The following is a 56,533-nucleotide window of genomic DNA, read 5'->3' as shown; positions in this document are numbered from 1 at the left end:
CGCTGAGAGAGCTCACCAGCCGCTCGATCTCCCGGGGCCGGTCGCCGATGGAGAGGTAGGCCAGAATGTTGCCCAGGTCGCCAAATTCGATCTGAATGTCGTACTCGTCCCGCAGCAGGTCGTAGACCTCGATACCGGCCAGGCCGATGTTCAGGGTGTTGACCGACAGCTTGGTGATGTCAAAGTCGTACACACTGTCGCCGTTGATGAGCTCCTTGCTGAAGGCGTAGTACCCGCCGATGGCGTTGATCTCCTGCCGGGCATAGTCCGCCATCTGCATCACCCGGCCGAATTCCTCCCGGCCCCGGAGGGCCAGATTCCGCCGGGCGATATCCAGGCTGCTGAGGAGCAGATAGGAGGCGCTGGTGGTCTGGGTCAGGTTGATAATCTGCCGCACATGGCCGGGGGACATGTTGGGGCCGGTGAGCAGCAGGCTGCTCTGGGTCAGGCTGCCGCCCGACTTGTGCATGGACACAGCGGCCATGTCCGCGCCCGCCTCCATGGCGGACATGGGCAGGTCCTCGTGGAAGTAGAAATGGGTGCCGTGGGCCTCATCGGCCAGGCAGAGCATGCCGTGGGCGTGGGCCAGCTCCACAATGGCCTTCAGGTCGGAGCAGATGCCGTAGTAGGTGGGGTTGTTCACCAGCACCGCCTTGGCGTCCGGGTTTTCCCGGATGGCCCGCTCCACCTCGCTGACCTTCATACCCAGAGGGATGCCCAGGCGGTCGTCGCACTCCGGGTTGACGTACACGGGTACGGCGCCGCACAGCACCATGGCGCCCATGACGCTGCGGTGTACGTTCCGGGGCAGGATGATCTTCTCTCCGCCCTTCACCGCCGAGAGCACCATGCTCTGGACAGCGCTGGTGGTGCCGCCCACCATGAGGAAGGCGTGAGCCGCGCCAAAGGCGTCGGCGGCCAGCTTCTCCGCGTCCCGGATGACCGAGACGGGGTGACACAGGTTGTCCAGGGGCTTCATGGAGTTGACGTCCATGCTCACGCAGGTCTCACCCAGCAGGCGGGTCAGCTCCGGGTTGCCCCGGCCCCTCTTGTGGCCGGGGACGTCAAAGGGAACCACACGCATGCTGCGGAATCGCTCCAGCGCCTCATAGATGGGCGCGCTGGTCTGGTCCAGTACCGGCATGCTTCTCATCTCCTATCAGTAGATATTGCGGCCGCTGAAGATCTCAATCATCTCACGGCGGATGTTGTCCATAATCTCAAGCCGCACCTGGGGAGGAAGCTCATAGACGTCGGTCTTGAACAGATAGTTCTGCAGGTTGATATCCTTCAGCATCATCTTGGTGTGGTAGAGGTTGGCGCTGTATACGTTTACGTCCACCGCGTCGTAGCGGCGGAGGGTGGCGGGGTCGATATAGTCCTGGATGGAACGGACCGTGTGGTCCATAAAGAGCTTCTTGCCGTTCACGTCCCGGGTGAAGCCCCGGACCCGGTAGTCCATGGTGATGATATCCGAGTCAAAGGAGCCGATCAGGTAGTCCAGGGTGGACAGAGGCGTGATCTCGCCGCAGGTGGCCACGTCTATATCCACCCGGAAGGTGGCCAGACAGGTCTCCGGGTGGTACTCCGGGTAGGTGTGCACCGTCACATGGCTCTTGTCCAGGTGGGCCAGCTGGGTCTTGCCCGCCGGGATCATGGAGCCCTCGGCGATGAGAATGGTCACAGAGGCGCCCTGAGGCTCATAGTCCTGTTTGGCGATGTTGAGCACCTTGGCCCCGATCATGTCGGTCAGGGAAGTGAGGATATTGGTCAGACGCTCCGAGTTGTACTGCTCGTCGATATAGGCGATATAGTCCTTCTGCTCCCGGGGGGTCTTGGCGTAGCACACATCGTAGATGTTGAAGCTCAGCGCCTTGGTCAAATTGTTGAAGCCGTAAAGCCTCATTTTCTCTCCCATTTCCCAACACTCCTGTCCAGGCCACGCCAGGGCCTGCGATACTTCCTCTATGTCCGCCGCAGAAAAGAAAAACAGGTAATGTGATAAACCACATTACCTGTAAAACAGTCCTTTTTCATAAAGCCAAACCATCCAGTCCACAGCGCGACGCAAGAGAGGACCGCTGCCAAACAGGCGGAAAAGCCCCGCTGAGTCCTGAGAAGTCGGTTGATACAGCTTCATACAGAGTCTATATAGCAAATACTTACTTTTACTACTCTTATTGACCGTTTTACAAGTTGATGCGCGGAATCACGCGGCGGTACCTGATAGAACCAACTTATAAAATTGAGCTTTTAACTCAATCAATAATGGCAACATTTCAGTTGCCTTCGGCAGTTGACCCGGCTGTCCGTATGGCCTTAACCCGAGCGGGTGGTCAGAAGAAATATTTGCATGGATACTCTGTAAAAACTCATATCACATGGCAAAGGTCAGTATATCGAAAAAAACGGGGTTTGTCAATGATTTTCCATCGTGTCCGACATTTTTCGCCCGGCCTGTGCGCAGGGAAAAGGGGTTATTCCTCCCGCTGGAACACCAGGGACATGGTCTCAATGTCACCGGTGCCTCTGGTTTCGATGGGAACATAGCCGCAGTAGGTCCAGCCCTGGGCGATCCGCTCCCGGATGATGTCCTCCACGCCGTCAAAACCGTACTTGCTGCCCTTGCCGAAGCCGTAGCCGCACAGCTCAGATTTCACTCTTACGAATTCCACTTTTTTCACGGTTTTTACCCCCTTTTTAGGGTATTATACTGCCGCCGCACATGGGCGTCAACGTGTTGTAACCCCTATAAATTCAGAATTTCCAGTGGATTTCAATGGGCGGCGCCTTGGCGCCTGGGCTCCGCCGTCCCACCGCAATGTAGTCAATCAGCGACTCCACCATATCCCGTGTGAGATGCTCCGGGCTGAGATACCGCGCCAGCCGTTCTGAGGCGGGTTCCGTATTAGTCTGGGCACACAACTGCTCTATCCGGTCCTGGTCTGCCTGAAGCGTAAATTCCGTTTGAGCCTTGTCCTGATTCATCTCCTCTAAAAGTGTTAGAAAGCTCTGCTCGTCCACCAGCCCACGGGCTCTGTCCAGATAGAGACTTCGTAGGGCAGAGGCATACTCTGCCAACCGTCTCTTCCTGGCTGTAACGGCTTCCTCCAGCTGTTTTCGTTGAATATCGAGCGGGTTATCCAATTCGATGGCACTTATCAGCATATCCCGGTCCAGATATTCCGCTGAGAGACGATTGATCTCCTCTAGAACAACATACTCCAGCTGCTGGACCGGTACAAAGGCCCCTGGGCAGGCGTCACGGTCCACATACCGGTTCCGGCATTGGAGGTAGTGCTTTCCCCGGCTTTTGGAAGTGCGCATGGTTCCTCCACAGGACATGCAGCGCACCTTTCGGGCGAAGATACCGACCTGGCCGGAGGCGAAGGGGCGGCTCCGCTCCAACAGCAGCGCCTGTGCTCTGTCCCACAAGGGGCGGTCAATGATGGCCTCATGGGTACCCTCGGCCACGAACCAGGCGGACTTGGGACGCGGCCGGTTTTTTCTGCTCTTATAGGACACACTTCCATACTTTCCTTGCACCATGTTGCCTATGTAAATCTCATTGCGCAGCATGGATGAGACGGCGGAATAGGTCCACCGTGTCCCGCTACTTTCCTTCGGGTTGCGGTAGGCCAGGCCGTGAAGGCGCTTGTACTCTCCAGGGGTAGGAATACCTTGGACATTCAGCAGCCGGGCAATGGCAGTCTTGCCGTACCCCTGAGCAAACAGGGAGAATACTTGGCGCACGGTGGCTGCAGCCTCCTCATCCACAAGGAGATGGCCCTTGCGCTCCGGGTCCTTCCGATAGCCATAAAGGGCGAAGGCACCGATATGGAGCCCATTTTTCCGGCGGTTGTCCAGCACACTCCGGATATTTTCTGACATATCCTCCAGATACCACTCGTTGACCAGACCGTTGATCTGCCTGGACTTTTTGTTTCCTCTGTTGTTGGTGTCGGCGTTGTCTACAATGCTGACAAAGCGGATGCCCCAGAGAGGAAACAGTCCATGAATGTACTTTTCCACCAACTCCAGCTCTCGCGTAAAGCGGGACTGGGTTTTGCACAGGACAATATTGAACCGCCCGGTTCGAGCATCCTGGAGCAGCTGTTGAAAGGCCGGCCGGCTGCGGTCTGAGCCCGCATAGTCGTCATCGCTGTAAATGCGATAGACCTCCCACCCCTGCTCTGCTGCATATTGGACCAGCATGGCTTTCTGGTTCTGAATGCTGCCGCTGTCGTCGCTGGACAGCCGCTTATCCCGGTCCTCTTCCGACAGACGGCAGTATATAGCTGCCTTATTCGTTCCCATCCGGCGCCTGTACTTTCTCGTATAGCTCTTGTTTAGCGGCGCGCCTAACCAGTTCCAGCCAGATGCGGGTATAGGTATCCCTATTCGGCGTACCGCTTTTATCCTGAAAGATGTTTTTGCAGATTGCGGCCTCTTCCATAGAAAAGCCCCCTTTCGCTGACAGCATATGAGCCGCGGCGCTGCGCTTAGAAGGGGAGAGAAGAAGATTTGCGCTTATACCAGCGTACCATCTGCTGCCAGGTCCTCTGTCAGATCGCAGATGACGTCGCCCTTCACGCCGATTCCAGCGGCGTTCCAGGGAGAGCCGGAGGCGGCAGTGGGGTAAATGCCCGTGGTGTGGTCCACAAAGTAGGGGGCGAAACCGCCCTCCCGCACCTGCTGGTCGTTGAGCCCACGGGTGAGCTGGTGGACAATAGCGCCGATCATCTCCAGGTGGCCCAGTTCTTCGGTGCCGATGTCGGTCAGCAGGCCCTTCAGTTCCGGATAGGGCATGGCGTACCGCTGGCTCAGGTACCGGAGGGAGGCGCCCAGCTCGCCGTCAGGACCACCATACTGGCTGATGATAAACGAGGCCAGTCTGGGGTTGGGGGTGGAGATCTTCACCGGGTACTGGAGCTTTTTCTCATAGACAAACATTTACTTGGTCCCTCCCTCGACGTAATTCCAGGGCCACGGATCTTTGAGCCAGGAGGCCCAGGTCTTCTCGCCGGCGGCGGAGCGCTGGAGCAGCGGACCGTGGGCGGCCTCGTACTGCTCCCGGGCGGCCTTCTCCATGGCCGCGTACTGCCGGTAGAGCTCAAAGGCCTCTCCGTCATCCTGGTGGGTGTCCAGATAGAGACTCAGCTCCACCAACACGAACTCCAGGGCCTGGAGCTCAGCCAGATGGCCGCTGACTACATTCCGGCCGTCGGCCTTGATATGGAAGGGGAGATTCAGCCCGGGGTAGAGGGTGCCGTTGTTCAGAGCGTCCGTCTGGTTATAGCGCTTGGCGCCCGTCTGCTGGAAGGGCACATAGGGCACGGCCAGCGGCGCACACTCCGGGAGAGTACCGCAGCTATCTCCGCATCCGGCGGAGGGCGGAGTGGGGGCGGGTGTATTATGATCGGGATACAAACAGATTTCCTCCTTCACACGTTTCACAGCGAAGGGACAGCCGAGAGGACCGCCCTTCACCTCATCCTATGCCATCCGCAAGGGCGGAGAAACCGCTTCTCATCCTCGTACCTTTGTGCTATAATTCCGGTGTGGCCGCATAGCGGAAAGAATCTCCTCATAAACTCTCGGGAGGAGGTGTCTACCGTGAAAAATGCAGCCTGGCAAAAATTTTTCTCCCGTACCCTGGCGCTCCTGGTCCTGCTGGGCGGAGGTGCTCTTTTTCTGCTGAGCAGGGGAGATGGGGAGGCCTGTTCCGCGCTCTCAGCCGCCCGATTTGACACAGAGACCGTTGTCATAGACGCCGGACATGGTGGGGAGGACGGCGGTGCAGTGTCGGTCACCGGCGTACCGGAGAGTGGTATCAACCTGGCTATTGCCCAAAAGCTGGACCTGCTCTTTGGCCTCTACGGCGTGCGCACGGAGCTCTTGCGGACAGAGGATATCTCCCTTCACGACAGCAGCGCGGAGACCCTTCGGGAGAAGAAGACCTCTGACCTCAAAAACCGGGTGGCGCGGATTGAATCAGTGGAAAACGCCACGCTCATCAGCATCCATCAGAACATCTATCAGAACGCCCGGTACCGCGGCGCTCAGGTGTTCTATGCGGACAGTGAGACGTCTCTGCCGCTGGCCCAGGCCGCCCAGGATGCCCTCAGGCTGGTGGACCCGGACAATACCCGCAAGCCCGCCAAGATCAGTGAAAGCGTCTACCTGATGAACCATATTACCTGTCGGGCCATTCTGGTGGAGTGCGGTTTTCTCTCCAATCCGGAGGAGGACCTGCTGCTCCAGAGCCCGGCGTATCAGCTGAAGCTGGCCGGGGCACTGTGCGGGGCTTACCTGCAATATCAAGATTCCCAGCAAGGAGTTCTTTGAATGAAAGCAAAAACTGTTTTTTACTGTACGGAGTGCGGCAACGAGACACCCAAGTGGTCCGGTCAGTGCCCTGCCTGCCGGGCGTGGAACACGCTGGTGGAGCAGCCCGCCGAGACAAAGAAAAAAACCGCCTCCGTCCTCTCTGCCAGTGCCGCGGGACAGCGGCGGACTGGGGGAGGGATCAACCGTCCCCGGCCCATCAGCGAGGTGTCGTCCACCCATGAGCTGCGTTTTGAGACCGGCATGAGCGAGCTGGACCGGGTTCTGGGCGGCGGCGCGGTAAAGGGTTCGCTGGTGCTGGTGGGCGGCGCGCCCGGCATCGGAAAATCCACGCTGATGCTCCAGATCTGTGACAATCTCTGCCGGTTTGCCAAGGTGCTCTATGTATCCGGCGAGGAATCCGAGCGGCAGATCAAACTGCGCGCCGAGCGGCTGCATGTCAGCGGGGAAGGGCTGTATCTGCTCTCCGAGACTAACCTGGACGACATTGTGGAGGCGGTCAACGAGCTTCAGCCGGATATTCTGATCGTGGACTCCATCCAGACCCTCTATAACGGCGAACTGACCACTGCGCCGGGCAGTGTGGGCCAGGTGAAGGACTGCACCATGACTCTGATGCAGTTGGCAAAAGGGCAGGGGATCACGGTCTTTGTCATCGGCCACGTCAACAAAGAGGGCTCCATTGCCGGACCCAAGGTGCTGGAGCACATGGTTGACTGTGTGCTCTACTTCGAGGGCGAGCAGAACCTGGCCTACCGGATTCTCCGTGCGGCCAAGAACCGGTTTGGCGCAACCAATGAGATCGGTGTGTTTGAGATGGCTGACACAGGGCTGACAGAGGTTCCAAATCCGTCTGAGATGCTGCTCTCCGGCCGCCCGGAGAACACACCTGGCACCTGTGTCACCTGCGTGATGGAGGGCGTGCGTCCTGTGCTGGCGGAAGTACAGGCGCTGCTGGCGCCCACCAGCTTCAACGTGCCCAGACGCACCAGCAACGGCTTTGACTACAACCGGGCCATGCTTTTGCTGGCCGTGCTGGAAAAGCGGGGCGGGCTGCTGGTCAATTCCTGTGATGCATATATCAATGTCATCGGCGGATTGAACCTGGACGAGCCCGCCGCCGACCTGGCCATGGTGATGGCGCTGGCGTCCAGCTTCCGGGACAAGCCCATTCCCAGCGATCTGGTGGCCATCGGCGAGGTGGGCCTGACCGGAGAGCTGCGAGCGGTCAACGGCCTGGGACAGCGTCTGAGTGAGGTGCGGCGTATCGGGTTCACCAAGTGCCTGATCCCAGCCCGCAACAGCGGGAAGATAATAGAGCCGGAGGGGCTCCAACTGATTCGTGTACGAAATATAAGAGAGGCGTTGGCTGCCATTCTTTAATCAGATTTGTCAGGGGAGCCGTCGGCTGTATAGGAAGGCTGGGAGTTTGAGTTCAGTATTCCGTGTCTGGGGACATAGTTCACGCAGGGTTCCGCAATGCTGGGTGCACCGCAGGAACCGGCGCGTGCCAGTCCGCAGTATCCATCGTACTGGTAGACGCAGTCGCTGGTACAGTTGATCAGACTCATCAGCAGACACCTCACACAAAAATATCTGCGGATTGCCGCAGGCATACAACACAGAGTTTAGTCTGTCCAGCCAGAGCTGTTTTATTTGCTGGGGCTGGCAGTCGGGAGGAGGTTTTCGGGCACACAGTCAACTCAACAAAATAAAAATTTTGTTGAGTTGAGGGGAGGGGTCTCTCCGCTGAGGACGGGATTTCGGCGTTTTGGACCGCTCCTGGCCGGCCAAGCGGCTTGCCGGCGTTTCCGAGATTATTTATGGATTATCGTACTGAAGCACCTGCAATTATTCGTGATTTTCTGTCATACCACGAGACCATCCAGGGACACTCCCGCAAAACCGTGGATGAGTATTTCCTGGACCTGCGGAATTTTTTCCGCTACATCAAGGTTGAACGCGGCTGTGTGCCGCGCAGCACAGATTTGGACCAGATCTCCATTGATGATCTGGATCTGGACTTGGTCCGCTCCGTCAAGCTCAGCGACGTCTATTCCTACATGAACTACCTGAGCCGTGACCGGGCCAAGCACGCCAACAGCCCGGATACCGGCTACGGGCTCACGCCGGCTGCCCGGGCCCGGAAAATCGCTGCCATCCGTTCCTTCTACAAGTACATCACCAGCAAGGCCAAGCTGATGGATGAAAATCCCATGCAGGACCTGGATTCGCCCAGGCTGAAAAAGGCGCTGCCTCATTATCTTAGTCTGGACGAGAGCATCCAGCTTCTGGAATCCGTTGATGGAGAAAACAAGGAGCGGGATTACTGTATTTTGGCACTTTTTCTCAATTGTGGCCTTCGGATCTCCGAGCTGGTAGGCCTGAATCTGACAGATATCCGAAACGATCAGCTCAGGGTGTTAGGCAAAGGCAACAAAGAGCGGATCCTGTTCCTCAACGAGGCCTGTCGCCAGGCCATTGACGACTGGCTGGCTGTCCGGGGCACACAGGGCATCATTGACAAGAACGCCCTTTTTATCACCAGGCGGCACACCCGTATGACAACGGATGCGGTGCACTACATGATAAAAAAGCGGCTGACCGCCGCCGGACTGGACGCCAGTATGTATTCTGCCCACAAGCTCCGCCACACAGCCGCCACGCTGATGCTGCAAAACGGCGTTGACGTGCGGACCTTGCAGGAGGTACTGGGACACGACCATCTGAATACGACTCAGATCTACACCCACGTGGACAGTGACGACCTGCGCACCGCTGCAAAGGCCAACCCCTTGGGGCGGGTCAGGCGAAAAAAGAGTCCTCCCTCTCCCCCGTCGGACAGTGAAAACAAGGGATGAGATAAAAACGCGGGCTGAGGCTGGCAGTCTTTTGACTGCCAGCCTCTTTTATCAGATGTCCTGATACGCGCCCAGAATATGAATGAACCGAATTTCCTGGAAGAAGTAAGTACTCAGCGGCCGCCGGTCCGCATCATAGGAGTGGGCGGCCACCAGAACATTCTCCATAGTGACCGGATCGCCTACGTCCACCACCACGGGGGTGTGGCTGAAAACATCCTTTCCGAAGCGGAGCTGGACCATGTCACCCGGCATCAGTCCATCCAGCGTTGTCAGTTCCCCCAAAGGTCCGGGGCTCTTTCCTGCTCTGGTCAGAAAATCAAAGAAGTACTCTACCCCTGTCCAGGACGGCGACTTCTGGTTGGCGTTGATATAATACCAGCCGTAAACTGGCTCATAATTCATGACGCCGGTCCCGGCGAAGAGACATTGTGAGGCAAAATTGGTGCAGTCGCCCCCAATCTCCTCGTAGTCGTAATAGGCGGGATTGCGCCCGAAGGCCCACTTATGGGCATAGGCCACCGCAGCACGGCGGTCATATGGTATCCGAATCAGCATGTGCTACTCCCCTTTCCTGCCATTCTATGCCGGTGGACGGGCCGGGAGGCACAAAAAACAGGAGAGGGAAATCCCTCTCCTGTTTTTTGTGTATGGAAATATGGCAGAGCCCGGATTAGGCCTTGCCGTCGCAGCCCAGCACGTTGACGATCTTGTGCTTGACCAGCTCCTTGATGTTGGCGCGGGCGGGCTTGAGGTACTCGCGGGGATCGAACTTGTCGGGGTGCTCAGCAAAGAACTTGCGGATGGTACCGGTCATGGCCAGACGCAGGTCGGAGTCGATGTTGATCTTGCAGACAGCGCCGCGGGCAGCCTGACGCAGCTGCTCCTCGGGGATGCCCACAGCGTCGGGCATCTTGCCGCCGTACTGGTTGACCATCTTCACGTACTCCTGGGGCACGGAAGAAGAGCCGTGGAGCACGATGGGGAAGCCGGGCAGACGGCGGACGACCTCGTCCAGGATGTCAAAGCGCAGCGGAGGGGGAACAAGCTCGCCCTTCTCATTGCGGGTGCACTGAGCGGCAGTGAACTTGTAAGCGCCGTGGCTGGTGCCGATGGCGATGGCCAGGGAGTCGCAGCCGGTCTTGGTCACGAACTCCTCCACCTCGTCGGGGTGAGTGTAGTGAGAATCCTCGGCAGAGACGTTGACCTCGTCCTCCACGCCGGCCAGAGCGCCCAGCTCAGCCTCGACCACCACGCCGTGGTCGTGGGCGTACTCGACGACCTTGCGGGTGATCTCGATGTTCTCAGCGAAGGGCTTGGAGCTGGCGTCGATCATGACGGAGGTAAAGCCGCCGTCGATGCAGCTCTTGCAGGTCTCGAAGCTGTCGCCGTGGTCCAGGTGGAGCACGATGGGAATGTCGGGGCACTCGATGACAGCGGCCTCCACCAGCTTCACCAGGTAGGTGTGGTTGGCATAGGCGCGGGCGCCCTTGGACACCTGGAGGATGACGGGAGCCTTCAGCTCCTGGGCAGCCTCGGTGATGCCCTGGACGATCTCCATGTTGTTGACGTTGAAGGCGCCGATGGCGTAACCGCCGGCATAAGCCTTCTTAAACATTTCCGTAGATGTGACCAAAGCCATAGGAAACATCTCCTTTCAAATTTTGCACCATGATTCTATCAGTTCTGATTGATAATTGCAAGAGTATATGCTAGAATATTTCCGCGGAATTAAAAATTAACCAAATCCTTAGCGAAAAAAATCCCGTTATTATGAAAGGAAGAGAAAAGTTATGAGCGAACTGAAAGGCGCTTGCATCATTGGCCAGTCTGGTGGCCCCACCGCGGTTATCAACTCCAGCGCTCTGGGCGTAATTGAGACCGCCCTGGATTCCGGCTCCATCACTCGGGTGCTGGGTGCCGCTCACGGCATCAAGGGCGTTCTGGACGACAAGCTGTACGACATGGCTCAGGAGGACCGCGAGGAGCTGAAGCTCATGCGGTACACCCCCTCCTCCGCTCTGGGTTCCTGCCGCTACAAGCTGGCCGATCCCGATGTGGACGACACCGACTACAAGCGCATTCTTGAGATCTTCAAGAAGTATGACGTCCGCTATTTCTTCTATAACGGCGGCAACGACTCCATGGACACCTGCAACAAGATCTCCAAGTACATGCAGAAGGTGGGCTATGAGTGCCGCGTGATGGGCGTGCCCAAGACCATCGACAACGACCTCAACGGCACTGACCACTGCCCCGGCTTCGCCTCTGCCGCCAAGTTCATCGCCACCTCCTGCATGGAGGTCCACCGCGATGCCCACGTGTACGACACCGGCATGGTGACCGTGGTGGAGATCATGGGCCGTCACGCCGGCTGGCTGGCCGGCTCCGCCGCCCTGGCTACTTGGGCTGGCTATGGTCCCGACCTCATCTACCTCCCCGAGGTGGACTTTGACATGGACAAGTTCATCGCTGACGTGACCGCCATCTACAACAAGACCGGCAAGTGCATGGTGGCCGTGTCCGAGGGCATCCACTATGCTGACGGCAGCTTCGTCTCCGAGGCCAAGACCTCCGCTACCGACGGTTTCGGTCACGCTCAGCTGGGCGGTCTGGCTGCCATGCTGGCCCAGATCATCAAGGAGAAGACCGGCGCCAAGGTCCGTGGCATCGAGCTCTCTCTGCTCCAGCGCTGCGCTTCTCACGGCGCTTCCGCCCGCGACATCGAGGAGGCCTATATGGCCGGTAAGGCTGCTGTTGAGGCTGCTGTTGCCGGTGAGACCGACAAGATGGTTGCCTTCAAGTGCACCCGCGACGGCAACAACTACACCTGCGAGACCGTCCTGGAGCCCCTGGACATCTGCGCCAACTTCGAGAAGAAGGTGCCCCGTGAGTGGATCAACGCCGAGGGCAACGGCATTGAGCAGCCCTTCATCGACTATGTTCTGCCCCTCATTCAGGGCGAGCTGAAGGTGCCCCAGGAGAACTCCCTCCCCCGCTTCGCCAAGCTGAAGAAGGTTCTCACCACCGAGATGTAATCGCTGATTTCATTCAGTGCAAAAGCGCGCCCCGCCGCATTGCTGCGGCGGGGCGCGCTTTTTAGATATCTTTTTCTCTGCATAAAAAATCCGGGAGGCATGCGGCCTCCCGGATTTTTTATGTATATCAGATATTGTGCTTATCCTCAGCGCCGATCAGGGCACGCAGGACGGTGTAAACACGCTCGTCAATACCCTTCTTCATGGCCAACGCCTCGTTGATGTCGTAGTCCACATAGGTGCCCTTCTGCATGGCAACCACCCGGTTGGTCTTGCCCTGGGCCAGCAGTTCCACTGCGTTGTAGCCCATGTAAGTTGCCTCCATCCGGTCGCGGGCAGAGGGCGAGCCGCCGCGCTGGACATGGCCAAGAACAGTCACGCGGGGGTCCAGGCCGGTGTATTCCTTGATCTTTGCGGCCACATCATAGGAGCTTCCCACGCCCTCGGCCACGATCACCATGAAGTGAGTACGGCCGGCCAGACGGGCGGCACGGATGGGCTCCACCACGTCACGCTCAAAGTCGATCTCCTTCTCAGGGATCAGCACGGCGGTGGCGCCGCAGGCCACGCCTACGTAGAGCGCCAGGTGACCGGCATGGCGGCCCATGACCTCTACCACGGAGCAGCGCTCATGGGACTGCATGGTGTCCTTCAGGCGGTCAATGGCCTCCAGCGCGGTATTGCAGGCGGTATCGTAGCCGATAGTGTACTCTGTGCAGGCGATGTCGTTGTCAATGGTGCCGGGAACGCCGACAACGGCCACGCCCTCCTGGTTGGAGAACTCCAGCAGGCCCCGGTAAGTGCCGTCGCCGCCGATGCCCACGATGCCCTCCAGGCCGAAGAGCTTGCAGGTGTTGGCGGCCTTCTTGCGGCCCTCATCCGTCTTGAACTCCTCGCTGCGGGCGGTGTAGAGCACCGTGCCGCCCCGGCCGATCAGACCGCTGGTCTGGACAAAGTCCATAGAGGTGATGTCTCCGGTAATGAGGCCGTTGAAGCCCCGGCGGATACCCAGGCACTCGATTCCCATGTGCATCGAGGCGCGGACAACAGAGCGGATTGCGGCGTTCATGCCCGGGGCGTCGCCGCCGCTGGTGAGGACACCGATGCGTTTCACTGCACTTTTCATAGGAAAGACCTCCTGTTACTTGTAAGTGTGGGGAATCTGTTTCCCCGGTTTTATACCTTCAGTTCCGTATCCTTGCCTTCCAGCGCGGAAGCATAGCGCTCAAACACAGGCTGCACGTACTCTGCCAGGAACTCGTCCACCTGCTGGGGGCAGCGGCCGATATAACGGGCGGGCTCCAGATGGACGGTCAGCTCCTCCTTGCTCATGCCGAACATGGGGTCCTCGGAAATGAGGTCGATCAGGTTGTTGGGCAGGCCCCGGTCCTTCACATTCCGTCCGGCCTCCTGGGAGAGCACGCGGATGCGCTCGTGGAGATCCTGACGGTTGCCGCCCCGCTTCACCGCGTCCATCATGATGTTCTCGCTGGCCATGAAGGGCAGCTCCTCCATTACATGGCGCTCGATCACCTTCTCATGGACCACCAGGCCGGAGGCCACGTTGACATAGATATTCAGGATGGCGTCCACCGCCAGGAAGGCCTCGGGCACCGAGAGCCGCTTGTTGGCGGAGTCGTCCAGGGTGCGCTCAAACCACTGGGTGGCGGCGGTAATGGAGGGATTGAGGGTGTCGGCCATCACATAGCGGGCCAGAGAGCAGATGCGCTCACAGCGCATGGGGTTGCGCTTGTAGGGCATGGCGGAAGAGCCGATCTGGTTCTTCTCAAAGGGCTCCTCCACCTCTTTCAGGTGGCAGAGCAGGCGCATGTCGGTGGCAAACTTGCTGGCGGACTGGGCAATGCCGGACAGAGTGGAGAGCACCATATAGTCCATCTTTCTGGAATAGGTCTGGCCGGAGACGGGCGTCACCGCCTCAAAGCCCATTTCCCGGGCAATCTTGCGCTCCAGCTCCTTGACCTTCTCGTGGTCGCCCTCAAAGAGCTCCAGGAAGCTGGCCTGGGTGCCGGTGGTGCCCTTGGAGCCCAGCAGCTTCAGACTGCCAATCCGGTGCTCCACCTCCTCCAGATCCATCAGCAGCTCGTTCATCCACAGGGTGGCCCGCTTCCCTACCGTCACCAGCTGGGCGGGCTGGAAGTGGGTGAAGCCCAGGGTGGGCAGGGCCTTATACTTGTCGGCAAACAGGGCGAGAGCATGCAGCACCCGCACCAGCTTGTCCCGCACCAGCTCCAGAGCCTCCCGCATCAGGATCACGTCGGTGTTGTCGCCCACGTAGCAGCTGGTGGCGCCCAGGTGGATGATGGGCATGGCCTTGGGGCACTGCTCGCCCCAGGCGTGGATATGAGCCATCACGTCGTGGCGGAGCTTGCTCTCCCACCGGGCGGCGGAGTCGTAGTCGATATCCGTGAGATGGGCCTCCATCTCGTCGATCTGGTCCTGGGTCACAGGCAGGCCCAGCTCCATCTCGGCTCTGGCCAGGGCCACCCACAGGCGGCGCCAGGTGGAGAATTTCTTGTCCGGCGAGAAGATATACTGCATCTCATCGCTGGCATAGCGGGAAGAGAGCGGGCTCTCGTAAACAGCTTTGTTACTCATATGCGACCTCTTTTTCTTGGTTTTTGGGACAGACTCAAAGTACCTTTAGGATACCACAAAAAAGCAGCGGGGACAAGTCCCGCTCCGCCGGCGAACCGAGGAAATCCGGTGTGGAGCAGGGCCTCTCCCCGCAGCAGAAATATGTTTATTCCGTCAGGAACTTGCGCAGACGGCGCAGGCCCTCCTGGATGCTCTCCATAGAGGCGGCATAGGACCAGCGGACAAAGCCGGGCGCGCCGAACCCGGTGCCAGGCACCACCGCCACCAGGCCCTCCTTCAGGAAGAGCGCGGCAAAATCATCGGCAGTCTCCACCTTGACGCCGTGGAGGGTCTTGCCCAGGATGTCCTTCAGGTTCATCATCACGTAGAAGGCGCCCTCGGGGGTAATGCAGCTCACGCCGGGAATGGCGTTGATGCCCTCCACCATGGCGTTGCGGCGGGCCTCAAAGGCCTGACGCATGGTCTCCACCTTCTCCTGAGGGCCGTTCAGCGCGGCCAGGGCGGCCTTCTGAGAGATGGCGCAGGGAGAGCCGGTGGAGTGGCTGATGTAGTTGGCCATTACGGTGGCCACAGGCTCGCTGGCGCAGGCGTAGCCGATACGCCAGCCGGTCATGGCGTAAGACTTGGAGACGCCGTTGACCAGAATGGTGCGCTCCTTGATCTCATCGCCCAGAGAGGCCAGACTGACGAACTTCCGGTTGTCATAGACCAGGCTGTAGTAGATCTCATCGTCGATCACATAGAGGTCGTGCTTGACGCACAGGTCAGCAATGGCCTGCAGCTCCTCCCTGCCGTACAGCATGCCGGTGGGGTTGGAGGGGTTGTTGAGGATGAGCGCCTTGGTCTTGGGGGTGATGGCGGCGGCCAGCTTGTCTGCGGAGAGCTTGAAGTTCTCCTCCTCCGTGGCGGTGACCACCACGGGGACGCCGCCCATGATCTTGATCAGCTCCAGATAGCTGACCCAGTAGGGCCCGGGGAGGATGACCTCATCGCCGGGGTTGATGACCGCTCTCAGCGCGATATAGACGGCGTGCTTGGCGCCGCTGGCCACCACCACCTGGCTGGGGGTGTATTCCACACCGCAGTCCGCCTTCATCCGGTCGCACACGGCCTGACGCAGCTCCACAGTGCCGCGGGCGGGGGTGTACCGAGTGTTGTTGTTCTCAATGGCGGCGATGCCTGCGGCCTTGATCTCATCCGGGGTGTTGAAGTCCGGCTCACCGGCGGCAAAGCCGATGACGTCAATGCCGTCCGCCTTCATCTGCTTGAACATGCTGTCGATCGCCATGGTGGTAGACGCCTGGACGGCGCTTGCAATACGGGACAGTTCTTTCACAGTGGATCTCCTCCCAATTCAGGCTTAACTAGAGTTATTATAGGCGGCGATATGCAATATTGCAAGACCAGAATTGCATCAATCCGTTCATCGCTTTTCCCACGCAAAACGGTAATTTGCCAAAAAGGCCCGCACCCTGGGATACAGGGCGCGGACCTTTTGCGCTCAGTGGTTCAGCGTACGGTACAGAGCACGGGAGATGGCGGTACCTGCGACAGTGGAGATCAGCGCCTCCAGTACCCCCTGGACACCTACAAACAGGGCCACAAACAGGAAGGGATTCATCTCCAGGCCGGTGCTGTCGGCAAACCCCTGGGCAATGCCCTGAATGTAGTCGGTGTTATAGAAAGCAGCAGTGAGCACGCCGGTAAACAACGCGGTATTCAGCAGTGAACCGGCCAGGCTGGAGCCGCCGAAGGCGATCAGCTGGGGCCGGGTCCTGTCCACCCTGCTCAGGCCCTTGAAGATGAGGCCGCAGAACAGGCCCATCAGGATCCGGGTGGGCACGCAGGTCAGGAAGGTGCCCACCGGACTGATGCCCATCAGAGTAACGCCGAAGGCGCTCTTGCCGAAGCACTCCCAGAAGGACAGCAGCCCGAACACGCCGCCCAGCGTGGCGCCCGCTGCCGGGCCCAGCACAATTGCACCAATGATGACGGGCACCTGCATAATGGTAAATTCCAGAAACGGGGTCTTGATCATCCCGATTCCGGTAAATTCCAATAGCAGCAGGATGGCCACCAGGACGGCCAGCTGGACAAGGTACCGCACACTGCGGCTGGTGTTGGTTTTCTTTCCACTTGACATATCAAAAACCTCCTGCTCCCGCTCCCCACGTCAGGGGATGCAGGGCAATCTATTTGCTGCGGCAGTGTGTTCCGCCGCAGCGCTGCGGGGCCGGTATCCACCGACGGGGATTCCGGTCTTCCCACTCAGAGTTTACCAGATTTATTTGGCAAGCGCAAGACGCCCTCACTCCTCCGGCATGCTCTGCCTGGCCAGGTTCTTCAGGGTATCCCCTGTAAGACGATAGGTGGTCCACTCATCCAGGGGCACCGCCCCCAGAGAGCGGTAAAACGCGATGCTGGGCTGGTTCCAGTCCAGACAGTACCACTCCAGTCTCCCGCAGCCCCGTTCCACTGCGATACGGGCCAGTTCGCTCAGAAAACGGCGGCCGTATCCCCTGCCCCGATACTTCGGGAGAATGAACAGGTCCTCCAGATAGAGTCCCGCCCGGCCCAGAAAGGTGGAGAAGTTATGGAAGAACAGGGCGAAGCCGATCTCCCCGCCGTCCTTGACGGCAAAAAGGACCTCCGCCTTTCCCTTCTGGAAGATCCATTCCCGGAGCAGCTCCTCTGTGGCCACCACCTGGTCGGACATCTTTTCATACTCCGCCAGCCCTTTGATAAACGACAGAATGGTCCCCGCGTCCGCCTCCTCGGCGAACCGGAACGTCAATTCCTCTGCCATGGAATCTCTCCTTCCCTGTCTGCCCAGAAAAGACCGGATACAGTTTTCTGTATCCGGTCTTTCTGTCAGTTCACTTGCTCAGATTTTGGCGGCGATCAGCTCGCCCATTTTTTTGGTGCCCACGGCCTGGGTGCCCGGCTCGGCGATGTCAGGCGTGCGCCAGCCTTCCGCCAGCACCGCGTCCACCGCGTTCTCAATGGCGGCAGCCTCGTCGGCCAGATGGAAGGAGTAGCGCATCATCATGGCGGCGGAGAGAATGGTGGCGATGGGGTTGGCCTTGTCCTGGCCCGCAATGTCGGGTGCGGAGCCGTGGATGGGCTCGTAGAGCCCGGGGGCGCTGTCGCCGATGGAGGCGGAGGGCAGCAGGCCGATAGACCCGGTGATCATGGACGCCTCGTCGGACAGGATGTCGCCGAACATGTTCTCCGTGGCCACCACGTCGAACTGGCTGGGGTCACGGACCAGCTGCATGGCACAGTTGTCCACCAGCACGTCGGAGTACTCCACGTCGGGGTACTCCTGGGCCAGGCGGTGCATCACGCTCCGCCACAGGCGGGAGGTCTCCAGCACGTTGGCCTTGTCCACGCTGGCCACCTTCTTCCGGCGGAGCCGGGCCAGCTCAAAGGCGCGGCGGCCGATGCGCTCGATCTCCATCTCGGAGTAGGCCATCAGATCGGTGCACTCCACGCCCCGGTCCTCTGTCTCATAGCGGCCCCGCTTGCCGAAGTAGATGCCTCCGGTCAGCTCCCGGACCATCATCAGGTCGATCCCCTTCTCGGCGGTCTCCTTCTTCAGGGGGCAGGCGTCCGCCAGGGCGGGGCGCAGGGCGGCGGGACGCAGATTGGCGTACAGCCCCAGGTCCTTCCGCAGGGCCAGCAGGGCGGTCTCGGGCCGCTGCTCGGCGGGCTTGTCGGAGCCCCACTTGGGACCGCCCACGGCGCCCAGGAGCACCGCATCACAGGTCTTGCACAGCTCGGCGGTGCCGTCGGGGTAGCTCTTCCCCACCGCGTCGGTGGCGCAGCCACCCATGAGCACGTCCACATAGGTGAAGCTGTGGCCGAACTTCTTCCCTACGGCATCCAGCACGTGTACCGCCTCGTTTACCACCTCGGGACCGATGCCGTCGCCCCGGATGAGGGCAATCTTGTAATTCATTTCGCCACACCTCTCGCCTTCAGGGAGTTGAGCAGTCCGCCGCTCTGAATGATGCCGTTGATGAACTCAGGGAAGGGCGCGGCCTGCCAGGTCTTGCCCTGGGTCTCGTCGGTGATGACGCCGCTCTGGAAGTCCACGGTCACCTTGTCGCCGGGCTGGATGGCCTCGGCGGCCTCGGCACACTCCATGATGGGGAAGCCGATGTTGATGGAGTTGCGGTAGAAGATGCGGGCAAAGCTCTTGGCGATGACGCACTTGACGCCGCAGGCTTTGATGGACAGGGGCGCGTGCTCGCGGGAAGAGCCGCAGCCGAAGTTGGCGCCGGCCACGATGATATCCCCCTCCTCCACGGTGGAGGCGAAGTTGGCGTCGATATCCTCCATGCAGTGGGAGGCAAGCGCCTTGGGGTCGGGGTTGTTCAGGTGGCGGGCGGGGATGATGACGTCGGTGTCCACGTTGTCGCCGTATTTATAAACCTTCATGGCAAAGTTCCTTTCTGTTCAGTGAGAAATAGAGGTCTGCCGCGGTAAAATCAGAGCTTTTCCAGCTTGGCCGGGTCAGTGACGCAGCCGGTGACCGCGGAGGCGGCGGCAACAGCGGGGCTGGACAGGATGATCTCGGAGCTCACAGGGCCCATCCGGCCCACGAAGTTCCGGTTGGTGGTGCTGATGGCCCGCTCACCGTCGGACAGAACGCCCATGTGGCCGCCCAGGCATGGACCGCAGGTGGGGGTGGACACAGCGCAGCCGGCCTCTACCAGAGCCTGAATGTAGCCCGCCTTCATGGCGTCCAGCATGATCTGCTGGGTGGCGGGGAACACGATGCAGCGTACGCCCTTGGCCACCTTGCGGCCCTTGAGGATTTCTGCCGCCTCCTTGATGTCCTTCAGCCGGCCGTTGGTGCAGGAGCCGATGACCACCTGCTGGATGGGCATGCCCTCCACCTGGTCCACGGTGCGGGTGTTGGAGGGCAGATGGGGCAGAGCCACAGTGGGACGCAGCTGGTCCAGGTCAATGACCACCTCGCGCTCATACACAGCGTCGGGATCGGGCTCAAAGGCCTCCCACTCCCTGGTGACGCGGCCGTTGAGATAGGCTCTGGTCACGTCGTCCACAGGGAAAATGCCGTTCTTGCCGCCGGCCTCAATGGCCATGTTGGAGATGGTGAAGCGGTCGTCCATGGCCAGCTCCTTCACGCCCTCGCCGCCGAACTCCAGGGACTTGTACAGGGCGCCGTCCACGCCGATCTCACCGATGAGGTGGAGCATCACGTCCTTGCCGGATACATAGGGCTGGAACTTGCCCTTCAGGGTGACCTTGATGGCGGAGGGCACCTTGAACCAGGCCAGACCGGTGGCCATGCCCGCGGCCATATCGGTGGAGCCCACGCCGGTGGAGAAAGCGCCCAGCGCGCCGTAGGTGCAGGTGTGGGAGTCGGCGCCGATGACCACCTCGCCGGGGGCCACCAGGCCCTTTTCAGGGAGCAGAGCGTGTTCCACGCCCATCTGGCCCACGTCGTAGAAGTTGGTGATATCGAAGCGCTTGGCAAACTCTCTGGCCTGGGCGCACAGCTGGGCGGACTTGATGTCCTTGCAGGGGGTGGAGTGGTCCAGCACGATAGAGATCTTGTCCTTATCAAAGATACGGGTCAGCCCCGCTTTGTTGAACTCCGTAATGGCCACAGGGGTGGTGATGTCGTTGCCCAGCACCATGTCCAATTTGGCCTCGATCAGCTGTCCGGCCTCCACGGATGCCAGTCCGGCGTGCTTGGCCAGGATCTTCTGGGTCATGGTCATTCCCATTCTAGATTCCCTCCTGATATGTAGTGGAAGTTTTGCGATGTTTTATGAAGTTAGTATGACAGAACCCTTGCAAAAAGAATGTAACACGTGATACAATTCTCAGAGACAGACGATTCCGGTCGAAAGGGCTCTGGGAGGCGATGGCGTATGGGCGAGAACAAACGGGATATTTGGCGTCCCCTTGCCGAGGGGAGACCACCCCAGATCTATGAGCCCGGGCGACTGATCTACCTCCAGGATACCCAGGCGGAACAGTTCTACTACATCCTCTCGGGGACGGTGAAGTGCTTCCTCAGCTCGGGGGCGGGCAGTGAGCGGACCCTGACCCTCCACCACAGCGGAGAGCTGATCGGCGAGGCTGCCTTTTTTGACCGGCAGCCCCGGGTGTCCTCCGCCGTGGCGGTGACCAGGTGCGAGCTGGTGTCAGTGGACCGGCAGCACCTCTCAGATGTGTTCTCTCGCCACCCGGATATGGCCGTGTCCATGCTGGAGTATCTGGCCCGCACGGTCCGGCTGCTCTCCGTCCATGTAGACGGCACCCTGCTCCAGGCGGATCAGCGCATCGCCCGCTACCTGCTCCGCCTGACACCGGAGGCGGACGGCACCATCCACTGCACCCACGAGGAGATCGGCGAGGCGGTTGGTGTCAGCCGGGTGACGGTGAGCCGGGTGCTGGGGGATCTGGCCAAAACCGGCGCAGTGTCCACTGGCTACCGCACCCTGAAGATCATAGACAAGGCTACCCTCCATCGCATGGCGGAGGCAGATGGCCGGTAACGGCGCAAAAGCGCTGGACGGATTTCCGTCCAGCGCTTTTTTATTACAGGATGATGCAGATGAGCCCTCCGGAGCCTTCGTTGATGATGCGGGTCAGGGTCTCCTGGAGCTTGCTCCGGGCATCCTCCGGCATGCGGAGCAGCTTGGTGTGCAGGTCCTCGCTGACCAACTCGTGGAATGACTTTCCAAAAATGTTGGACTGCCAGATGGCGCTGGTGTCCCCCTCGAACTCCTGGAGCAGGAAGTTGACCATCTCCTCCGACTGCTTCTCATTGCCTACAATGGGAGAGACCTCGGTCTCGATGTCGGCCCGGATCATGTGGATGCTGGGGGCGCTGGCCTTCAGGCGCACACCGTACCGTCCCCCCTGCCGGACGATCTCCGGCTCCTCCAGCTTGAGTTCATCTGTGCCGGGCACCACAATGCCGTACCCGGTCTCCTTCACCTCCCGCAGGGCGTCCGCCACCTTATCGTACTCCCGTTTGACCCCGGACAGCTCGGTGAGCAGGCCCATCAGGTCGCCGTCGTCGTGGATGGTAAAGCCGGACTGCTGGGAGATGGTGTCGTAGAAGAGCCCTCTGGGCAGCTCCAGGGAGGCCGAGGCCAGACCGGTGCCCAGGCTGATGGTGTTGACCTTGGCGGAGGACACGTTGTCACACTGGCCGATGGCGGAGACTGCCCGCTCCACGTCCCGTATTCGCCGCATCCCCTCTGCCGCCGAGCGGATGGCGGCGTACAGTCCGCTCTTGATGGGGTGCCCGTAGGGCAGCGCATCCACCCAGGACGGCAGAAACAGGTCCAGCTCCTTCACCGGGAACTCGTAGAGCACGCCTTTGATGATGCTGGTGACCGCGTTTTCGTCCAGCTCCAGGCAGTTGACGCAGATGCAGGTGACATCGTACCGGGAAGCCAGGTCGGCCTGGATGGCCCTGGCCCGCTCCGAGCCCGGCTCCGCCGAGTTGAGCACCACCAGGAAGGGCTTTCCCAGCTCCTTCAGCTCGGTGATGACCCGCTCCTCCGCCTCTAAGTAGTCCTCCCGGGGAATGTCGGTGATGGTGCCGTCGGTGGTGACCACAATGCCGATGGTGGAGTGCTCGGCGATGACCTTCCGGGTGCCGATCTCGGCGGCCTCAGACATGGGGATCTCATGGTCGAACCAGGGCGTGGTGACCATGCGGGGCGCTGCGTCCTCCAGAGAGCCCACCGCACCTGGCACCATATATCCCACGCAGTCGATCAGCCGCACGGAGAAGGCGGCCCCGTCCTCCATGGCGATCTCCACCGCCTCCTCGGGGACGAACTTGGGCTCGGCTGTCATGATAGTTCGGCCCGAGCCGCTCTGGGGCAGCTCATCCCTGGCCCGCTCCCGGCGGTAGACGTTCTCGATGTTTGGGATGACCAGGGCCTCCATAAAGCGTTTGATAAAGGTGGATTTTCCCGTCCTGACCGGCCCCACCACGCCGATATAGATATCGCCCTCCGTGCGCAGCGCGATATCCTCATAGATCTTACGGTGTTCCACTTCAACTCCTCCTTGCGGACGATTCAGGCATGGGCGAGCAAGCCTGGCTTTCCCTATATAGGTATGGGGATAAGCCGTGGTTTATGACAGGGAAATCCCGGCCTCCATTTGGGTCTCCGGGCACTGGAAGGCACTGCTGAGCACAGAAAAACGCCCTCTCCGACAGCGCGGAGAGGGCGTACTTTGTCCTGAATGTGGTCAACGCCGCCTGGGAATGAGCAGAAGCCGGCCAGCCAGCTCTGTTCCGCTTTCCAGCTCGTTGGCCTGGAGAATATCATCCATGGTGGTGCGGTAGGCCTTGGCGATGTCCCACAGCCGCTCATGGCTCACCACCCGCAGGACAATGGACGGCGCGTCCTCCCTGGGCTCTGCCTCCCCTACCTGTACATCCGCCACGGCGGAGACCCGCCGGATGCTCTGGGCCAGATAGGCGAAGTCCAGATCGAACCGGACCTCGATCCCGCCGCTGGTGGGGGTGGCGTAGATCTCCCCCGCACACCGGCAGGAGCAGGTACAGGTGCTGCCCTCAGGCAGCTCCAGCTGGCAGGGCACCGTCACCTGCCTGGACACAGCGTAGACCTCGTTGTCCTCGGCGGTATATACCACTGTGAGCATGGCCTCGGCGGTAAGGGTGAGCCGGTCTGCCTCCCTGACCTGGGTCACCTGGCCGATGCTCACCCTGGCATCGGATACCAGCTTGGCCATGGTCCCGGTCTCCATGATTTCCCGGGCAGTCTGCCGGCGGACGCTCCGCTCCAGCAGGCTGTGGAAGGTGCAGGGCTGGAACTCCGGCGTCAGCTCGCAGGAGACACCGTACAGGTCGGTCAGCAGCTCCACGCTCCGACGCTCCCACACCACGGCCTGGGCCAGCAGTCCCATGGACACCGAGATGGTCCGCCCATCCCCCGGGCTCAGGGTGCAGGTCAGGTCCGTCAGGAGGACCTCCAGGTCGCAGTCCGCCTCCTCCCCTGCCCCCGAAACCTCCATGATCTGGGAGAAGGGAAGCTCATAGTCCACGGTACACAGCGCCCCATCTCCGGCCCGATAGCAGAGATGGAGCACCACCTCTCCCTTGAAAATCAGTTTGTTGCCGATGATCTTGGATTCACTGCACACCAGATCAGGGCGGTATTTGAGCAGTTCCTCCGCCTCGGGGCGGCTGCCGGAGATGGTCAGGTCGTCAGAGAATGTAAAAGGTTTCTCCTGTACACAGACTGCGGTGTAAGTATCCTGGGTCTCCTTCAGCTGCTCCACCACCATGCCGGCCTCCCACTCAGCGCCGGAGCACAGACTGTTCTCGCCTTTGGCATACACCCGCAGGTCAATGGCCAGATTGACCCGCACCACCACTTTTCTGGGGTTGATGACTCGGGTGTCGGCCGCCTGTACTCTGGGGACGGCCACCACAGAGCAGCCCGGCGTGATGCCAGGGCCGTCAGCGGTGCAGAAAAACGGAATATTGGCCTCGATGCGGCGCAGTCCGCTCTCCCCTTCCGGCAGGTAGAGCACAGAACAGCGGGCAGTGCCCGTGATCTCCGCCCGTCCCTCCTGGGTCCCCTTGTCCTTGACGCACACCATCCCGGCGGTATCCACAATGCGAAGGATATCGGGGCAGGCGTCCGGGACAATCATCTCCATGGTCTCCTCATGGAACACCGTGGTCTCCAGCACGGCATCATAGCAGCTCAGACTGTTGCGGTTTAATGTCAGCTCCATTGCATTCCACTCCTTGTAGGGGCCTTCCGCCCATTTCATGCTGTGAAATTCTATGTACAAGGGGTGGGCAATATGTCAGCGCAGGCCAAAAATAGCCCTCAGAATACCGCGAAACGCCTTTGGGGATCGTACCACAACGATTTTCATCCAAATACCTCCTCACTGTGACCGATGGTTTCGCTGTTCCAGCCGGATGCAGCCCCAGAAGCCCAGGGCAGCTCCGGCAGCCAGCATCAGCACGCTTCCGGGAAAGAGCAGTACCGCCGCGCCGCGCCCAGCGCGCAGGCTGCGGCAGTCTTTACGGCTCGTTTGCTGGGCAGACGCATCAGCGCGCCTCCTTCCTGCGGTGTGTCCGGACAGCGCCGTTCAGACTTTCCAGTCTGCCGGAGCACACCCAATCCAGTATACGTCCGCAGGGTGGAAGCGGTGCAGAAAAGCGGCCTGGTACAGAAAAACGCAGGAAAGATAGAAGCAGCGGCCAGCTCCTGGGAGCCGGCCGCTGCCGCTGTCTTTCTCTGTGGGTCAATCAAATTGTGGCGCCCAGCTCCCGGAGCATGGCGAGGAACTCCTCCTCTGTCAGCACCGGAATACCCAGATCCTGGGCCTTTTTCAGTTTGGAGCCGGCGGCCTCACCTGCCACCACATAGCTGGTCTTCTTGGACACTGAACTGGACACCTTACCGCCCAGTGCCTCAATCTGTGCGCCTGCCTCGTCACGGGTGAAGTGCTCCAGGGCGCCGGTCAGCACAAAGGTCTTGCCCGAGAGCGCGTCGCCGGTGGGAGCGTCGGTATTCTCCATCACCACGCCGGCCTCCCGCAGCGCCTGAATAAGGTGCTGGCTCTGGGGGCTGTGGAGCCACTCCCAGAGGCTTTTGGCGGTGATGGCGCCCACATCGGGGACGGCGGTAAAGTCCTCCTCGGTGGCGGCCAGCAGGGCATCCATGGTGGAGAAATGGGCGGCCAGAATTTTGCCCGCCTTCTGCCCCACCTGGCGGATACCGAAGGCAAAGAGCAGCCTTGCCAATCCGGCGTTCTTGGAGCGGTCAATGGCGGCGGCCAGATTTTCCGCGCTCTTCTTCCCCATTCGGTCCAGCTGGGCCACAGCCTCCGGTGCCAGATGGTAGAGATCCGCAGGTGTCTTTACCATACCGGCGTTGATGAGGGCCTCCATGACCGCAGGTCCCAGGCCGTCGATGTCCATGGCGTCCCGGGAGGCGAAGTGGGCCAGGTGCCGCAGCAGCTGGGCGGGACATTCCGCGCCGGTGCAACGGACGTGGGCCCCGTCCTCGTCTCTGGCTACCGGCGCGCCGCACACCGGGCAGCGGTCGGGCAGATGGTATGGCACGGTCCCCTCGGGCCGCTTATCCTTCACCACCGAGACGATCTCCGGGATGATCTCGCCCGCCTTCTGGACCAGCACGGTGTCCCCGATACGGATGTCCTTCTCTGTGATGAAATCCTGGTTGTGCAGGGTGGCGTTGGTCACCGTGGTACCTGCAAGGCGGACAGGCTTTACAACCGCCTTGGGCGTAAGGACACCGGTCCGACCAACCTGGACTACAATGTCCTCCACCACGCTCTCCTTCTGCTCGGGCGGATACTTATAGGCAGCCGCCCAACGGGGGAACTTCGCGGTGGAACCCAGAACTTTTCTGTCTGCAAGGCTATTTAACTTTACAACAGCGCCGTCGATGTCGTATGGAAACGCCTCGCGACCATCGCCAATGGCGGCAATGCGGGCACTGATCTCCTCCATGGTGATGCACGGGGTGCGGGGAATCACCCGGAACTGCTGGCGCTCCAGATAGTCCAGGGTCTCGGTGTGGGTGCGGAACTCCACTCCCTCTGCCTTCTGGATGTTGAACACCACGATGTCCAGCCGGCGGGCCGCCGCCACCTTGGGGTCCAACTGGCGCAGGGAGCCAGCCGCGGCGTTCCGGGGATTGGCAAAGAGGGCCTCTCCCCGGATCTCCCGCTCTTCATTGAGCCGCTCAAAGACTTTTTTGGACATATAGACCTCGCCACGGACAATGAGCCGTGGAATGGGCTCCGGCAGCCGGAGAGGCAGCGAGCGAATGGTCTTCAGGTTCTCGGTCACATCCTCTCCAACCCGGCCATCGCCCCGGGTGGCACCCCGGACAAAGAGGCCGTCCTGATACTCCAGCGCCACGGAGAGGCCGTCCACCTTGGGCTCCACATCAAATTCCACGCCGCCGTCCAGACTCTCCTGAACCCGGCGGACAAAATCTCCCAGCTCCTCCAGGTCAAAGACATCCTGAAGGCTCTCCAGCGGCACCTCATGGACCACTTCGGCAAAGCCCTCGGCCACCTGGCCCCCTACCCGACGGGTGGGGGAATCCTCCGTGATCTGGTCGGGGTGGGCCTGCTCCAGCTCCTCCAGGCGGCGGAGCTTGTGGTCAAAGTCGTAGTCGGACATGGTGGGGTTATCCAGCACATAGTACTCGTAGCTGGCCTTATTCAGCTCCGCCCGGAGCAGTGCTATCTCCTGAATCTCGTCCATCGGGGACCTCCACTTGGAATTTTCGGGTAAACTTGGGAACCAGCCGGGCCAGCAGCCTGTAAAGGCCATATCCAGCCAGACCACCCAGGGTGTTGAGGATCAAATCGTTGATATCACTGCTGCGGCCCACAAAAATCTGTATGATCTCAATGAACAGCGAGGCGCCTCCGGCAGCCAGAACGGACCGCCACCACCGGGGCTGCCGCCACAGCAGCGCCGGGAAAAATCCCAGAGGCAGGAACATGACCGCGTTGCCCAACAGCATATAGCGGACCCATTCACTGCCCTCCAACAGCTCCGTCAGGATGGTGACCTGAAGGTACATGCCGTAGCCATGCCAGCCGAACCAGCTCTCCGCTGGCGGATAGCCGTGCATCAGCGCGCCCCAGAACCCCGACGGAAACACAGTCAGAGCAGCCAGTCCGGCGCAGAAGAGCACAAAGACCAGCAGCGCACCCTCCCGCCAGACGCCGCTGGCCAGATTCAGCCGTTCAAGGCGGCGCCGCCGGGTGGGCCGAAGCAGAAAAAAGCCCACGGCGGCCAGCGCCATGCAGGGCAGCATCTCGTAAATATAGTCCCAGGTGATCTCCCAGTACCACAGCAGCGTATTCATTCCGGCACCTCTCTCTTCTGTTTTAATGCCATTCTATCACAGAAAAAAGAGCGGTTTCTTGCGCTTTTCTTACGATTTCATCCGGACTGGCCGGAGAGTGCCAGATAGGTGTCCGGCACCTCGCCCACCAGAACGGTCTCCGCCACGCAGACCTGCGTGCTCACCTGGGTGTCCAGTGGTCCGCCGGGAATCAGCAGAGTCAGGGAGACCGTCAGGTCCAGCATGATCTGGTGGTGGGTCTGGTTGATGCCCGCTGCCGTGAACACGTGCTCAAACGTGGCCTCCGCGCCACCTACCGAGCGAATCCGTACCGGAAGCAGCGGTCCCTTCTCCGCCAGAGCGGAAAAGGGCAGCAGGTTTCCCAGCGGGATGCCCAACATCCCGGTGTCCAGCGTATCGATCTGGGCGACGACTGCGCTGAGCAGCTCCGTCCGCAGACGGTTCATCTCGGCGGAATCGCTGGTAAAGGCGGTGATTCGGCCGCTGCTGTCGGTCCGAAAGGTGATGATATCGTCATAAGCCACCGCCTCCCGGGCCAGGGTTTTGCCGATTTCCATCTCAATCATGCCCGTGACGATGTTTTTTACCCGGCTCTCCGCCATGGCGGCAATGACAGGCCGCGCCTTGCTGTCCAGAAAACCGATGAGCACCAGCGCCAGCCCCAGGCCGAGAGCGGCGGACAGGAGAAGCTGGATGCCGCTCCCACGCCGCCTGATGCGCTGCCGGAGCCGCCAGCGTGGCCAGAAATAACGCCGCCATCTCTCCATGCGGGTCACCCCCTATGGAGAGTCTATGCGCGGCCGGGCTCGTCTTAAAACGGGAGATTCAGCTCTCCCGCAGCAGTTCCTCCACAGCCAGCATGACACCGGCTTTGCCGCTCTCATAGGTCAGGCCGCCCTGGAGATAGGCCGTGTAGGGCTCCCGCATGGGGGCGTCACAGGACAGCTCGATGGATGCGCCCTGGATGAAGGCGCCGGCGGCCATGATCACCTGACAGTCGTAGCCGGGCATATCCCAGGGCTCGGGGGTCACGTAGGAGTCCACGGGAGCGCCGAACTGGATGCCCTTGCAGAACCGCTTGAGAGGCTCGGGACTGCCAAAATGGATCATCTGAATGATGTCGTGCCGCACGGCATCGGAGGCGGGCTCCGTCTTGTAACCCAGCAGCTCCATCATGCGGGCGGCGAACACCGCCGTCTTGACCGCCTGGGCTGTGGTATGGGGAGCAAGGAAAAGTCCTTGATAGAGACTGCGGTTGCTGCCCAGAGAGGCCCCGCACTCCCGGCCGATACCGGGGGCGGTAAGGCGCATGGCGGCCCCCTCTACCAGGTCATGCCGCCCGGCGATATATCCCCCCGCAGGGGCCAGACCGCCGCCCGGGTTCTTGATGAGAGAGCCCACCACCAGGTCGGCGCCGGCCTGTGTGGGCTCGATGGTCTCGACAAACTCGCCGTAGCAGTTGTCCACCAGAATAGCGGCATCGGGATTGTTCTCCCGCACCACTGCACACAGCTCACTGATTTCGGCTACCGACAGCGAGGAGCGGGTGGAATAGCCCTTGGACCGCTGGATCAGTACGGCTTTTACCTTGGGATCCCGCACTGCAGCGGCCAGACCTGCCTTGTCAGGCGCATTGTCAAGTAATTCAACTTGACGGTATCCCACGCCGTACTCCATCAGGGAGCCATGCCCCTTGGGCACCACGCCTATGACACCCAGAAGGGTGTCATAGGGCGCTCCGACAGCGGAAACCAGGATATCCCCCGGCTTCAGCGCGCCAAAAAGGGCGCAGGTGATGGCGTGGGTGCCGTTGACGAACTGAACCCGGACCAGCGCGTCCTCCGTACCAAAGATATCGGCGTAGATCTCATCCAGTTTGTCCCGGCCCAGGTCGTCATATCCGTAACCGGTGGTACCGGCAAAATAGCCCTCCGCCACCCGGTGCTTCTGAAATGCGGAGAGGACCTTACGGGTGTTCTCCTCGGCAATGGCGTCAATGCGGTCAAACTGGGGCCGCAGATCAGCCTGGGCCTGGGCCGCCAGAGCGAGAACCTTGTCACTTAACTGTAAAGGCATTATCTTTTACACATTCCATTCTGTCTGAGTTTTTGCCTATATGGGATAAAAATCAGTCCTTGTGGCCGGCCTCGGCAAAGGCGGCCACGAGTGCGGCGCAGGCCTCCACGTCCCGGCAGTCCACCATCTCGGCGGGCGAGTGTACATAGCGGCAGGGAATGGAAATGCCCCCGCTGGGCACGCCGGAACGGGTCTGATGGATGGCACCCGCGTCGGTGCCGCCGGCCCGGATCACGTCCATCTGGAAGTTGATCCCCTTCTCCTCCGCCAGCTTCTCCATTGCAGAGACTACCTGGGGGTGGCAGATCACCGAGCCGTCCATTACCTTGATGGCCGCTCCCCCGCCGGTCACACTGCTGCCAGAGTGCTTGGGATTCATCTCGTCGTCGGCAGGAGTCACATCCACCGCCACGCCGAAATCGGGGTCAATGCCGAAGGCAGCAGTGCGGGCACCCCGGAGACCCAGCTCCTCCTGAACAGTAAAGACGAAGTACAGGTCGTTGTCGCTGTCCTTCAGCTGCTCCAGGGCCATCAGCAGCACCACACAGGAGATGCGGTTGTCCATGTAGGGGGAGATAATGCGGTCTCCGGCGGCAAAGGTAGCCGTGTCATAGACGGCGGTGTCCCCCACCCGGACCATGCGCTTGGCCTCCTCGGCGTCCTTGGCGCCGATGTCCAGATACAGGTCCTCCAGGGTCATGTCCTTGGGCTCCACCTCGTTATCCAGGCAGACCACGCCCCGGACGCCGTTCTTGAAGCGGACAGGGGTGCTCAGCAGGTCAAAGGCGTGCAGTCCGCCCACCTTGCCGAACCGGAGAAAGCCGTGCTCGTCGATGTGGGTGACAACAAAGCCAATGGAGTCCATGTGGGCGGCAAACATGATCTTGGGGCCCTTGCCCTTCTTGCGTACAATCAGGTTGCCCATGGTGTCCCGCTTGATCTTGTCGGCGTAAGGGGCGGCCAGCGCCTCAATGGCATCGGCGATGCCGGACTCATCGCCGGCGGGGCCGTGGCAGGCATTGAGCGCCTGGAGCGTCTTTAGAATATCCATTTTGATTTACTCCTCCTGTCCGGCAATGGCCCCGATGAAAAGCCGTGCCAGATTTAAGATATGGTCAAAGTCCCCCAGACAGGCCACGCTGGCGGGGGCGTGAAGATAACGGACTGCGGCGCTCATCACGATGGTACGCACGCCTTCCCGGCTGCGTTGGATGGCGGCGGCGTCGTTTCCGCCGGAGATATAGCTCTTGGTCTGCCAGGGAATCTGATTTTCCTCAGCAAGATTCCGCATCAGTTCAAAGAGCCCCCGGTCAGCCACAGAACCGCCGTCCATAAAGGGAATGACCGGCCCCTTTCCGAGGATGCAGACCTGCTTATGGGCGGGCGTTCCGGCCAGGTCGGCGGCAGTGGTGGTCTCCAGTACCAGGGCGATCTCCGGATCAACAGAGAAGGCCGCGCCGAAGGCGCCGCGGCAGCCCACCTCTTCCTGCACCGTAAAGGCAAAGGTGCAGTCCATGGGCAGCTCCTCCTTCATCAGCTCCAGCATGACGGCGCAGCCTGCCCGGTCATCCAGGGCCTTGGCCTTCACGAAGCCGCTGCCAAACTCGGTCCAGTCGCTGTCAAAGGCGGCAAAGTCACCGATCTCAACCAGCTTCTCCGCATCTTCCTTGCTTCTGGCGCCGATATCCAGATAGAGGTCCTCCACCTTGGGGACCTTCTTCTCCTCTTCTTCGCTGACCAGATGGTAGGCTTTCAGGCCGATGACGCCGGGAATGCGGCGCTTCCCCACCCGGACAGTCTTGCCAATGAGCACCCGGCGGTCGATCCCGCCCACGCAGGCGAATTTCAGGTAGCCATCATCGGTAATGCTGCGGATGATAAGGCCCACCTCATCCATATGGGCGGCCAGCAGCAGCTTGGAACCGGTGGACTTTTTGCCCTTCTTGAACACGATCAGGGTGCCCATGGGGTCCACCCGCATCTCGTCGGCATAAGGGGCGGCCGCGGCCTTGATGTAGGCCCGCACGTCTTCTTCAAAGCTGGACACGCCGTCCAGCAGGCACAGCTCACGAATGGTATCTTTCAGCACAGGGCTTCCGCCTCCTCTCCCAGGCCCTCGGTAAAGGCGGCCAGCAGCTTTGCCACTGACTCCACGTCCTCCAGGGCCAGTACCTCGATGGGGGTATGCATATACTTCAGCGGCAGAGAGATGACAGAGGTGGCCACACCCTCCCGGCTGATCTGCATGTGCCAGCCGTTGGTGCCGGTGTGTCCAGCCATCACCTCAGGCTGCCAGGGGATCTGGTTCTCCTCTGCCTTGGCCTTCATGCGGCGAGTCATCCAGCTGGTCATATTGGGACCGATGCCAATGGCAGGGCCGCCGAACAGCTCGCAGGAGCGGTCCTTGGGGCCGTCCGGCGTCCGGCCGTGGGTCACATCCACCGCGACGCAATAGTCCGGGTCAATGGCAAAAGTTCCGGCCTTGGCGCCGGCGCCGGAGACCTCCTCCCTGGTGCTGCCCATGATGTAGAGGTCCACATCCAGCTCCTTGTCCTTCAGCAGCTCAGCCGCCCGGAGCAGGGTTACAAAGCAGGCCCGGTCGTCCATGGACTTGCCGCACATCTGTTCCTCCCCCAGGGGGAAGCAGCTGCCCCGGTACACAATGGGGGTACCTACAGGCACGGCCTTTTCCGCCTCATCCTGGCTCATGCCGATGTCGATGAAGAGCTTATCCAGGGGGAGAGCCTTGTCGGAGTCCCCCTTCTTGAGCACATGGGGGGGCATACATGCCACCACGCCAAAAATGGGGGGATTGGTGAGAATGGTCAGCTCCCGGTCGGGCAGCATCCGGGGATCGACGCCTCCGATGCTGCGGAAACGGAGGAACCCATTTTCCACACCAGTGACAATCAGGCCGATCTCGTCCAGATGGGCATCCAGCAGCAGCCGGGGCGCATCCTTGCGGCCACAGCGGCGCACGCCGATCACATTGCCCATCCTGTCAATGGACACCTCGTCCACAAAGGGACGCAGAAGCTCCGCGGCCACTTCAGCCGCGGGGCGTTCAAAGCCGGAGGGTGCACATTGGCTGCACAGCCGCTCCAGCGCGTTTCGAATATCCAAGTGATTCACTTCCTCTTTCTAGGGGGTTACAGCTCCCGCACGATCCGTTTGAAGGTGTTGCCCCGCTCCATAAAGTTTTTAAACCGGTCGAAGGAGGCGCAGGCCGGGGAGAGAATGACCACGTCTCCGGGCTGAGCCATGCTGTGGGCGGCCAGAACCGCCTGCTCGAAGTCCTGATACATGCGGATAGGAGGATTGCTACCGTTATAGCCCGGCGCGTTTTCCACTGCCGCACGGATTTTCTCCGCTGTATCGCCTGTCAGGATAAGTTCCTTTACATGCTCTATGATCTCAGGGCCGAGCACGTCAAAGGGAATATGCTTATCATATCCGCCGGCGATGAGGATGACCTTCTCCTCAAAGGAGCGGAGACCGGCGATGGTCCGGGTAGGACTGGAGGCGATGGAGTCGTTGTAGTACCGGACACCGTCCACAGTCCGCACCAGCTCGATACGGTGCTCCACCCCGCCAAAGCTGCGGGCAAAGAGCCGGATGGTCTCGTCGGACACCAGGCCGTTGACCGCGGCGATGGCGGCCATATAGTTCTCCACGTTGTGGTTGCCGGGCAGGAGAATGTCAGACAGCGGGAGCACCTTCCGGTGTCCATCCCGGTCAGCACACCAGATGGCCTCGTCCTTTACATAGACGCCCCGCTCCAGGATCTCCCGGCGGCTGAAACACATCACATTTCCGGGCGCCTTCTCGGCAAAGCCCCGTGTGATCTCGTTGTCCCAGTTGAATACAGCCAGATCATCTGTACTCTGGTGGGAGAAGATGTTCTCCTTGGCCGCCACATACTCCTCCATAGACTTATGTACGTCCAGATGGTTGGGAGCCACGTTGGTGACGACGGCGATTTCAGGGCTCATATCCATGGTCATCAGCTGGAAGGAGGACAACTCCAGCACCACCATGTCGTCCGGCTCCATGTTGGGGGTCTCCGCCAGCAGGGGCTTGCCGATGTTGCCGCCCACGTAGACGTTATACCCGGCCTTTTTCAGCAGCTCGGAGATGATCGTGGTGGTGGTGGTTTTTCCGTCGCTTCCGGTGACGGCGATGATCTCACAGGGACAGACCTGGAAGAACACCTCCATCTCCGAGGTGATGACGCTCCCCCGCTCCCGGGCAGCCAGCAGAGGCGTGGCGTCGGGCCGCAGACCAGGGGTCCGGAAGATGATGTCCTGGTCCAGGCCGTCCATATAGTCGGGCCCCAGGCGCACCCCTGCCCCCAGGCTCTCCAGCTCTTCGATCAGGCCGTCAAAGTCCTTCCGCTCTTTCTTGTCGCAGGCCGTCACGGACAGTCCGGCCCGCAGCAGCATCTTGATCAGCGGCGTGTTGGAAACGCCAATGCCGATAACCGCAATGCGCTTTCCCCGCAGGGAATCTAAATATTCCTGTATTGTGGAATTCATAGGAATTCCCCCCTTCGGAAAAATCAGTCCTTAACTTTTATATTATATAACCTAGGCACATAAATTTCAATCGTAACTATACGCATTCCAAAAGAATGCCCCAGTTTCATTTGACATTTCCTTTCTCATACGGTACAATATATCCCGTTGCAAGTAAGCTGGACAGCCGCGGATCGAGGCCGAAAGGCCCGATATGAGGAAAGTCCGGGCTCCACAGGGCAAGGATAACGGGTAACACCCGCCGGGGGCGACCCTAGGAAAAGGGCAACAGAGATATACCGCCACGCGCTGCGTGGTAAGGGTGGAAAGGCGGAGGTAAGAGCCCGCCCGACGACTGGGAACTGCTCGTCGCTGTAACCTCTATCCGGAGCAACGCCGTGGGAGAACATATGGCCGGCCCGGCCGTTCTCAGGAGGCGGCTTGATCGTGCCGGCAACGGTACGGCTAGATAGATGGCTGTCTTAAAAGACAGAACCCGGCTTACAGGCTTACTTGCCACTTTAGCATGAAAAGCTCCGATTCCATGTGGAATCGGAGCTTTTTGCATATCCACGTTATTCCTTCGGATGGTCCTCACCCTGGCCAGAGGTATGAACCGGATTCCCGTTGCCGTCGATGCCTTTGGCCTGGAGACGGTTATTGGTCCATTCCCGCACCAGGGCGTAGATGACCGCGAAGGTGGGCACACCTAATAGCATGCCAGGGAATCCAAACAGTCCTCCGCCCACCACGATGGCCACCAGAACCCAGATCGCGTTGAGGCCTGTGCTGTCGCCCAGGATCTTGGGGCCCAGAATATTGCCGTCAAACTGCTGGAGAGCAATGACCAGCACGCCGAAGCGCAACGCTGCCCAGGGATCTACAATCAGCAGAATCATCACGCAGGGGATGGCGCCCACGATCGGACCGAAAAAGGGGATGATATTGGTCACACCCACCACCACTGCCACCAGCATGGGGAACGGAATGCGGAAAATCAGATTCAAAATAAAGCACAGCACACCGATAATGGCGCTGTCAATGAGTTTTCCGTTGATAAAGCCCACAAATACGCCGTTTGCATGGCGGCAGATCCCTAAAAAGCGGTTGGCCTTGGCTGTGGGCAGAAAGGCGTAGATCATCTTTTTGAGCTGCGGAACCAGCCTGCCCTTTCCTGCCAGCATATAAATGGAGGAGATCAGCGCCGTGACGGCGGAGATAACCACATTGCCCACTTTGACGCCCAGGCTCAGCAGTTCGGGCATCTTCTGGGATGCCCACGCGGTGGCCCGGTTCAGGACATCCTGATAGAGAGACACCAGATCGGTAATGCCCTCCCCTTCCAGGTGGTACTGGTCAATCAGACCCTGGACAAAAGTATTCAGATTGCTGATGTATGTGGACATATTGCTCACCAGGGCCACGACGCTCTCGACAACCTGGGGCAGGATCAGGTTGAGCAGGATAACTACCACGATGAGTGCAATCAGATACACCGTCAGCACGGAGAGGCCCCGTTTGCGCTTCAGGTTGCAGTAGACCCTGCGTTCAAAGAAGTCCATGGGCGTATTGAGCAGATACGCGATGGCGAAACCGGCAATAAAGGGAGAGAGCACACCCAGAAACTCATCGACTTTTTTTTGCAGTGCTCCAAAATTGTCCAGCGCCATGTAGAAGAGAATGCCGATCAGCACCACCAACAGATTGGACACTGCCCGGCCGTCCAGAATATACCATTTTCGCTTGGGCTCCTGTTCCTCCATGCTTCACTTCCCCTTTCCACTTGGTTCTATTGTATCATGCCCGGTGTAAGGACGCAATGGAAAACGGGCATCCCCAAGGGGATGCCCGTCTCTTATCAGCCCAGCAGAGCGCGATGATAGACCTTCTTACCCTTCTTCAGGATGATGCCTTCGCCGGACAGCTCGTCGGCGGTAAAGGCGCGGGTGATGTCGGTCACCTTCACGCCGTCGGCCTCCACGCCGCCCTGCTCCACCAGACGGCGGGCCTCCTTCTTGGAGGGGGCCAGACCACACTTGAGCATCAGGTCCAGCACGGCCACAGCGCCGTCGGTCAGGTCGTCAGCGGTCAGAGTGGTGGTGGGCATGTTGGCCTTGTCGCCGCCCTGGGAGAAGAGGGCGCGGGCCGCATCCTGAGCCTTCACGGCCTCCTCCTCGCTGTGGACCAGCTTGGTCAGCTCATAGGCCAGGATCTCCTTGGCGGTGTTGAGCTGGGCGCCCTCCCACTTGTCCATCTCGTCGATCTGCTCCAGAGGCAGGTCGGTGAGCATCCGCAGGCACTTGAGCACGTCGGCGTCGCCGATGTTGCGCCAGTACTGGTAGAACTCGTAGGGGGTGGTCTTGGCCGGGTCCAGCCAGACGGCGCCCTTCTGGGTCTTACCCATCTTCTTGCCCTCGGAGGTCAGCAGCAGGGTGATGGTCATGGCGTAGGCGTCCTTGCCCAGCTTGCGGCGGATGAGCTCGGTGCCGCCCAGCATGTTGGACCACTGGTCATCACCGCCGCACTGGAGATTGCAGCCCACGGTCTGGAACATGTGGTAGAAGTCGTAGGACTGCATGATCATGTAGTTGAACTCCAGGAAGCTGAGGCCCTTCTCCATGCGCTGCTTGTAGCACTCCGCCCGCAGCATGTTGTTGACGGAGAAGCAGGCGCCCACCTCACGCAGCAGCTCCACATAGTTGAGCTTCATCAGCCAGTCGGCGTTGTTGAGCATCAGGGCCTTGCCCTCGGAGAAGTCGATGAACTTGCTCATCTGCTTCTTGAAGCACTCACAGTTGTGCTGGATGGTCTCAACGGTCATCATGGAGCGCATATCGGTACGGCCGGAGGGGTCGCCCACCATGCCGGTGCCGCCGCCGATGAGGGCGATGGGCCGGTTGCCCGCCTTCTGGAGTCGGCGCATCAGCATCAGAGCCATAAAGTGGCCCACATGGAGGGAGTCGGCAGTGGGATCAAAGCCGATATAGAAGGTGGCCTTGCCGTTGTTGATGAGCTCCTTGATCTCCTCCTCATCGGTAACCTGGGCCACCAGGCCGCGGGCTTTCAGTTCGTCGTAAATGGTCATGTCAATTCTCCTTCTTCTGTCTCGATTCCATGCAAATGCTTTCCACAGCAGAGCAGCCGGCGTCATACGAATATAAAAACGCCCCCTGTCCGCTGCGGACAGAGGGCGTAAAAATAACGCGGTACCACCTCTGGTTCGCCGCCTCCTCACGGAGGCGACCTCATGGAGTGCCAACACACTCCGGCGCGGTAACGGGCGCACCCGACACAGCCCTAATAGCGGTCTCCCGTGTTCAGGCGGCTGCTCCGAGGTGTATTTCACCAGCGCCTCCCTCCCCCTCGCACCAAAACGGGGGCTCTCTGAACGGCGGCAGCCGGGTACTTCTCCTCATCATCGCGATGGCAATCTGAAATTATCTGCACTATACCACAGTGTTTTCAACTTGTCAACCCCACATGGACAGAGCACCGTGACAAGCAGGTTTTCAGGTCATATTTCTGCCGCTCTTATACCGGGCGGCGCCGTCCAGCAGTTCCCCCGCGCTGGCCAGCGAAGCGGCGGTGATGACATCTCCGGAGGTCAAACGGGCCAGCTCCGCTTTCCGGGCGTCCCGGTCCAGCCGGGCAACCTCTGTAAAGGTCCTTCCCTTTCGTTCTCCCTTCTGAACAGAGAAATGGACGTCCGCCATGGCGGCGATCTGGGGCAGATGGGTGACGCACAGCACCTGCTTGTGGCGGGCCACATCTGCCATCTTCTCCGCCACTTTCTGGGCGGCACGCCCGGAGACACCGGTGTCCACCTCATCAAAGACCAGGGTGGTCACATCATCGTTCTCAGCCAGCACATTTTTCAGCGCCAGCATGATACGGGCCAACTCGCCGCCGGAGGCAATCTTCTGGATGGGCTTCAGGGCCTCTCCCACGTTGGCGGACATGAGGAACTGCACCTCGTCCATACCAGTGCTGTCCAATCCCTCTTCGCAGGACTTGGTGCCGAACTCCACCTGGAAGCGGACCTTGGGCATATCCAACTGGGCCAGCTCCTTCTGGATCCGGCTCTGGAGGGCCTCAGCCGCCCTATGGCGTGCTCCGGAAAGTAATTCCGCTTTACGCTTTGCCTGCTCCAGCGCAACGGCGTATTTCTTTTCCAGGCGGACAATGGTGTCGTCGGCATACTGGATCTCATCCAGCTCCTTTTTGCACCGGTCCAGATAAGCCAGCATCTCCTCCTCGGAGCTGCCGTATTTCTTTTTCAGGCGGTAGATGATATCCAGCCGGCTCTCCAGCTCATCCAGTTCGCCGGGCTCAAAGTCAAAGCTCTCCCGCAGGTCCCGCAGGGTTTCCGCCACATCGTCCGCCGTGCAGCGCAGCTCGGAGACCTGTTCCAGAATCCCGGCCGCCTCTGTGCTCATACTGGCCGCCGGACCCAGTGCGTCCTCCGCAGTGGCCAGAAGGGATGCCGCGCCGTCCCTGTCCTCATCTCCGGACAGGGCAAAGCAGGCCCGCTCCACTGCCTCGATGAGCTTGCCCGCGTTGCGCAGCAGGGTGCGGCGCTCGGTCAGTGCGGCCTCCTCCCCTGCCTTGAGCTGAGCACGTTCCAGCTCCGCGATCTGGTAGTTGAGATTGTCGATCCGCCTGGCCCGCTCCGCCTCGTCCATGCGCAGGGCGTCCATCTCCCGCCGGATGGCGGTCAGCCCGCCGTAGACCGTCTGATAGTCCGTCAGAGCTTCACTGGTCCCGCCAAAGGAGTCCAGATAGCTCAGATGGCACCGTTCGTCCAGCAGCTGCTGGCCGTCGTGCTGGCCGTGGATGTTGACCAATTGGCTGCCCAGCGCCTTCAATTGTGACACCGTGAGCAGACGTCCGCCCAGACGGCAGGTATTCTTGCCGTCCGGGTGAATTTCCCGGCGGAGGATCAGATTGCCCTCCTCGTCCGGCCCCTCCCCGTTCTCCTCAAACCAGGACAGCTTGGGAAGATCGGTGAAAACCGCCTCCACCAGGGCGGATTTGGCGCCGGTACGGATGAGATCCCGGCTGGTGCGCTCGCCGATGACCGCGCCGATGGCGTCGATCACAATGGATTTTCCCGCGCCGGTCTCGCCGGTCAGAGCGTTGAAGCCGGCATCGAACCGGATATCCGCCGATTCGATCACCGCGATATTTTCAATATGAAGCAGAGAGAGCACAGCAATCACCGTCCATCCGGCGGAACTTACTTCAGCATTTTGTGGATCTCATTGCAGAACTCGGCGGCCGCCTCATTGGTGCGCATGATCAGCAGCGCGGTGTCGTCCCCTGCCAGGCTGCCCACCAGATCCGGGATCTCCATGCCGTCCACCGCGGCACAGGCCGCCGAGGCCAGGCCGGGCATGGTCTTGACCACCACGATGTTCTGCGCCACGTCAAAAGAGGTGACACCCTCCTTGAAGATCGTGCGCAGGCGCCCGGCAAAGTTGAGAGAGGTCTTGCGCTCGGACACCACATACTTGTAGGTCCCGTATCCGGTCAGCTCTTTGATCAGGTGGAGCTCCTTGATATCCCGGGAGATGGTGGCCTGGGTGGAGGTGACGCCCCGGAGACGAAGCTGCTCCAGCAGCTGGTCCTGGGTCTCTACATCCACCTCTTCAATAATGCGGAGGATCTCCTCCTGTCGCTTACTTTTCATGCTTTTCACCCGTTTCCAAGTTTCTGATGGAGAATATCGTAAAAGCTGCGGCCGGTGAGACATACCAGCCTGGTCTGGGCCTTGGACTTTTTGACCTCTACCACATCGCCGCCGGAGAGCTTGTGTGCCTTTCCGCCGTCTACCGACAGATAGGCGGTCTTTCTGGCCAGGCGGCCCATTCGGATGGCCACTGTCCTGTCGCGGCTGAGCACCATGCTCCGGGAGTGGAGCACGTGGGCGCAGATGGGCGTCACGATCAGATTTTCCGCTGTCGGCTCTACAATGGGGCCGCCAGCTGACATGGAGTAGGCGGTGGAGCCCGTAGGGGTACAGACCACTACGCCGTCGCCTGCAAAGTCGGAGATCTGTTTTCGGTCGCCGTATACAGAGAAATCGATGATTCGGGCCACCGCTCCCTTGGTAATAACGGCGTCATTCAGGGCGATGTCCTCATAGACCTGTTTTCCCTCGTGAAAGACCTTGACGTCCAGCATCATTCTGGACTCCACGCTGTACTTTCCTGAGGCCAGCTTGGTCAGCTGCTGCAGCTCGCCCTGCTCCAGCTCCGCCATAAAGCCCACGCTGCCCAGATTGACCCCCAGGATCGGGACATTGTAAGTATTGGCATCCTTTGCGGCATGGAGGATTGTGCCGTCACCGCCAAAGCAGATCAGAACATCTGCCCCGGCCAGCTCATGCTGCATGTCGGAAAAATGCAGGTTTTTAGGCAGCTCTACCCGGCTGCTCTTCTCCGGCATGAACGGGAGGCAGATGGAGGTCTCCACACCGGCGGCCTTCAGGATACGATCCGCGGCCTGAGCCGCCCGCAGCCCCTTGTCCCGGTATGGGTTGGGGCTCAGCACAACTTTCATAAACTCATTCCTTCTCTAAGGCGTTATGAGAGGCCGCTACCAGAGCCTCAAGATCTCCATCCCAGGTATCGTCTGAACCTCCTGCAGCCAGGAACCCCAGGTATTCGATGTTTCCTTCCGGTCCCCGGACAGGCGAAAAGGTCATATCCTTTATAGTGAAATCAGCATCTCTGGCGTTGACAAGAAATTGCTCCAGGACTTCCAGGTGGACCTTCGGATCTCGCACGACCCCTTTCTTTCCCACCTTTTCCTTTCCCGCTTCGAACTGGGGCTTGACCAGACAGACTACATGTCCATCCGGCTTCAGAAGGCCCCGCACAGCGGGCAGGATCAGCCGCAGGGAGATAAAGGAGACGTCAATGCTGGCAAAATCCAGCTCATCGGGAATCTGTTCGTGGGTGAGGTACCGGGCGTTGGTCCGCTCCATGCAGATCACACGCTCGTCGCTCCGCAGACTCCAGGCCAGCTGTCCATAGCCCACATCCACGGCGTAGACTTTGGCAGCGCCGTTTTGCAGCATACAGTCTGTAAAGCCGCCGGTAGAGGCGCCGATATCTCCGCAGATCGCCCCGGAGAGCGTAATGGGAAAGGACTGCATGGCCTTCTCCAGCTTCAGTCCGCCGCGGCTGACATAGGCCAGCGTCTTGCCTCGCACCTCGATTTCGGCGGTCTCCTCCGTCTGGGCCCCGGCCTTATCCACCTTCTGGCCCGCCACATAGACCTGCCCCGCCATAATGACAGCCTGCGCCTTCTGACGGCTCTCCATCAGTCCGCGCTCACAGAGCAGGACATCCAATCGTTTTTTAGCCACGTGTACAGACCTCCATCGCCTTCCGGCAGAGACTTTCTCCATCCAATCCGCAGAGCTTTCGCAGTTCTGCCACAGAACCGTGGGTCACAAAAGAACGTCCAAGGTTGCACAGCGCCACGTTGGCGGCCGGCGAACCGGCCAGGGCCAGTTCTGCGGCAATCCGACGGCCCACACAGTTGGCATCCATGACATCTTCCGCCACGAGCAGGCGACCGGTTTTAGAAAGAGAATTCTGGATCGTATGGATATCAATCGGTGTAATGGTATTCAGCTTCACAACATCAGCCGATATTCCTTGCTGCTGGAGCAATTCGGCGCAGCGGAGCACCTCGTTTATCATAACGCCGTACCCGACCAGCGTCACATCACTTCCCTGCCGCAGCAGGACGGCGGGCCCGGTGCCGGAATCCGCCGTATATGCCCCCTCACCGCCGCGGGGGTAGCGCAGCGCCACGGGCCCCTGCACCTCCTGGATGGCATAGGCCAGCATCGTCTTCAGCTCAGAAAAACTGGCCGGGCAGAGTACAGTCATGCCCGGGACTGTGTCCAGAAATGCCACATCAAAGACGCCGTGATGGGTCTCGCCGTCCTCGCCTACCAGACCGGCCCGATCCACCGCAAAGACCACATGGAGGCCCTGAATGGCAACGTCATGGATCAGCATGTCATAGCCGCGCTGAAGAAAGGTGGAGTAGACCGCGAAAACAGGTACCATACCCTGCTTGGCCATTCCGGCGGCCATGGCAGTGGCGTGGCCCTCCGCGATTCCCACATCAAAGCTGCGGGACGGAAAGCGGCGGAAAAACTCCCCCAGCCCTGTACCATCCCGCATGGCCGCTGTAATGGCACAGATCCTGCTGTCTTTCTCCGCCAACTCACACAGCGTCCCGCCAAAAGCGGCAGAGAAATTGGGGCTCCCTGCCGACAGCGGCTCTCCCGTCTGGACACAAAAGCGGCCCACACCGTGGAAACGATCCGGATTCCGCTCTGCAGGTGTATACCCATTCCCCTTTACAGTCCTTACATGGAGCAGGACGGGGCCCTCGATATCCTTCGCATACCGGAGAAGGCTGGTCAGTCCCTTCACGTCATGGCCGTCCACCGGGCCCAGATAGGTGAAGCCCATATCCTCAAAAAAGGAGCAGGGCAGCAGGGTCTCTTTGACCGCTTTTTTGATCCTGTGGGTGATGCGGTAGAGGGTTTTCCCCCCGGGTATCGTACCGGTTACCTTACGATATCCCTTCTTGAACCGCAGGTACTGGGGCTTCAGGCGCTGTCTGGCCAGATGTTCAGCAATACCGCCCACGTTTTTGGTGATGGACATGCCGTTGTCGTTGAGGATGACGAGCATTCGTTCGCCGCTGTTGCCGGCGTCTGAGAGGCCCTCATACGCCAGACCGCCGGTAAGCGCGCCGTCACCAATGAGAGCGATCACATAGTAATTATCCCCCAGCAGCGTCCGTCCCCTGGCCATACCGGTGGCCACGGACACCGAGTTGGATGCATGACCGGCGATAAAGGCATCACAGCAGCTCTCCGCCGGTTTTGGAAAGCCGGACATGCCGCCGAATGTGCGCAGGCTGGACATCTTGTCTGCCCGCCCTGTGAGGATCTTATGGGTATAGCACTGGTGTCCCACATCAAAGACCAACCGGTCACGGGTAAAATCAAACACCCGGTGAAGGGCCACTGTGATCTCTACCGCGCCCAGATTGGAGGCCAGATGACCGCCGGTTTTGGAGACCGAGTCGATCAGGCTGGCACGGAGGCGGGTGCAAAGCGTCTCAGCTTCACAGTCCGTTATATTCTTTATATCCGGAATATCCGCTTGCTGAATCATAAGCACCTCTGTATGAATCACTTATTAGATCAGGAAGGTACCTGCCAGGCCGATGGCGACCCCCAGCAGCGCTCCCATGATCACCTGCATGGGCGTGTGGCCCAGCAGTTCTTTCAGCTCTTTTCCAAAGAGCTCCGGCTTCATCTCACTCCAGTGGTCCATCATATAGTTGAGGATCTTGGCCTGCTCACCGGCGGCCTTGCGGACGTTGGCGGCGTCGTACATCACCACGATGGCCACCACGGCCGCGATGGCAAAGAGGGGTGAGGAAAAGCCGTACAGCATGCCGGTAGACGCGGCGCAGGCGGAGACAAAGGCGGAGTGCGAACTGGGCATACCGCCGCTGGCCCAAATCTGGCGCCAGTCAAGCCGGCGTTTGGTCAAAAGCTGGATGACCACCTTCAGTATCTGGGCCACGGCCCAGGACACGGCGGCCAGAATCAGAATCAAGTTGCCCAGATGGTAATTGGCGGCATTCAATTCCATATGCGGTCACTTCTCCCGTTTCACCAGTTTATCCGCCAGCCAGCAGAGGAAACCGGCGTCCTCGAAGGTACTCTGCAGCGCCTCTTTGGCCGCTTCGGTCTTCTCGCTTACCAGCGCTTCACATGCTTCCATTCCCTTGAGGCTGACAAACGTCACTTTCTCGTTGGCGGCGTCGGAGCCGATGGGCTTGCCCAGCTTGGCCTCGTCACCCTCTACATCCAGCATATCGTCCCGGATTTGGAAGGCCAGGCCCAACAGTTCGGCGTACCGCCGCACAGCAGCCCGCTCCTGCGCTCCGCCGCCGGCCACAATACAGCCGATCTCGGCTGCCGCGGAGATAAGCGCACCTGTCTTCAGACGCTGGAGTTCCTCCACTTCTGACAGGGAGAGAGAGTGCCCCTCCCCCGCCATGTCCAGCGCCTGTCCGCCCACCATGCCCCGGGCTCCGGCTGCACGGCCCAGGCAGGCGGAGGCAGCCAGCGCCTTGTCCGCACCGAGGGACGTACCGTGCTCCGCAATGGTCTCAAAGGCAGCAGTCAGCAGGGCGTCTCCGGCCAGGACCGCCGTGGCTTCACCGTAGACCTTGTGATTGGTGGGCCGGCCACGGCGCAGATCGTCGTCATCCATGCAGGGCAGATCGTCGTGGATGAGAGAATAAGTATGGATCATCTCCACCGCGCAGGCAAAGGGCAGAGCGGTATTCACGTCTCCCCCGCACATGCGGCAGGTCTCCAGCGCCAGCACGGGCCGGAGACGCTTTCCGCCCGCCAGAAGGCTGTAAAGCATGGCGTCATACAGATCGGCCCGGGACTCCCGTCCCGCAAAACACTGCCTCAGATAGTTTTCCACCAGGGCGCAATCCGCGCGAAGCACTTCTTCGTACATCATCCCGACTCCTTTGTTCTGCAAAACTTCGGCACGGCGGTCCGAAACGGCCCGTTTCGCGCCGGGAAACCCAGGAGACGCCACACACCGCGTCTCCTGGGGCAAAACCAATCACACGCCCTGGTCCATGGGCTGCTCCACCGGCGTCCCATCCGGAGCTGCGGTCAGCTTGATGACCTTCTGCTCCGCCTTGTCCAGCATGGTGGAACACTTTTTCATCAGGCTTGTCCCCTCCTCAAAGAGGGCCAGCGCGTCTTCCAGCGGCGCGTCACCCTGCTCCAGCTTGGACACGATCTCCTCCAGCCGGGCCATGGCCTGTTCAAAGGTCAGCTTCTTCTCTGCCATCTGTCAATGCTCCTTTACCACACAGGGAATTTCTCCATCCGCCACCCGCAGGTGCAGGGTATCCCCTGCCACCACATCGGTTTTGGAGCGCACCACCGTGCCGTCCTCCCGGCGTGGGATAGCGTAACCTCTGGCCAGCACCTTCAGGGGGCTCATGGCATCCAGAGATGCCGCCAGCCGGGCAAAACGCTGCCGCTCCCGGTTCAGCGCGCCAGAGAGGCCGTGGGCCAGACGGGTGCGCTGATAGTCCAGCAGAACCCGCCGGTCCTCAATATAGTTCATGGGATTCTGTAAAGCGCGACTGCCTGACAGATGCTCCAATTTGGAGGACAGCTCGCCCAGACGCCGGGTCATAGCCTGGTCCATCCGGGCCGACAGCTGGTTCAATCTGCCCGCCACGTCCTTCTGATCGGGGACGGCCAGTTCTGCCGCGTTGGAGGGTGTGGCGGCTCGCAGATCCGCCACAAAATCGGCAATGGTCACATCCGGCTCATGGCCTACAGCGGAGATCACCGGGATCTGGGAGGCGTAAATCGCCCGGGCCACGACCTCCTCGTTGAAGGCCCACAGGTCCTCCATGGAGCCGCCGCCCCGGCCGGTGATGATGAGGTCGGCCCAGCCCAGCCGGTTGACCCACCCCAGAGCCGCGGCGATCTCGCCGGGAGCCTCAGCTCCCTGGACCCGCACGGGTACCACGGCCACCTGAGCCATGGGCCACCGGGCTCCCAGGATCCGCAGCATATCCCGCACCGCCGCGCCGGCGGCTGAGGTCACCAGGGCAATGCGCTTCGGAAAACGTGGAACCAGCTTTTTGTGGGCCGGATCAAACAGACCCTCGGCGTACAGCTTGGCCTTGAGCTGTTCGAAGGCCACGTAGAGGTCGCCTACGCCGTCAGGCGTCAGGGCGCTGACGTAGAGCTGGTACTGCCCGTCCCGGGGAAACACCGTCACCCGGCCGAAGGCAACCACCTTCATGCCGTTCTCCGGGCGGAACCGAAGCGCGGACGCCTCCCGGCGGAACATGACGCAGCGGATGGCGCCTCCCTCATCCTTCATGGAGAAATAGTGATGGCCGGAGGGGTACATCTTGTAGTTGGAGATCTCGCCCCGGATATAGATGCCGGAGAGGGCGCCGTTTCCGTCCAGAAGATCTTTGATGTACTGGTTGACCTGGGAGACTGAGTAGACCGTGTCATTTCTCATGGACATGCTCCCCCGCCCGCAGGCTGCGCCAGGCCAGAATGGCTACGCCCATGGCGTTGTCCGTGGAGTATCTGGGCTCGGCAAAAACCGCGCCCCCCAGCCTCTCCCGCAGCAGCGTATTGGAGGCCACGCCGCCGGAGCAGAGCACACTCAGTCCGGGATGTTCCTCCAGGGCGACCGCCGTGGCTCTGGATACCGCGTCGGCGATGGTGTTCAGCGCAAAACGTGCAATGTCGGCAGGGGCTTCCCCCCGCTCCGCCAGGGCTTTGACCTGGTTCTCCACGCCGGAGAGAGAAAAAGAACAGCCGTTGAGCTTCACCTTAAAGCGTTTCTCACTCTGAGACTCCCGGGCCAGGGCGTCCAAAGCCTTTCCCGCGGGAAAATCCAGCCCCAGCAGCTTCCCGGTCCGGTCGATGAGCTGGCCGGCAGAGATATCGCTGGTGCCTCCGATGGCCTGGGCACGGACATTGATCCCCTCCGGCTCCACGTACAGCAGTTCCGTGGTGCCTCCGGAGAGGTGCCAGGCCAGAATAGGCGCGTCCAGCAGATCCATCCGCCCGGCAGACCAGGCGGCGGCGGCAATATGCCCCTGCTGGTGGGACACCGGGAAAAATGGGACGTCCAAGGTGGCGGACAGGGCTCTCCCCTGTCCTTCTCCCGCCAGGAAACAGGGCATGTAAGAGCCGTCCACCGCTCTGGGGCGGGTGCTGGCGCCCACAGCGGCCAGATCCCGGAGCAGCTCCTTCCCGCGAAGCTGCTCAAAGAGACCGGGCAGCCGCTTCACATGCTGGAACAGGGCGTCGCTCTGGCGCAGGCCCAAAGTCCCGGAGGGCACATCCAGCAGGCGGCCGATATTCTCCCCCGAGGACCCGTCAAATACAGCTACGGAGGTGGTGTAATTGCTGGTGTCAAGGCCCAGACAGCGTAGTCCGGTCATGCCTGGGGGGCCTCCTCCCCCTCCCCGGCGGCGGGCTCGGCATCAAAAATGTCCTCTGCCTGGAAGGGGGACACCCGCTCGGGGATGGACTCCTTGCGGACAAAGGAGCCCAGAATGCCGTTGATGAAAGAGACGACCTCAGGAGTCTCATACCCCTTGGCGATCTCCAGGGCTTCGTTGATGGCTGCGGCATTGGGTACATCCTGCATGTAGAGGATCTCGTACATGGCCACCCGCATCACGGCCACCGCCACCCGGGGGATCCGGGAGAAGGTCCAGCCGATGGCGTAGCGGGAGATGTAGTCGTCCAGCTCGGGGCAGTGGAGGTACACCCCCCGCACCAGCTCGCTTATGTACTCCCGCTGCTTGGCGTTGGGATATTCGGCGTAAAGAGGCTCTTCCTCCCCGATGAGCGCAAAGGTCGCGCGCGTCAGGGCCGTATCCAGAAGTTCATCGGCAGTCTGGTCGGTAAAGCTGAGCTCAAAGGTGAGGTGCACGGCAATTTCTCTGGCGTTGGTCCTGGTCATGTTTCTTCCTCCGTCACGGGCCGTCCTGCCGGCCCTGCTATTTCTCTCATGAATGGATAGTCCAATGAATATAACCCTATTATATACAAAGTCCGACCAAAGATAAACCCCCAGTTTTGCGCCTGTACGCAAAAAAGCATTGAGCGCGGGGGCCGCGCCCAATGCTCTTTTTTATGGGAGATGTTACTGAGGCCGCTTGGCGTCCCGGTCAAAGGTGATGCCGGTGACGTTCACGTTGACGCAGGCGGGGGTCAGGCCGCTGGTATTCTCAAGGCTGGAGAACACGGCGTCCTGCACCTTGGCGGCCACCTCGGGGATGGTATAGCCGTACTTCACCAGGATGCCCACGTCGACGGTCAGGCTGCCGTCCTCGTTGCTGGAGACGCGGACGCCCTTGGCCAGGTTCTTCTTGCCGCCCAGCATCTCCACCAGATCATTGCCCAGATTGGCCGCCAGGCTGCCGACACCTTCTACCTCCAGCGCGGCGGCGGCGGCGATGACCGCCATAACATCCTCGGATATATGGATATTTCCCATCTCGTCGGGGCGGGAAACATACTCTCTGCCTTCGCCCATAAAGGTCACACTCCTTATGTCGTACAGTATAGGGTCCGATATCTTTAAGCATTGTACCACAAACCGGCGAAAATAACAAACATATTTTTACCCATTGTCTGAAAACCTTTCCGAAAGCGCACAGCCGGGCAGCCGGCCTGCGTTTTTCTCTCCCGCAGGCTGGCCGTCCGGCTGTTCCGGCGCTATTCCTCTGTGGCTTCGATGATCTTGATCTGGCTGGCCTCCATGCCGGTCTCGTCGGTGACGATCTCCGTGATCTTGGCCACGTCTGCGTCGGTGAGGCCCAAACCGTTGTTGGATACCACCACGGACACGCTGTTGTCTCCGATGAAGGCCACGCAGTCGGCATAGCCCTTGGCCGTGACCAGGTTTTCGATCTGGGCCTCGCTGACCGTGACGCTGGCCATGGTCTGGATGGAGGCGTTGGCCTCGTCCTTCATGGCCTGGTCGGCGTTCTCATCCCCGGCGGCCTCCTGGAGCAGCGAGAGAGCGCTGTCCCTGGCCTGCTGCCGGTTGAGCCGGGCGGAGTCAAAGTAGTTGCTGCTCCCCGTCTCCGACGCACTGTTCTCTGTCTGCTGGCCGGAGGTCTCTCCGTCCGCCCCAGCGCTGGGCGAGGGCGAAGGAGAGGCGGAGACCGTGCTTCCGGTCAGGAGAGGGTCGTCGGTCTGGCTGCCCACCAGCGCCGCTTCCCCCAGGGTCTTCCCGGCATCCGCGTTGTTGTCCTTGTGGTAGGACCAGTTGAGGTAGACCGCCACGCACACAAAGAGGACGATGGCCGCCACCACCGCGTTTCGTTTCCAGAGCTTCATACTGAACCAATCCTTTCACCATTTATCGTCATTTTGATTTGCATATGGATATTTTATCGGCGCCCAGCCCGGTGAGCGCAGACACCGCGTCCACCAGCTTGAGGCAGACCGCCGGGTCGCCGCCCCCCGGACAGACCACCAGCGCACCTTGGTACTGGGGGTAGACCTGCTGGAGCACCACTGTGTCCTCCGTACCTGAGCCTGTGGACACCACCACTGTGCTGGTGGAGCTCTCATCCCCGGACCGGGTGGCGTCCTGGGCCAGGATCTGCCGGGCGCCGCTCTTTACTGTGAGAACCACTGTCACCTCCCCTGCCCCGTCCACCTTGGAGAGCGCCTGCTCCAGCTTTTGCTCCATCTCCTCCACCTGAAAGCTCTCACCGCCGCTTTCGCTCTGGCGCTCTGTGCCGCCGGATGGGGAACTGTCGTCTCCGCCCAGCGGCAGGAGAAGCAGCACGATGCCGGCCGCAATAACCAGAAGCACATATTTGTATTTTTGGAAGAGTTCTGCCGTCCTCTGGGTCAGCCTCTCCCATTGAAACGTCCATTTCATTCCACATCCTCCACATAGCACTGCCGTTCAGCGGGGATGGCCAGTTCCGCCGCGATTACCCGGGTGAGGGCTGCCTGCTCCCCCTGAGTCAGGTCGCCTGTGATCTCAACCCCATCGGGCACCGGATAGTCCCCCGACTCTGTCCAGGCGGTCACCCGGACCTGGCAGACAACACCCAGCTCCTCCGCCTTGTCCAAAATATATGCGCTGGTCTCGTCGGCTATGATATCTTTCATCAATCTGCCGTTCTCCTCCTCCAGCGTGTCCACCGTCCCCATGGCCTCTACCCGGTACTCGGTCAGAATTCCGGCGAGGGTGCGGCTGTCGATCCGAAGCACCGGCTGGATCATGGCCAGCACCAGCACAAGGGAACCGGTGAGGCGGCCGATTTTCCGCACTGTCCCGTTGGGCGACAGGCCGTCCGCCAAAGCCACAATGATGGCGCCGCAGGTGATACCTACCAGCCAGTCCCTGATTAGTTCTATCATATCGTCACCACCGAAATTGCCGAAACAATGGATACCAACATCAAAAGAGCGCAGGCACCCGTCATGCCCAGCACCAGCCCAAAGGCGCCGCCGATGCTGTCAATGAGTCCGGTGACCCGGCCGGCCGACACGGTGCCGGTCAGCGCGGCGGTTAGCTTGTAGGCCAGGTAGTGGATGCCCAGCTGGAGGAAGGGCACCAGGCAGATGCCCAGCACGGTGAGCATGCCGAACACCCCCACCGTGTTCCGCAGCACAGAAGCCCCCACCAGGACGGTCTCCGCCGCATCGGAGAGGATGCCGCCCACCACGGGGACCACGCTGGACACCGCGAACTTGGCCGCCTTCACTGTGGCCGCGTCGGCAGTACCGGCGATGACGCCGGAGACAGTCAGGTAGCCCACGAAGAGGATGAGCACCGATGTGAGCACTGTCGTCACCACCCATTTGAGCACGCCGCCGATGCGCTTGAGTCCCTCGTTGCCCAGGGCTGCATAGGCGGCTGAGGCGGCGATGTAGGCATAGACCAACGGGATAAGGAGCCGGGTGATCAGGGTCAGAAGCACGTCGGAAAAGAGCACGGTGGCAAGCTGCCGGGCTGCCGCCCTGCCGGGCGCTCCGCTGGCAGCGGCCGCGGCGGTAATGGTGGGCAAAAGCACCTTGGAGAACATGTCCATGTTGTCCAGCGCCTCCCGGCCCAGCCCTACCAGGGTGTTTACATCTGCCGCCGCCACGGCGGTGACAGCCAGTGCTCCAGCCACCGATACCACGTCTATGCCGCCGCCCAACTGGCCGGCCGCCTTCATCCCGTCGGCCAGGGCGCACAGCAGCACCACCGCCAGCAGCAGCACACCACTGCGCACCGCCTTGCGCACCACGCCGAACACCTGGTCGCTCCCCGTGTCCAGAATGGCCTGGAGCCCATCGTCCAGGCTGGTGTCCGGTGTGATGGCCTGTCCGCCGCCGTACTCCTCCGCCGCCTGCTCCAGGCCGTGGAGGTCCAGCGCCTCCGACTGGGCGGTCAGCACCGTGTCCTCTGTCTCCGCAGCCCTTGCCCCGCAGCAGAGCAGCGCCAGCAGAGCCAGGGCGACAGCACATGTTCTGTATGCCTTCATTGGTACACCTCTCACAGCAATCCGGTAATGGCGGACAGCACCGCCCGCACCAGCGGGAGCGCCAGATACAGCGCCACCGCTGAACCGGCGATCTCCACAAAAGCGGCGATCCCCCCTTCTCCGGCGTCCTTACAGACCTCAACCGTCACTCTGGTGATGATGGCCACCCCCACTGTCTTGACCACCGGAGCCAGAACAGCCGGCTCCAGCCCTGCCAGCTGGGCCAGCTCGTCCAACAGCGCCCGTACGCTCTCCAGCGCTCCCAGGGCCGCGGTAAGGATAACTGCGCCAGCGGCCAGCGCCAACACCAGAGCCAGCTCCCTGACCTGCTTTTTCACCACCACCGCGCACAGGGCCGCCGCAATGGCCACAGCGGCGATTTTCAGGATGTCCGTCATAGGCCGAACAGGTTCTTCACCAGGCTGAAGAGATCGCTGATCTCCTGCACCACCATCATCAGCACCACCACCAGACCGGTCAGCGTGATCATGGTGGCCTGCTCATCCCGCCCGGAGCGGGTGAGCACCTGGTTGAGTACGGAGACCAGAATGCCGATGGCGGCAATTTTAAAAATCAGATCCACGTCCATTGCGGTTCAACTTCCCCTTTCCTCCGCCCTGCGGCGGAGTATTGCGCCTCACAGAAGTACGATCACCAGAAATGCGCCGGCGGCCAGACCCAGCGCGCCGTACACCTTGCCCATTCTGGCCCGCTCGGCCACAGCCGCCTCCAGGCACTGCTCCAGCTGGGCCCGGGCCAGGGCCAGGGCCTGGGTCTGCCCTTCCCCGTCGTACCGGCCCAGGATGCCCCCCAGCGTCTCCAGGACCTGCCGCTCCTCCCCCTCCAGATCCAGGTCGGAGTCCGCCAGAGCACTCCGCCACAGATCCTCCAGCCGCTCGTCTCCCAGGCGGCAGAGGCTGTCCCGGCAGCGGGCAAAGAACGGCCCGACCGGCGGGGCCAGATGGCCGGCCAGAAGGGTGAACAGCTCGGGGATGGAGGTGAGGCGGAAGGAGAGCTCCCGCTCCATCCGCTCCAGCGCCTCTGTCAGCAGGCGGAGGGTACGCACATGGCGGTTCAGCCGTGCTGCCGCGCCGAATCCAAGAGCACCCGCGCCGCCGGTGAGGAGCACCGCGCCCAAAAGCCTCAGCACGCCGCTCCCCCCTCCAGCCGCTTCACCTGATAGGTCCGGCTCCTTCCGCTGCCCCGGATGAGAACGACCCGCCGGAAGATCCCCCCATCCAGCAGACGGCGGTACAGTGGGCGGGAAGACAGGTCCTCCGTACCGGAGGCGTGGGCGGTGGCAAGCAGCGTCACGCCGCAGTTGGCGGCCGCCTCCAGGGCCGCACAGTCTGCCGGGGCGGTGATCTCGTCCGCTGCCAGCACCTGGGGGTTCATGCCCCGCAGCAGCATCAGCAGCGCCGTCCCCTTGGGACAGCCGTCCAGCACGTCGGTACGGCGCCCCACGTTCAGCTGGGGCAGGCCGTCGTACATGGCGGCCAGCTCGCCCCGCTCGTCGGCGATGCCTACCCGCATGGGTGCGACCCCGTCCCCGTCGGAGACCGCACGGATGATGTCCCGCAGCAGCGTGGTCTTCCCGCCGCCGGGCGGCGAGAGGATCAGCGTGCTCTGGAGCACGCCGCCCACTGTGAGCCCGTCCAAAATTCCGGCGGAAATGCCCGGCACTGAGCGGGCCACCCGAATAGAGAGCGAGGACAGCCGCCGCAGGTTGCACACCTCGCCGTCCCGCACCACGCCGCTGCCGCAGATGCCGATGCGGTGCCCGCCCCTGACTGTGACAAACCCGTTGCGCACCTGCTCCAGTACCGTGTGGGCGGAGGCCTGGGTGGCAATCTCCAGCACCTGGCCTAAATCCCGCTCTGTCAGCCTCTGCTGCTCACAGCCCGGGATGACCTGTTCCCCCTCCGGCCCGGAGACCGTGATGGGATAGCCGTTCCTCAGCCGCAGCTCCTCCGCCCGGCTCTGCTGTTCCCTGCTCAGCCCCTCCGCCGCCTGACGCAGCCGGGACGGCAGCAGCGCCGCCGCTTGACGGAACCGGGCGCCCGCGTCCTCTGTCATGCCTCTGTCCATAGGAACCCTCCTCTTTTGCAGCCTGTATCACCGGAACAATCCTATGAACGTCCACGGCGGAATATGAATCCTTGTCCCACACAAAAAACGGCCTGCCGGATCATCCGGCAGGCAGTATGGAATACAGACAAAAAGCGTGCCCTGCGCCTTTCGCACAGAGCACGCTTTTCAGATGCTGTCAGGCAGGTTACTCCTGCTCCCAGTTGTGGTACACGTTCTGGACGTCGTCGTTTTCCTCCAGGAAGTCGATGAGCTTCTCCATGTTCTTGACGTCCTCTTCATTCTCCAGCTTGACGTAGTTCTGGGGGACCATCTCCACCTCGGCAGAGGCGAACACATAGCCCTTCTCCTCCAGCTTGGCCAGCACGTCGCCAAAGGCATCGGGAGAGGTGGTGATCTCGAAGCAGTCCTCGTCCGCGCTCATATCGTCAGCGCCGGCATCCAGAGCGTCCATCATCACGGTGTCCTCGTCCAGGTCCTCCCGCTCGATGACGATCACGCCCTTCTGGTCAAAGGACCAGGACACACAGCCGGTGGCGCCCAGGTTTCCGCCGTACTTGTCAAAGATGTGGCGGACAAAGGGAGCGGTGCGGTTGCGGTTGTCGGTGAGGGCCTCCACGATCACGGCCACGCCGCAGGGACCATAGCCCTCGTACACCACGTTCTCATAGCTGTCGGTGTTGCCGGAGCCCAGCGCCTTGTCGATGGTGCGCTTGATGTTGTCGTTGGGCATGTTGGCGGCCTTGGCCTTGGCGATGACGGTGGCCAGACGGGAGTTGTTGGCGGGATCCCCGCTGCCGCCGGTCTTGACCGCCACGATCATCTCACGGGCGATCTTGGTAAAAATCTGAGAACGCTTGGCGTCCGCGGCGCCCTTGGTCTTCTGTATATTGTGCCATTTGGAATGTCCAGACATTGGAATACTTCCTCTCTTGAAAATTCGCGTATGACAGTATACCACAAAAAAGTACGCTTTTCAACCCCTCGCAGGCCGTCAGCAGTAGGAAAACACCTCATGGTGGCGGTAGGACAGGTACACCCGCAGGCCGGGGAAGCCCTTCTGGAGCCAGTCCGCCAGCACAGGGCACACCACATTCTCTGTGGGATAGTGTCCGGCGTCGATCAGATTCAGGCCCAGCGCCTCCGCATCCTGGAATTCGTGGTACTTGACATCCGAGGTGACAAAGGTGTCGCATCCGCAGGCCACCGCGGTGGAGACCATGTCTCCGCAGGCGCCGCCGCCCACAGCCACCTTCCGGACCGGGCGGCCCCCATCCACAAAGCGGACGCCGTTGGCGCCCAGCCGCTCCTTCACCTGAGCGGCAAAGGCCTCCGCGCTGGGCGCGCCGGAGATTACGCCGGTACGGCCCAAACCGTCCTCGCTGAAGGGCCCGATTTGCTCCAGCCCCAGGGCCTGGGCCAGGGCATCATTGACGCCGCCGGGGGCGATGTCCAGATTGGTATGGGCGCAGATGGCGGCGATATTGTGCTCCAGGAGCGCCAGCAGCTTGCGCCCGGCAGAGTCCTGGTCGGTGACGTGCCTGGCAGGGATAAAGATGACCGGATGGTGGGATACGATCAGCTCCGCGCCCACCTGGGCGGCCTCCTCCACCACTGCCCCGGTGATGTCCAGGGCCACCAGAATGGTGCGCACCTCCTTGTCACCGCGCCCCACCAGGAACCCGGCGTTGTCAAAACTCATCTGAGTATTAAAAGGGGCTTTTTCATCCAGAAAGCGATATACGTCCATTACCGTTGCCATGTATTCCACTCCTCTCTCATCTGCCGCAGGCCTGCGGCCACCTCTTCCAGTTCCCTGGCCCGGGCGGCGTCTTCCGGCTTGCTGGACCGGACCACGCCGGCGGCGGCGGCCTCCGCCCGGCGGAGCAGCTTCTCCAGATACTGCCCTCTCAGCGGCGCGTCCATGCCCTGATGCTGCCGCCCGGCCCAGGCCTCGGCGGGCGTGTAGGGTCCATCCTCCCCCGGCACGGCCAGGAGCGTGACATAGACCGTCCGCCCCTCCTGGGTCAGCACCTCCCGCTGGATACGGAAGCCGTGGTCCCAAAGCCAGGCCCGGAGCTGCTCCTGAGCCGTCATGGGCTGGAGGATCAGCCGGCGGCCCTCCTGCCCTGCCCAGGGGGCCGCGGTGAGGATCTCCGCGATGGTCTCCCCGCCCATTCCGGCGATGGAGATGGTGTCCGCCTCATCGGGAGAGATGCCCGCCAGGCCGTCGCAGAGCCGGAAGGAGAGCTTCTCCTCCACATCGTAGTGGGCTGCGGTCTGCCGGGCCCGGTTCAACGGCCCTTCCCGCAGGTCGGATACCACCGCCCGGTCGATCTTCCCCTGCAGCACCAACCAGACCGGGAGATAGGCGTGGTCCGTACCCACATCTGCAAAACGGGCCCCCTCCGGCACCAGATCCGCCACCGACTGAAGCCGGGGCGAAAGCTCATAAACGCGCAACGTCTTCACCTCTTCTGTTTAAAAAAAGAGAGCGGCCGGAGCCGCTCTCTCTTGCGGTATTGATTACTGGGCAGCGCCGGCGGTCATCTTGTTCAGCTCAGCCAGCAGCGCGTCCACGTCCACGCCGTGGACCATGCAGGCCTGCTCCACGGTCTCGCCACGGGAAGAGGGGCAGCCCAGGCAGTGCATGCCGATGGAGAGGAACAGGGGCGCGGTCTCGGGGGCGATGTCCAGGATGTCGCCGATAATGGTATCCTTCGTAATCTGAACCATGGGTGGTTACCTCCGTAAATCTCTAGGATATGGGTAGTATATCCTAATTCCTTCAATAATGCAAGATGGAGATTCTGTTTTTTCTTCCATCTTCGATTTTTCTCGGCTTCGGACAGATGAAAAACGCCCGGCGCACACGGTCGGGGGTCATAAGAAAGCAATATCGGTTTTCGCAGGAACGGCATGGCTTCGGTCATGCCGTTTCCTGTTTC

General features: G+C 60.9%; 57 protein-coding genes, 1 other RNA gene, 1 pseudogene and 1 other annotated feature (1 of these 60 cut by a window edge). Of the genes and pseudogenes, 6 read left to right on the top strand and 53 right to left on the bottom strand.

The window, feature by feature from the left end; translation table 11 throughout:
* From Q0K23_RS04530 to Q0K23_RS04500, 7 genes and pseudogenes are all read right to left on the bottom strand, one after another.
* Positions 1–1,153, bottom strand: the 5' portion of a protein-coding gene (locus Q0K23_RS04530; RefSeq protein ID WP_367179031.1) for an aminotransferase class I/II-fold pyridoxal phosphate-dependent enzyme. Its footprint begins 320 nt before the window's first position; 1,153 of the gene's 1,473 nt are visible here — the first part of the coding sequence; it begins with the start codon at positions 1,151–1,153; the stop codon falls past the left edge of the window.
* Positions 1,154–1,159: 6 nt separating this feature from the next.
* On the bottom strand, positions 1,160–1,918 hold the full coding sequence (gene speD / locus Q0K23_RS04525) for an adenosylmethionine decarboxylase (protein WP_294518332.1): 759 nt from the start codon (positions 1,916–1,918) through the stop codon (positions 1,160–1,162).
* A 559-nt stretch (positions 1,919–2,477) separates the two neighbouring features.
* Positions 2,478–2,684, bottom strand: a complete 207-nt coding sequence (locus Q0K23_RS04520; protein WP_294518330.1) for a DUF4177 domain-containing protein — start codon at positions 2,682–2,684, stop codon at positions 2,478–2,480.
* A 73-nt stretch (positions 2,685–2,757) separates the two neighbouring features.
* A complete protein-coding gene (locus Q0K23_RS04515; RefSeq protein WP_294518328.1) occupies positions 2,758–4,317 on the bottom strand; it encodes a recombinase family protein in 1,560 nt (519 codons plus the stop codon).
* Positions 4,304–4,456, bottom strand: coding sequence for a hypothetical protein (locus Q0K23_RS04510; RefSeq protein ID WP_294518326.1), 153 nt, complete (start codon positions 4,454–4,456; stop codon positions 4,304–4,306). The genes Q0K23_RS04515 and Q0K23_RS04510 overlap by 14 nt, the downstream gene beginning before the upstream one ends.
* 89 nt (positions 4,457–4,545) lie before the next feature.
* Positions 4,546–4,953, bottom strand: a pseudogene (locus Q0K23_RS04505) (manganese catalase family protein); the annotation flags it as partial.
* Positions 4,954–5,430: a spore coat protein CotJB gene (locus tag Q0K23_RS04500; RefSeq protein WP_294518324.1), complete on the bottom strand. Its 477-nt coding sequence runs from the start codon at positions 5,428–5,430 to the stop codon at positions 4,954–4,956.
* 186 nt (positions 5,431–5,616) lie between these two features.
* Between Q0K23_RS04500 and Q0K23_RS04495 the strand changes: the two genes are divergently transcribed.
* From Q0K23_RS04495 to Q0K23_RS04485, 3 genes are all read left to right on the top strand, one after another.
* Positions 5,617–6,348 carry an N-acetylmuramoyl-L-alanine amidase gene (locus tag Q0K23_RS04495; RefSeq protein ID WP_294518322.1) on the top strand — a complete coding sequence of 244 codons (732 nt, stop codon included), beginning with the start codon at positions 5,617–5,619 and terminating at the stop codon, positions 6,346–6,348.
* The gene (radA, locus tag Q0K23_RS04490) at positions 6,349–7,731 is read left to right on the top strand and encodes a DNA repair protein RadA (RefSeq protein WP_294518320.1); all 1,383 of its coding nucleotides are present in this window, start codon (positions 6,349–6,351) and stop codon (positions 7,729–7,731) included.
* Positions 7,732–8,171: 440 nt separating this feature from the next.
* Positions 8,172–9,209: a tyrosine-type recombinase/integrase gene (locus Q0K23_RS04485; RefSeq protein ID WP_294518318.1), complete on the top strand. Its 1,038-nt coding sequence runs from the start codon at positions 8,172–8,174 to the stop codon at positions 9,207–9,209.
* A gap of 51 nt (positions 9,210–9,260) precedes the next feature.
* Here the strand turns inward: Q0K23_RS04485 and Q0K23_RS04480 are convergent, their stop codons facing one another.
* Together Q0K23_RS04480 and fba are read right to left on the bottom strand one after the other, a co-directional pair.
* On the bottom strand, positions 9,261–9,767 hold the full coding sequence (locus Q0K23_RS04480; protein ID WP_294518316.1) for an amidase domain-containing protein: 507 nt from the start codon (positions 9,765–9,767) through the stop codon (positions 9,261–9,263).
* Between the two features lie 115 nt (positions 9,768–9,882).
* Positions 9,883–10,851, bottom strand: coding sequence for a class II fructose-1,6-bisphosphate aldolase (gene fba, locus Q0K23_RS04475; protein WP_294518314.1), 969 nt, complete (start codon positions 10,849–10,851; stop codon positions 9,883–9,885).
* 151 nt (positions 10,852–11,002) lie between these two features.
* Between fba and Q0K23_RS04470 the strand changes: the two genes are divergently transcribed.
* A complete protein-coding gene (locus Q0K23_RS04470) occupies positions 11,003–12,247 on the top strand; it encodes a 6-phosphofructokinase (protein ID WP_294518312.1) in 1,245 nt (414 codons plus the stop codon).
* Positions 12,248–12,374: 127 nt separating this feature from the next.
* Here Q0K23_RS04470 and pfkA read toward each other — a convergent pair whose 3' ends face one another.
* The 8 genes from pfkA to leuC form a co-directional block, all read right to left on the bottom strand.
* Entirely contained in the window at positions 12,375–13,373 is a 999-nt protein-coding gene (pfkA, locus tag Q0K23_RS04465) for a 6-phosphofructokinase (RefSeq protein WP_294518310.1), read from the bottom strand.
* A gap of 50 nt (positions 13,374–13,423) precedes the next feature.
* A complete protein-coding gene (gene purB, locus Q0K23_RS04460; protein ID WP_294518308.1) occupies positions 13,424–14,863 on the bottom strand; it encodes an adenylosuccinate lyase in 1,440 nt (479 codons plus the stop codon).
* A gap of 145 nt (positions 14,864–15,008) precedes the next feature.
* On the bottom strand, positions 15,009–16,151 hold the full coding sequence (locus tag Q0K23_RS04455; RefSeq protein WP_294518355.1) for a pyridoxal phosphate-dependent aminotransferase: 1,143 nt from the start codon (positions 16,149–16,151) through the stop codon (positions 15,009–15,011).
* A gap of 213 nt (positions 16,152–16,364) precedes the next feature.
* Positions 16,365–17,006: an ECF transporter S component gene (locus tag Q0K23_RS04450; protein WP_294518306.1), complete on the bottom strand. Its 642-nt coding sequence runs from the start codon at positions 17,004–17,006 to the stop codon at positions 16,365–16,367.
* Positions 17,007–17,171: 165 nt separating this feature from the next.
* The gene (locus Q0K23_RS04445; RefSeq protein ID WP_294518304.1) at positions 17,172–17,669 is read right to left on the bottom strand and encodes a GNAT family N-acetyltransferase; all 498 of its coding nucleotides are present in this window, start codon (positions 17,667–17,669) and stop codon (positions 17,172–17,174) included.
* Between the two features lie 78 nt (positions 17,670–17,747).
* Entirely contained in the window at positions 17,748–18,824 is a 1,077-nt protein-coding gene (gene leuB, locus Q0K23_RS04440; RefSeq protein WP_294518302.1) for a 3-isopropylmalate dehydrogenase, read from the bottom strand.
* Positions 18,821–19,306, bottom strand: coding sequence for a 3-isopropylmalate dehydratase small subunit (locus tag Q0K23_RS04435; RefSeq protein WP_294518300.1), 486 nt, complete (start codon positions 19,304–19,306; stop codon positions 18,821–18,823). The genes leuB and Q0K23_RS04435 overlap by 4 nt, the downstream gene beginning before the upstream one ends.
* Before the next feature lie 50 nt (positions 19,307–19,356).
* Positions 19,357–20,625, bottom strand: coding sequence for a 3-isopropylmalate dehydratase large subunit (gene leuC / locus Q0K23_RS04430; protein WP_294518298.1), 1,269 nt, complete (start codon positions 20,623–20,625; stop codon positions 19,357–19,359).
* Between the two features lie 147 nt (positions 20,626–20,772).
* Here leuC and Q0K23_RS04425 point away from each other — a divergent pair, with 147 nt between their 5' ends.
* Positions 20,773–21,402 carry a Crp/Fnr family transcriptional regulator gene (locus Q0K23_RS04425; protein WP_294518296.1) on the top strand — a complete coding sequence of 210 codons (630 nt, stop codon included), beginning with the start codon at positions 20,773–20,775 and terminating at the stop codon, positions 21,400–21,402.
* Positions 21,403–21,445: 43 nt separating this feature from the next.
* Here Q0K23_RS04425 and spoIVA read toward each other — a convergent pair whose 3' ends face one another.
* The 10 genes from spoIVA to murD all read right to left on the bottom strand — a co-directional run bounded on the left by spoIVA (position 21,446) and on the right by murD (position 34,385).
* A complete protein-coding gene (gene spoIVA, locus Q0K23_RS04420; protein ID WP_294518294.1) occupies positions 21,446–22,924 on the bottom strand; it encodes a stage IV sporulation protein A in 1,479 nt (492 codons plus the stop codon).
* Positions 22,925–23,122: 198 nt separating this feature from the next.
* On the bottom strand, positions 23,123–24,640 hold the full coding sequence (locus tag Q0K23_RS04415; RefSeq protein ID WP_294518292.1) for an SPOCS domain-containing protein: 1,518 nt from the start codon (positions 24,638–24,640) through the stop codon (positions 23,123–23,125).
* Positions 24,641–25,166: 526 nt separating this feature from the next.
* Entirely contained in the window at positions 25,167–27,161 is a 1,995-nt protein-coding gene (gene ligA / locus Q0K23_RS04410; RefSeq protein WP_294518290.1) for an NAD-dependent DNA ligase LigA, read from the bottom strand.
* Positions 27,115–27,774: a VanZ family protein gene (locus Q0K23_RS04405; protein WP_294518288.1), complete on the bottom strand. Its 660-nt coding sequence runs from the start codon at positions 27,772–27,774 to the stop codon at positions 27,115–27,117. Before Q0K23_RS04405 ends, ligA begins: the two co-directional genes overlap by 47 nt.
* A gap of 77 nt (positions 27,775–27,851) precedes the next feature.
* Positions 27,852–28,541 (bottom strand): sporulation protein YunB, encoded by a 690-nt coding sequence (gene yunB / locus Q0K23_RS04400; RefSeq protein ID WP_294518286.1) that lies wholly within the window; start codon positions 28,539–28,541, stop codon positions 27,852–27,854.
* A gap of 58 nt (positions 28,542–28,599) precedes the next feature.
* On the bottom strand, positions 28,600–29,850 hold the full coding sequence (locus Q0K23_RS04395) for a methionine gamma-lyase family protein (RefSeq protein WP_294518284.1): 1,251 nt from the start codon (positions 29,848–29,850) through the stop codon (positions 28,600–28,602).
* 52 nt (positions 29,851–29,902) lie between these two features.
* Positions 29,903–30,901 (bottom strand): M42 family metallopeptidase, encoded by a 999-nt coding sequence (locus Q0K23_RS04390; protein ID WP_294518282.1) that lies wholly within the window; start codon positions 30,899–30,901, stop codon positions 29,903–29,905.
* Between the two features lie 6 nt (positions 30,902–30,907).
* Positions 30,908–31,939: a M42 family metallopeptidase gene (locus Q0K23_RS04385; protein ID WP_294518280.1), complete on the bottom strand. Its 1,032-nt coding sequence runs from the start codon at positions 31,937–31,939 to the stop codon at positions 30,908–30,910.
* Complete coding sequence (locus Q0K23_RS04380; protein ID WP_294518278.1) at positions 31,933–32,973, bottom strand: M42 family peptidase; 1,041 nt, start codon at positions 32,971–32,973, stop codon at positions 31,933–31,935. The genes Q0K23_RS04385 and Q0K23_RS04380 overlap by 7 nt, the downstream gene beginning before the upstream one ends.
* A gap of 26 nt (positions 32,974–32,999) precedes the next feature.
* Positions 33,000–34,385 carry a UDP-N-acetylmuramoyl-L-alanine--D-glutamate ligase gene (gene murD / locus Q0K23_RS04375; RefSeq protein ID WP_294518276.1) on the bottom strand — a complete coding sequence of 462 codons (1,386 nt, stop codon included), beginning with the start codon at positions 34,383–34,385 and terminating at the stop codon, positions 33,000–33,002.
* Positions 34,386–34,535: 150 nt separating this feature from the next.
* Between murD and rnpB the strand changes: the two genes are divergently transcribed.
* Positions 34,536–34,884: RNase P RNA component class A (rnpB, locus tag Q0K23_RS04370), an RNA gene on the top strand.
* Positions 34,885–34,939: 55 nt separating this feature from the next.
* Here the strand turns inward: rnpB and Q0K23_RS04365 are convergent.
* The 26 genes from Q0K23_RS04365 to Q0K23_RS04240 all read right to left on the bottom strand — a co-directional run bounded on the left by Q0K23_RS04365 (position 34,940) and on the right by Q0K23_RS04240 (position 56,321).
* The gene (locus tag Q0K23_RS04365) at positions 34,940–36,127 is read right to left on the bottom strand and encodes an AI-2E family transporter (protein ID WP_294518274.1); all 1,188 of its coding nucleotides are present in this window, start codon (positions 36,125–36,127) and stop codon (positions 34,940–34,942) included.
* A gap of 95 nt (positions 36,128–36,222) precedes the next feature.
* Positions 36,223–37,449, bottom strand: a complete 1,227-nt coding sequence (gene tyrS / locus Q0K23_RS04360) for a tyrosine--tRNA ligase (protein ID WP_294518272.1) — start codon at positions 37,447–37,449, stop codon at positions 36,223–36,225.
* Positions 37,450–37,547: 98 nt separating this feature from the next.
* Positions 37,548–37,792, bottom strand: a binding site (T-box leader).
* An 81-nt stretch (positions 37,793–37,873) separates the two neighbouring features.
* Entirely contained in the window at positions 37,874–39,574 is a 1,701-nt protein-coding gene (gene recN, locus Q0K23_RS04355) for a DNA repair protein RecN (RefSeq protein WP_294518270.1), read from the bottom strand.
* A gap of 26 nt (positions 39,575–39,600) precedes the next feature.
* Positions 39,601–40,053: an arginine repressor gene (locus Q0K23_RS04350; RefSeq protein ID WP_294518268.1), complete on the bottom strand. Its 453-nt coding sequence runs from the start codon at positions 40,051–40,053 to the stop codon at positions 39,601–39,603.
* Positions 40,054–40,058: 5 nt separating this feature from the next.
* Positions 40,059–40,925, bottom strand: coding sequence for an NAD(+)/NADH kinase (locus Q0K23_RS04345; protein WP_294518266.1), 867 nt, complete (start codon positions 40,923–40,925; stop codon positions 40,059–40,061).
* Between the two features lie 4 nt (positions 40,926–40,929).
* Positions 40,930–41,778 (bottom strand): TlyA family RNA methyltransferase, encoded by an 849-nt coding sequence (locus Q0K23_RS04340; RefSeq protein WP_294518264.1) that lies wholly within the window; start codon positions 41,776–41,778, stop codon positions 40,930–40,932.
* Positions 41,729–43,576: a 1-deoxy-D-xylulose-5-phosphate synthase gene (gene dxs, locus Q0K23_RS04335; protein WP_294518261.1), complete on the bottom strand. Its 1,848-nt coding sequence runs from the start codon at positions 43,574–43,576 to the stop codon at positions 41,729–41,731. Before dxs ends, Q0K23_RS04340 begins: the two co-directional genes overlap by 50 nt.
* A 24-nt stretch (positions 43,577–43,600) precedes the next feature.
* Positions 43,601–44,062, bottom strand: a complete 462-nt coding sequence (locus tag Q0K23_RS04330) for a divergent PAP2 family protein (RefSeq protein WP_294518259.1) — start codon at positions 44,060–44,062, stop codon at positions 43,601–43,603.
* A gap of 6 nt (positions 44,063–44,068) precedes the next feature.
* On the bottom strand, positions 44,069–44,947 hold the full coding sequence (locus Q0K23_RS04325) for a polyprenyl synthetase family protein (RefSeq protein WP_294518257.1): 879 nt from the start codon (positions 44,945–44,947) through the stop codon (positions 44,069–44,071).
* Positions 44,948–45,058: 111 nt separating this feature from the next.
* Positions 45,059–45,292, bottom strand: coding sequence for an exodeoxyribonuclease VII small subunit (gene xseB, locus Q0K23_RS04320; protein WP_006572566.1), 234 nt, complete (start codon positions 45,290–45,292; stop codon positions 45,059–45,061).
* Positions 45,293–45,295: 3 nt separating this feature from the next.
* Entirely contained in the window at positions 45,296–46,495 is a 1,200-nt protein-coding gene (gene xseA / locus Q0K23_RS04315) for an exodeoxyribonuclease VII large subunit (RefSeq protein WP_294518353.1), read from the bottom strand.
* Entirely contained in the window at positions 46,485–47,432 is a 948-nt protein-coding gene (locus Q0K23_RS04310; RefSeq protein WP_294518254.1) for a DNA-binding protein, read from the bottom strand. The genes xseA and Q0K23_RS04310 overlap by 11 nt, the downstream gene beginning before the upstream one ends.
* Positions 47,429–47,959 (bottom strand): transcription antitermination factor NusB, encoded by a 531-nt coding sequence (gene nusB, locus Q0K23_RS04305; RefSeq protein WP_294518252.1) that lies wholly within the window; start codon positions 47,957–47,959, stop codon positions 47,429–47,431. The genes Q0K23_RS04310 and nusB overlap by 4 nt, the downstream gene beginning before the upstream one ends.
* 183 nt (positions 47,960–48,142) lie before the next feature.
* The gene (locus Q0K23_RS04300) at positions 48,143–48,535 is read right to left on the bottom strand and encodes an Asp23/Gls24 family envelope stress response protein (RefSeq protein ID WP_294518250.1); all 393 of its coding nucleotides are present in this window, start codon (positions 48,533–48,535) and stop codon (positions 48,143–48,145) included.
* A 182-nt stretch (positions 48,536–48,717) separates the two neighbouring features.
* Complete coding sequence (locus Q0K23_RS04295) at positions 48,718–49,344, bottom strand: SpoIIIAH-like family protein (protein WP_294518248.1); 627 nt, start codon at positions 49,342–49,344, stop codon at positions 48,718–48,720.
* Between the two features lie 28 nt (positions 49,345–49,372).
* Entirely contained in the window at positions 49,373–49,828 is a 456-nt protein-coding gene (locus Q0K23_RS04290; RefSeq protein ID WP_294518246.1) for a stage III sporulation protein AG, read from the bottom strand.
* A 65-nt stretch (positions 49,829–49,893) separates the two neighbouring features.
* Positions 49,894–50,385: a stage III sporulation protein AF gene (locus tag Q0K23_RS04285; RefSeq protein WP_294518243.1), complete on the bottom strand. Its 492-nt coding sequence runs from the start codon at positions 50,383–50,385 to the stop codon at positions 49,894–49,896.
* Positions 50,382–51,497 carry a stage III sporulation protein AE gene (locus Q0K23_RS04280; protein ID WP_294518241.1) on the bottom strand — a complete coding sequence of 372 codons (1,116 nt, stop codon included), beginning with the start codon at positions 51,495–51,497 and terminating at the stop codon, positions 50,382–50,384. Before Q0K23_RS04280 ends, Q0K23_RS04285 begins: the two co-directional genes overlap by 4 nt.
* 11 nt (positions 51,498–51,508) lie before the next feature.
* The gene (locus Q0K23_RS04275) at positions 51,509–51,895 is read right to left on the bottom strand and encodes a SpoIIIAC/SpoIIIAD family protein (protein WP_294518239.1); all 387 of its coding nucleotides are present in this window, start codon (positions 51,893–51,895) and stop codon (positions 51,509–51,511) included.
* Entirely contained in the window at positions 51,892–52,086 is a 195-nt protein-coding gene (spoIIIAC, locus tag Q0K23_RS04270) for a stage III sporulation protein AC (RefSeq protein ID WP_294518237.1), read from the bottom strand. Before spoIIIAC ends, Q0K23_RS04275 begins: the two co-directional genes overlap by 4 nt.
* Positions 52,087–52,134: 48 nt before the next feature.
* Positions 52,135–52,647 carry a stage III sporulation protein AB gene (locus tag Q0K23_RS04265; protein WP_294518235.1) on the bottom strand — a complete coding sequence of 171 codons (513 nt, stop codon included), beginning with the start codon at positions 52,645–52,647 and terminating at the stop codon, positions 52,135–52,137.
* Entirely contained in the window at positions 52,641–53,585 is a 945-nt protein-coding gene (locus tag Q0K23_RS04260) for a stage III sporulation protein AB (RefSeq protein WP_294518233.1), read from the bottom strand. Before Q0K23_RS04260 ends, Q0K23_RS04265 begins: the two co-directional genes overlap by 7 nt.
* Positions 53,586–53,772: 187 nt before the next feature.
* Positions 53,773–54,501, bottom strand: a complete 729-nt coding sequence (locus Q0K23_RS04255; protein ID WP_294518231.1) for a YebC/PmpR family DNA-binding transcriptional regulator — start codon at positions 54,499–54,501, stop codon at positions 53,773–53,775.
* 78 nt (positions 54,502–54,579) lie between these two features.
* Positions 54,580–55,347 (bottom strand): Nif3-like dinuclear metal center hexameric protein, encoded by a 768-nt coding sequence (locus tag Q0K23_RS04250; RefSeq protein WP_294518229.1) that lies wholly within the window; start codon positions 55,345–55,347, stop codon positions 54,580–54,582.
* Positions 55,335–56,057, bottom strand: coding sequence for a class I SAM-dependent methyltransferase (locus Q0K23_RS04245; RefSeq protein ID WP_294518227.1), 723 nt, complete (start codon positions 56,055–56,057; stop codon positions 55,335–55,337). The genes Q0K23_RS04250 and Q0K23_RS04245 overlap by 13 nt, the downstream gene beginning before the upstream one ends.
* A 54-nt stretch (positions 56,058–56,111) precedes the next feature.
* Positions 56,112–56,321 (bottom strand): DUF1858 domain-containing protein, encoded by a 210-nt coding sequence (locus Q0K23_RS04240; protein ID WP_006572582.1) that lies wholly within the window; start codon positions 56,319–56,321, stop codon positions 56,112–56,114.
* Positions 56,322–56,533 lie beyond the last annotated feature (212 nt).

This window comes from uncultured Pseudoflavonifractor sp. (assembly GCF_944387275.1).
In the GTDB taxonomy this organism is placed as follows: Bacteria; Bacillota; Clostridia; order Oscillospirales; family Oscillospiraceae; genus Pseudoflavonifractor; species Pseudoflavonifractor intestinihominis.
This window is presented reverse-complemented; position numbering and strand designations above follow the sequence as displayed.

Coding starts and splice junctions, on each gene's coding strand:
- speD (WP_294518332.1), bottom strand. CDS start 1,918: ATGGGAGAGAAAATGAGGCTTTACGGCTTCAACAATTTGACCAAGGCG.
- Q0K23_RS04515 (WP_294518328.1), bottom strand. CDS start 4,317: ATGGGAACGAATAAGGCAGCTATATACTGCCGTCTGTCGGAAGAGGAC.
- Q0K23_RS04510 (WP_294518326.1), bottom strand. CDS start 4,456: ATGGAAGAGGCCGCAATCTGCAAAAACATCTTTCAGGATAAAAGCGGT.
- radA (WP_294518320.1), top strand. CDS start 6,349: ATGAAAGCAAAAACTGTTTTTTACTGTACGGAGTGCGGCAACGAGACA.
- Q0K23_RS04485 (WP_294518318.1), top strand. CDS start 8,172: ATGGATTATCGTACTGAAGCACCTGCAATTATTCGTGATTTTCTGTCA.
- Q0K23_RS04480 (WP_294518316.1), bottom strand. CDS start 9,767: ATGCTGATTCGGATACCATATGACCGCCGTGCTGCGGTGGCCTATGCC.
- fba (WP_294518314.1), bottom strand. CDS start 10,851: ATGGCTTTGGTCACATCTACGGAAATGTTTAAGAAGGCTTATGCCGGC.
- Q0K23_RS04470 (WP_294518312.1), top strand. CDS start 11,003: ATGAGCGAACTGAAAGGCGCTTGCATCATTGGCCAGTCTGGTGGCCCC.
- pfkA (WP_294518310.1), bottom strand. CDS start 13,373: ATGAAAAGTGCAGTGAAACGCATCGGTGTCCTCACCAGCGGCGGCGAC.
- purB (WP_294518308.1), bottom strand. CDS start 14,863: ATGAGTAACAAAGCTGTTTACGAGAGCCCGCTCTCTTCCCGCTATGCC.
- Q0K23_RS04455 (WP_294518355.1), bottom strand. CDS start 16,151: ATGGCGATCGACAGCATGTTCAAGCAGATGAAGGCGGACGGCATTGAC.
- Q0K23_RS04450 (WP_294518306.1), bottom strand. CDS start 17,006: ATGTCAAGTGGAAAGAAAACCAACACCAGCCGCAGTGTGCGGTACCTT.
- Q0K23_RS04445 (WP_294518304.1), bottom strand. CDS start 17,669: ATGGCAGAGGAATTGACGTTCCGGTTCGCCGAGGAGGCGGACGCGGGG.
- leuB (WP_294518302.1), bottom strand. CDS start 18,824: ATGAATTACAAGATTGCCCTCATCCGGGGCGACGGCATCGGTCCCGAG.
- Q0K23_RS04435 (WP_294518300.1), bottom strand. CDS start 19,306: ATGAAGGTTTATAAATACGGCGACAACGTGGACACCGACGTCATCATC.
- leuC (WP_294518298.1), bottom strand. CDS start 20,625: ATGGGAATGACCATGACCCAGAAGATCCTGGCCAAGCACGCCGGACTG.
- Q0K23_RS04425 (WP_294518296.1), top strand. CDS start 20,773: ATGGGCGAGAACAAACGGGATATTTGGCGTCCCCTTGCCGAGGGGAGA.
- Q0K23_RS04415 (WP_294518292.1), bottom strand. CDS start 24,640: ATGGAGCTGACATTAAACCGCAACAGTCTGAGCTGCTATGATGCCGTG.
- ligA (WP_294518290.1), bottom strand. CDS start 27,161: ATGGACGAGATTCAGGAGATAGCACTGCTCCGGGCGGAGCTGAATAAG.
- Q0K23_RS04405 (WP_294518288.1), bottom strand. CDS start 27,774: ATGAATACGCTGCTGTGGTACTGGGAGATCACCTGGGACTATATTTAC.
- yunB (WP_294518286.1), bottom strand. CDS start 28,541: ATGGAGAGATGGCGGCGTTATTTCTGGCCACGCTGGCGGCTCCGGCAG.
- Q0K23_RS04395 (WP_294518284.1), bottom strand. CDS start 29,850: ATGCCTTTACAGTTAAGTGACAAGGTTCTCGCTCTGGCGGCCCAGGCC.
- Q0K23_RS04390 (WP_294518282.1), bottom strand. CDS start 30,901: ATGGATATTCTAAAGACGCTCCAGGCGCTCAATGCCTGCCACGGCCCC.
- murD (WP_294518276.1), bottom strand. CDS start 34,385: ATGAATTCCACAATACAGGAATATTTAGATTCCCTGCGGGGAAAGCGC.
- Q0K23_RS04365 (WP_294518274.1), bottom strand. CDS start 36,127: ATGGAGGAACAGGAGCCCAAGCGAAAATGGTATATTCTGGACGGCCGG.
- tyrS (WP_294518272.1), bottom strand. CDS start 37,449: ATGACCATTTACGACGAACTGAAAGCCCGCGGCCTGGTGGCCCAGGTT.
- Q0K23_RS04350 (WP_294518268.1), bottom strand. CDS start 40,053: ATGAAAAGTAAGCGACAGGAGGAGATCCTCCGCATTATTGAAGAGGTG.
- Q0K23_RS04345 (WP_294518266.1), bottom strand. CDS start 40,925: ATGAAAGTTGTGCTGAGCCCCAACCCATACCGGGACAAGGGGCTGCGG.
- Q0K23_RS04340 (WP_294518264.1), bottom strand. CDS start 41,778: ATGGAGAAAGTCTCTGCCGGAAGGCGATGGAGGTCTGTACACGTGGCT.
- dxs (WP_294518261.1), bottom strand. CDS start 43,576: ATGATTCAGCAAGCGGATATTCCGGATATAAAGAATATAACGGACTGT.
- Q0K23_RS04330 (WP_294518259.1), bottom strand. CDS start 44,062: ATGGAATTGAATGCCGCCAATTACCATCTGGGCAACTTGATTCTGATT.
- Q0K23_RS04325 (WP_294518257.1), bottom strand. CDS start 44,947: ATGTACGAAGAAGTGCTTCGCGCGGATTGCGCCCTGGTGGAAAACTAT.
- xseB (WP_006572566.1), bottom strand. CDS start 45,292: ATGGCAGAGAAGAAGCTGACCTTTGAACAGGCCATGGCCCGGCTGGAG.
- xseA (WP_294518353.1), bottom strand. CDS start 46,495: ATGAGAAATGACACGGTCTACTCAGTCTCCCAGGTCAACCAGTACATC.
- Q0K23_RS04310 (WP_294518254.1), bottom strand. CDS start 47,432: ATGACCGGACTACGCTGTCTGGGCCTTGACACCAGCAATTACACCACC.
- nusB (WP_294518252.1), bottom strand. CDS start 47,959: ATGACCAGGACCAACGCCAGAGAAATTGCCGTGCACCTCACCTTTGAG.
- Q0K23_RS04300 (WP_294518250.1), bottom strand. CDS start 48,535: ATGGGCGAAGGCAGAGAGTATGTTTCCCGCCCCGACGAGATGGGAAAT.
- Q0K23_RS04295 (WP_294518248.1), bottom strand. CDS start 49,344: ATGAAGCTCTGGAAACGAAACGCGGTGGTGGCGGCCATCGTCCTCTTT.
- Q0K23_RS04285 (WP_294518243.1), bottom strand. CDS start 50,385: ATGATAGAACTAATCAGGGACTGGCTGGTAGGTATCACCTGCGGCGCC.
- Q0K23_RS04280 (WP_294518241.1), bottom strand. CDS start 51,497: ATGAAGGCATACAGAACATGTGCTGTCGCCCTGGCTCTGCTGGCGCTG.
- Q0K23_RS04275 (WP_294518239.1), bottom strand. CDS start 51,895: ATGACGGACATCCTGAAAATCGCCGCTGTGGCCATTGCGGCGGCCCTG.
- spoIIIAC (WP_294518237.1), bottom strand. CDS start 52,086: ATGGACGTGGATCTGATTTTTAAAATTGCCGCCATCGGCATTCTGGTC.
- Q0K23_RS04260 (WP_294518233.1), bottom strand. CDS start 53,585: ATGGACAGAGGCATGACAGAGGACGCGGGCGCCCGGTTCCGTCAAGCG.
- Q0K23_RS04255 (WP_294518231.1), bottom strand. CDS start 54,501: ATGTCTGGACATTCCAAATGGCACAATATACAGAAGACCAAGGGCGCC.
- Q0K23_RS04250 (WP_294518229.1), bottom strand. CDS start 55,347: ATGGCAACGGTAATGGACGTATATCGCTTTCTGGATGAAAAAGCCCCT.
- Q0K23_RS04240 (WP_006572582.1), bottom strand. CDS start 56,321: ATGGTTCAGATTACGAAGGATACCATTATCGGCGACATCCTGGACATC.